The organism is Brucella sp. (genome assembly GCF_032066345.1).
Lineage (GTDB): Bacteria > Pseudomonadota > Alphaproteobacteria > Rhizobiales > Rhizobiaceae > Brucella > Brucella pseudogrignonensis.
In genome coordinates this window covers 1-41,180 of the sequence record NZ_DAMBKZ010000031.1, presented here as the reverse complement: position 1 = coordinate 41,180, position 41,180 = coordinate 1, and the positions used below count along the sequence as shown (strand labels likewise).

Here is a 41,180-nt window from a genome sequence, read left to right as displayed (position 1 = left end):
GGCGGGCAAGAAGCACATGTTCATAAAGAGCCATTGGCTTTGCCTTTCTTCTGTTGCATCACGCTGGCACTAACGGCTAAGCCTCTGCGACTTCTCTTAGAACCGGAAAACCGGGAAGAAAGGACGCTTGGGTAAAGACAATCGAGAGCGGAGACACGGGAGGCAGAAGCACTTACGACTTCCACATGCATTCTCACTTTTAACGGTGAGGAAGACATGCTCCTCCGTTCAGCCCCCAGCTAATGCCAGCAACGAACGGGCGCCTATTACGTGTTTTTCCCCTGCTTTGCAAGCGTTGCGACTGGCAAAAATCCACAAATACTTGACTTTTCAACCCATGCTGGGGCACATCGCGTGAAATTGTTATATAAAAAGAGGCATTCATGGCGGTAGCATTTACCTTTCCCGGACAGGGCAGCCAGGCAGTTGGCATGGGCAAAGCCTTGGCGGAACAGTTCGCTGAAGCACGCGCTGTTTTCGAGGAAGTAGACGCAGCACTGGGCGAAAAGCTCTCCGCGACCATGTTTGAAGGTCCGGAAGATGTTCTGACGCTGACGGCCAATGCACAGCCAGCTCTCATGGCGGTTTCGATTGCCACGTTGCGCGTCATGGAAGCGCGTGGCTTTTCGCTGAAGGACAAAGTCGCCTACGTTGCGGGCCATTCGCTCGGCGAGTATTCGGCGCTGTGCGCAGCGGGCACTTTCTCGCTTGCAGATACTGCCCGCCTTTTGCGTATTCGCGGTAACGCCATGCAGAAGGCTGTTCCGGTCGGTGAAGGCGCAATGGCTGCCATTATCGGCCTCGAGCACAGCGATGTTGAAGCCATCTGTGCAGAAGCAAAGGCCTCCGGCTCGGTTCAGATAGCAAATGACAATGGAGGCGGTCAGCTCGTCATTTCTGGTTCAAAAGCGGCTGTTGAACTGGCGGCTTCGCTTGCTTCCGGAAAAGGTGCCAAGCGTGCGATCATGTTGCCCGTCTCTGCACCGTTCCATTCGACGCTGATGGCTCCTGCTGCGGAAGCTATGCGTGAAGCGCTGGCTCAGGTTGAGAAGCACAATCCGGTTGTGCCGCTGATTGCCAATGTGCGTGCGGCGCCTGTCACGGATGCCAATGAGATCGCTGATCTTCTGGTCGAGCAGGTCACGGGTCAGGTGCGTTGGCGGGAAACTGTTGAATGGTTTGCAGCCAATGGCGTAACCACGCTTTATGAAGTAGGTTCAGGCAAGGTTCTGACCGGTCTTGCGCGTCGCATCTCCAAAGATGTGACTGGCGTAACTGTTGGTTCGGCCGAAGAAATCGATGCAGCTCTTGCTGCGCTTAATGCATAAGAGGATCTGGAATGTTTGATCTGACTGGCCGCAAGGCTCTCGTAACCGGTGCGACCGGCGGTCTGGGCGAAGCGATTGCTCGCGCTCTTCATGCGCAGGGCGCAGTCGTCGGCCTTCATGGTACGCGTGAAGAAAAGCTGAAAGAGCTCGCTGCTGAACTCGGTGATCGTACGTTCATTTTCCCGGCAAACCTGTCTGACCGCGAAGCCGTCAAGGCTCTTGGCCAGAAGGCGGAAGAAGAAATGGGCGGTATTGATATTCTCGTCAATAATGCCGGCATTACCCGTGATGGCCTGTTCGTACGCATGAGCGACGAAGATTGGGATGCGGTTCTCAATGTCAACCTGACCTCGGTGTTCAACCTGACGCGTGAGCTGACCCATCCGATGATGCGCCGCCGCAATGGCCGTATTATCAATATTACGTCGATTGTTGGCGTGACCGGTAATCCAGGTCAGGCAAACTACTGCGCGTCCAAAGCAGGCCTAATCGGCTTCTCGAAGTCGCTGGCCCAGGAAATTGCGAGCCGCAACGTTACAGTTAACTGTATTGCTCCGGGTTTCATCGAATCGGCTATGACAGACAAGCTGAACGAGAAGCAGAAGGAAGCAATCATGGGCAGCATCCCGATGAAGCGTATGGGCGCTGGCGGTGATATTGCTGCTGCGGTTGTTTACCTGGCAAGCGATGAAGCCGCATATGTGACTGGCCAGACACTGCACATCAATGGCGGTATGGCTATGATCTAAAAGCCCTTTACAGGCTTTGAGGTCACTATTTTACGGTATATAAAGGCTTAAAGTCGGACTGTGAAAACTAAAATGCGCTTTGCCTTGCTCAAGAAGCATGGTAATGCGCCCGACGAGAGTTTCGGCATTTCGGTTGCGAGATGTCGTTATCCTGTTCCGCAAGGAATATCCACAGGGTGACTGTCAGGCGAGTAAACTCGAAACTTGGCAGGCATCTTATAACTTGATTACAATCATGCATGCCGCTAACCAAGGCAGAGCAAACTAACAACAGGTCGAGGTTCCGACATGAGCGATACCGCAGAGCGCGTCAAGAAAATCGTTGTTGAGCATCTGGGTGTAGATGCCGACAAGGTCACCGAAGGCGCAAGCTTCATTGATGATCTTGGTGCAGACAGCCTCGACACCGTCGAGCTGGTCATGGCTTTCGAAGAAGAATTCGGCGTTGAAATTCCTGACGACGCTGCAGAAACGATCCTCACGGTCGGCGACGCTGTGAAGTTCATCGATAAGGCATCCGCCTAATCTGAGCTTTTGGGGCTGGGATTCTTGCAATCCCGGCCCTACTTGTCTTCTGCTTGGAGACACGAACGAACATAACCGGTTCTGGCCAAACACAGGCCACATGCGAAACGCAATCCGGTAGCAAGATTGAGCATCGGCCGTATGAGGCGCTATTCGCCTGCGGGATGTCTCCAACGAAGTTTATCAAATCTAAGGGGTGGATATGAGGCGTGTCGTCATCACCGGTCTTGGTCTGGTGTCTCCGCTTGCGAGCGGTGTCGAAGAGACCTGGAAGCGTCTTGTTGCAGGTGAAAGCGGTGCTCGCCGCATCACGGAATTTGAAGTTGACGATCTGGCCTGCCAGATTGCCTGCCGTATTCCGATCGGCGATGGCTCCAACGGCACATTCAACCCCGATCTCCATATGGAGCCCAAGGAACAGCGCAAAGTTGATCCGTTCATTGTCTATGCTGTTGGCGCAGCCGATCAGGCTCTGGACGATGCCAACTGGCATCCTGAAAGCGATGAAGATCAGGTACGCACTGGCGTTCTGATCGGCTCCGGTATCGGTGGCATCGAAGGCATCGTCGAAGCGGGCTACACGCTGCGTGATAAGGGTCCGCGTCGTATTTCGCCATTCTTCATTCCCGGCCGTTTGATCAATCTGGCTTCCGGCCATGTTTCGATCAAACATGGACTTCGCGGCCCGAACCACTCCGTGGTAACTGCCTGCGCAACCGGAACGCACGCCATTGGCGATGCTGCCCGTTTGATTGCCTTTGGCGATGCCGACGTCATGGTTGCCGGTGGTACGGAATCGCCGGTCAGCCGCATTTCGCTGGCAGGCTTCGCTGCTTGTAAGGCTCTGTCCACCAAGCGCAATGACGATCCAACCGCAGCTTCCCGTCCTTATGACAATGACCGCGACGGTTTCGTCATGGGTGAGGGTGCAGGCGTTGTTGTTCTTGAAGAGCTGGAACACGCTCTTGCGCGTGGCGCAAAGATCTACGCTGAAGTCATCGGCTACGGTCTGTCAGGTGATGCTTTCCATATCACCGCTCCGACTGAAAGCGGTGAAGGCGCAGAGCGCTGCATGGTTGCAGCTTTGAAGCGCGCGGAAATCACTCCGGACCAGATCGATTACATCAATGCGCATGGCACTTCGACCATGGCTGATACCATCGAGTTGGGTGCAGTCGAACGTGTTGTTGGCGATGCGGCCTCGAAGGTCTCCATGTCTTCGACAAAGTCGTCAATCGGGCATTTGCTCGGCGCGGCAGGTGCTGCGGAGGCAATCTTCTCAACGCTTGCTATTCGCGACAATATCGCTCCGCCAACGCTTAATCTGGACAATCCAGCGGTTGAAACCAAGATCGATCTCGTTCCACACAAAGCGCGCGAACGCAAAATCGATATCGCCTTGTCGAACTCTTTCGGTTTCGGCGGCACCAATGCTTCGTTGATTCTGCGTCGCTATTCCTGAGTGGTAGCCTAAGCAAAAGTCGATCTATTTAAAAACGCGGGGATTTCTCCGCGTTTTTGCCAAAATATAACCCGATGCGATGTTTAAACCTGCTTTTTGTGGTTAGTGTGCTTCACAAGTATTTGGTTGATTTGTATGCCGTCTCGCGCGGGTCTCAGGACGAGGTGATGGAGTGAGTTCAGAAGAGAAGCCCGGAGCCAACCCTGCAGAGCAGCAGCCGCAAGGTGCTGTGGTGTCCGAACAGGCGGCAGCTAAGCCTTTCGTGCCGAAATCTGCTTCAGAGGCTCTGCGCCCCGAACCGGGTACGCCACCGCCGCGCAAGCGTTCGCGCCATGCACGAAGCCAGATCGTCGTCTTCATGAATTTCATGCTGTCACTGATCGTACTGGTTTTGCTCGGTGCATCGGCCTTGTTCTACTTCGGCAAGCTACAATTTGACTCTCAAGGGCCTCTGACTGCTGAAACCACATTCCTTGTGAAGCGTGGCGCTGGCGTTTCAGAAGTTTCGAACAGTCTCGAAGGCCGTGAAATCGTCAGCGACGCACGTATCTTCCGCTATGGTATGCGTGCTTACGGCCATGAGAATGATCTCAAGGCTGGCGAATATGCGATCCCTGCTGGCTCGACCATGCGCGACGTGATGAATATTCTGATCAGTGGCAAGTCGATCATGTATCCGCTGACAATTCCGGAAGGCCTGACTGTCAAACAGGTGTTCGACCGTATCTCTGCCGATCCAATTTTGGTTGGTGATATGCCAAAGAACATGCCTCCCGAAGGTGGTCTGTTCACCGACACGCTCAACTTCACACGCGGCTCGACACGCGAAGAAATCATCAATCGTATGATCGCTTCACAGCAGAAGCTGATTGATGATACTTGGGCGAAACGTCGCGCTGATCTGCCGGTCAAGGACAAAAATGAGTTCGTGACGCTTGCTTCTATCGTTGAGAAAGAAACAGGTATAGCATCGGAACGTCCGCATGTGGCTTCGGTTTTTGTGAACCGTCTCAACAAGGGTATGCGTATTCAGTCCGATCCGACTATCATTTACGGCCTCTTCGGTGGTGCTGGTAAGCCTTCTGATCGCCCGATCTTCAAATCAGATATCGAGAAGCCAACGCCATACAACACTTATGTAATCAATGGTCTTCCGCCGACACCAATTGCCAATCCGGGTCGCGCAGCACTTGAGGCTGTGGCCAATCCGCTTGATACTGAAGACCTTTATTTTGTGGCTGATGGTACTGGCGGGCATGTTTTTGCCAAGACCTTGGCCGAACACAATGCCAATGTGCGCAAATGGCGCGCGGTTGAGCAAGAAAAGAACCAGCTACAGCAGCAAAACACCGCCCAGTAATGGGCGGTTTTACTTCGCATGCTAGTTGTTGGTAAAGAAAGGTGCACATGGCGCTCCAGAGTATGACAGGGTTTGCGCGCCACGCGATACAGTATGGTGCAGCGGATAACGAAGCACGGATCGTGTGGGAAGTACGCTCGGTCAACGGCAAGGGCCTGGACCTGCGTTTGCGTTTGCCGCAAGGTCTGGAAGGTGCTGAGCACCCGGTTCGTTCACTTCTGGCGCGCTATTTTTCGCGCGGAAATTTTCAGGCAAGTCTGACAGTCGAACGTGCAGAAGCCCAGGCGGGTTTCACCATCAATCAAGCAATGCTCGATGAAGTTCTGAAACTAGGTGCGGAGCTGCAGGCCCGACACGGTCTTCAGCCAGCAAGCGTTGACGGCATTCTCTCGCTGCGTGGCATTATCGATCAGGCGCAAGTCAGCGAAGACGACAATTCACGCGCAGGGCTTGAGACAGCGGTAGTTGCGGCTTTTGAAGGCGCCTTGAAATCCATTGCCGAAGCACGCACTCACGAAGGTCAATCACTTTTCACGATCATTTCCGGCCATGTCGATACGATTGAGCGTTTGACACTTGAAGCGCGGAACGATCCGTCGCGTAGTGTCGAAGCTATCCGCACAAAGCTGGCCGGGCAGGTCGCTCTACTCATGGAAACCGGACGCGATCTTGATGAAACGCGGCTTTATCAGGAAGCGGCCTTCCTTGCGACCAAGGCGGACATTCAGGAAGAGCTGGACCGGCTGGAAACCCATGTCGCTTCGGCCCGCAAGCTGCTTTCCGATGGCGGTCCGGTAGGGCGTAAGCTTGACTTTCTTTCACAGGAATTTAATCGCGAAGCCAATACGCTGTGTTCGAAGTCGAATGCAGCGTCGATCACCGCAATCGGCCTTGAGCTGAAAGCAGTCGTCGATCAGTTTCGCGAACAGGTACAGAATCTGGAGTAACGGAAAATGGCCATCTCTTCGGTCGAACATGGCATTGCACGCAGAGGCTTGATGGTGGTGATTTCGTCACCGTCGGGTGCCGGAAAATCCACAATCGCGCGACAGCTGCTCGGCGATCCGGATATGAAGCTCTCGCTATCGATCTCCGTTACCACGCGTGAGCGCCGCCCAAGCGAAATCGATGGCGTGCATTACCACTTCATCACCAAGCGTGAATTTGAGCGGCTGCGTGACAATGACGAGCTGATCGAATGGGCGGAAGTGCATGGCAACTTCTACGGCACGTTGCGTCAGACCGCTGAGGAAGCGCTGGCAGACGGTCAGGACATGCTGTTCGACATTGATTGGCAGGGTGCTGAACAGCTCCAAGCCAAGATGCCTGCCGATGTGGTGTCGATCTTCATTCTGCCGCCTACCATGCGTGAGCTGCAGAACCGCCTCAACCGCCGTGCGGAAGACACGGCTGATGTGATCGAAACCCGCTTGCAGAATGCGCGGTTTGAAATCCAGAAATGGGTAAAATACGACTATATCGTCATCAATGAAGACCTTCAGCGCTCCTATGCGGGCATCAAAGGCATCATCGTTGCCGAGCGTTTGCGCCGTGATCGGCGTCCGGGACTTTTCGAATTTGTCGAAGGTCTTCTGGAGGAAAATCCGGGAATCTAAACAGCCATCAAAGCGCGGGGAGGGCGTGACGTGAGACCAGTTGTTGTCGTCACTGGAGGCAGCAGAGGTATTGGTGCTGCGACTGCAACGCTCTTCGCGCGCGAAGGCTATAATGTCTGCATCAGCTATGTAAGCGATGTTGATGCCGCTCTTGGCACTGTAAAAGCCTGCGAAGGCTTCGGTGCCAAGGCAATAGCTGTGCGAAGCGACGTTGCAAACCGGCAAAACGTGATCGATCTTTTCGCAACCTGTGATCGGGAGCTGGGCACGCCCAGCTGTCTCGTCAACAATGCGGGCATCATTGGGCAAAACACCCGCATCCAGGGGCTTGAGGAAGAAGCACTCGAACAAACATTCAGGACGAATGTCTTCGGGTTACTCTATTGCACACAGGAAGCCGCACGCCGCATGTCGACTGCCAACGGTGGCTCTGGCGGCACAATCATCAATATTTCATCAGTGGCGGCCGTTTTGGGAAGCCCGGGCGAATATGTCCATTATGCTGCCTCAAAAGGTGCGGTTGAAACCATTTCGATCGGCGCTGGCAAAGAGCTGGCACCGGAAGGTATTCGGGTAAATGCCATTCGTGTCGGCACGACCAATACCTCTATTCATTCAATGAGCGGCAACCCGGACAGACCAGCAAAAATCGCAGCCATGACACCGATGGGACGTATTGCCGAGCCGGAAGACATTGCACAAACTGCGCTCTGGCTCGCTTCCGATAAATCAGGATTTGTAACCGGAACCGTCATTACAGTTGCGGGTGGTCTAAGCGCTTAATTTAGTTGATAATATTATATCACGCCGTCGGTTTGATTTCCGATTGCGACGATAATGATTGGGCATTCGAAATGAACTGCCGAAAAATTTTAGAAAGTTGTGATTGCCGTGTCTTTTGTAAGTCCGCCCACCAAGCACTGGTCTGTTGTTGAGCTATTGCATGAAACGGTCAAGAACCCGAATATTCATGTACGAGGAAAACACAGCTATTACAGCAATGCCTGGACAGGCTCATTTGAAGATAGCGTTGTTCGGTACTTGTATGGTGATGAATACAGCCTCAAGGCTTGGGAATCTCAATGGCCTGTGGATCAGCTCCACATAGGTGATTACGTTTGTATAGGCGCGGAAGCAGTCATCCTGATGGGTGGCAACCATACGCATCGTACGGACTGGTTCAGTCTCTATCCATTTCCGGATGTCATTCTCGATGCCTATAAGGGAAAGGGCGACACCGTTATTGCGGATGGTGCCTGGATTGGAATGCGTGCCATGTTGATGCCGGGCATCACTGTCGGAGAAGGGGCAATCATCGCCTCTGGTGCTATCGTGACGAAGGATGTTGCACCTTACACGATTGTCGCCGGTAATCCTGCTACGGTGGTTCGCTCGCGGTTTCCAGCACCGGTCGTTGAAACCCTGTTGGGTCTGGGAATATACAACTGGGATCAGAAAAAGTTCGATGCAATGAAAGCCTATCTCTGCGCAAGCGAGATTGAAGTGCTTGTCAGCGCTTCGGCAAAATACGATGCCTCGGTCAAAATAACGGAATGAGCTTTGCGCTCATTCCAGCCTGATCATAATGCGATCCGTATCAGCAACCAATTGCCGAAATGCTTCCAGAAAAGGCTTGCCGCCAAGCGTTTTTAGCTCATGCAGGGCTTCCACATTCCTGAATACGAGTTCGCATTCGCCTGGCCAGCCGGGGCCACCCCATTGCACACCATCCCAGAATGAATCGAGCGTATAGCCAAAGGATTTTGGATCAAGCGCGGGCACGGTGTCGAGATAGCGCTGCCAGAGCTCGTTGGGTGACTTTATGCCGGTGCAGTCGATTTCATAGACCGGCAGCATCAGTCGACCAGTATGAGGATCGCGTCCACTACGGCCAGTGTGAAGAGCAGCGCGATCATGGTTGCAGCTGCAATCACCATCATGCGCTTTTGTCGGGAGCGCTTTTCAGGCTGCTTCCCACTCCAGTCATATGGCGTCTCAGGCATTATCTCCTCCGGCATGATTTATTTCTTCAACCAGTCTCCATGGGTCCTGATCTTTATAAGCGTGCACATGACTGCGCCCATCTGCAAGATAAACAATTCCCTGAGCGCCATAAAATTTACCGTCGGGATATCGCATGACGATTATCACTTCATATCCGCGTGCATCTTTGTAAACGCCACCTGTCCGGATTTTGAGTGTCATGCGCGGTCCTCTCGGGTCGCTTTCAGCAATAAGGGCTGTGGAGAAAATGTTATAGCTGCTGGAGTGCGATACGATTGCCTTCACTATCCATAATTTCAGCTACAAAGCTATTTTCGCCGAAAGCTGTCTTTGGAAACAGTACTTCGCTGCCGAATTTCGCGGCCTTTGCAATTACCTTATCGATGTCAGCAACGCTGAGATAGACAATCGCACCATTGATAGTTGGCACATAGACGTCGCCTTCTGCCAGCGCGCCACTAGCACCATCCTTACCTTCTTCGAAAGGAAAGTAAGCCATGCGATTGCCGTGGATTTTTGCCACCTCGCCAAATGCGATGTCGAAGACTTCAGAATAAAACGCGACGGCACGTTCAAGCTTTGTAACCGGAATTTCGATGTGGGCGATGATATTCATCAAGAAGCTCCGAAAGAAGAAATGGCTGTTTCGCTGGCTTTCCTGATCGAATTGAGGATGCGGCTGCGGATTATGCCGCTGACTGGACGGATCAGATACCAATAGGGCGTGAAGCGAAGATGACTTTTACGATCAGGGCAAAAGACACGCGTTTCGGTGACTAGGCGCGTTTTGCCGCCCTGTTCGGTCACTGTGAATGTCAGTGCAAGCTTTGCAACGCCCGGTGTGCAGAAAGCGAGATAGTCTTCCGCGCTATCCATTTTTACGAGGCCGAAATCAGTCTTCCAGAATTGCCCTACCAGCCCATAAACCAGTGCTTCACTGGGCCTATGCTCAAGCAGCGTAAACTCATGCAAGCCGAAAGGCGGCGCAACACTATTTTCGCGCCCACGCAGTCGCGCAAGTGCCCGCATGGGCACTTCACGCAATGCAATCATGCTGCGGAAGAACATGTCCGTTTCTGGCCTGTAGCTCATTGCCGCCTGAAACACTGCCTCAGGCGAGGCATTAACATCGCAGCCATGGACTTCGCTGAAACCATAGTCAGGCAGATACTTATCGATCACTTGCATGAGCAGGGATTATACCGCTGTACCGCCGACAGTCACCTGATCCATGCGCAGATGCGGCTGGCCAACGCCGACCGGAACCCACTGTCCGCCCTTACCACAATTGCCCGACCCGGTATCGAGTTTCATATCATTGCCGATCATCGAAATGCGCTGCATGGCATCCGGGCCATTGCCGATCAGCATCGCGCCCTTGATCGGCGCACCGATCTTGCCGTCTTCAATCATGTAAGCTTCCGTGCAGCCGAACACGAATTTGCCAGACGTGATATCAACCTGACCGCCACCAAAGGAAACGGCATAAATGCCCTTCTTCATGGAGGCGATTATCTCTTCCGGCGTTTTGTCACCAGAAAGCATATAGGTGTTGGTCATGCGTGGCATGGGCGCGTGCGCATAAGATTCGCGGCGACCATTGCCAGTCGCTTCCATACCCATAAGGCGCGCATTCTGCCGGTCCTGCATGTAATTCACCAGCTTGCCATCTTCGATCAGCACCGTGCGATTGGTCGGCGTGCCTTCATCATCGATGGTGAGTGAGCCGCGACGCTCGGAGATCGTACCGTCATCGACAACAGTTACACCTTTCGATGCTACCTGCTGTCCCAGAAGACCGGCAAAGGCGGAAGTCTTCTTACGGTTGAAGTCGCCTTCAAGGCCGTGACCAACAGCTTCATGCAGCATCACACCCGGCCAGCCATTGCCCAGCACAATGTCATAGGTGCCAGCCGGGGCGGGGATCGCTTCGAGATTAATCAGAGCCTGACGCAATGCTTCATCGGCAACGCTCTGCCAGCTTTCCGTAGTGATGAAGTCGCCAAAACCTTTGCGTCCACCAAGTGTGTGCGAACCGGATTCCTGACGGTCGCCATTGCCTGCTACCACCGAAACGCTCAAACGCACCATCGGGCGAATATCGCGCACAAAATGCCCATCAGCACGGAGAATTTCCACTTGCTGCCATGATCCGGCAATTGACACAGAAACCTGCCGAACCTTGGGGTCTTTCGCGCGCAGATATGCATCGATCTTTTGCAGAAGCTGCACCTTCGCATCGAATGTCGGCGAGCCGATCGGGTTCTCGTCGGTATAGAGATGTCGATTGGTTCCTGCGGGTGCTGCTGCATATGTGCCGCTATGACCTGTCAGTGTGGCAGAGACCGCATCGGACGCGCGTTTGAGAGCAGCAACTGAGAGATCGCCCGCATGGGCATAGCCAATAGCTTCGCCCGCGACTGCCCGCAGGCCAAATCCCTGATCCTGATTGAACGAGCCGGTCTTCAGACGTCCGTTGTCGAAAACGAGTGCTTCCGCCTCGCGATATTCCATAAAGAGTTCGCCGTCGTCGCTGCCTTTCAGGCTTTGCGAGACAAGGCGCTCAATATCGTCACGAGTTACGTCGAAGCTATCGATCAGGCTCTTCATAAAAATAATCCTGCGGCATGTGTTTGCCACAGGATGTAAGCGCTAAATCGGTTGAGAACAACCTTGAGATTACGGCAAGGCGTCGAAGCCTTCACCAAATCCCTTCAAATCTACGGGAATTCCAACGCCTTCTTCCGGTGTCTGGAAGACGATGAAGGTTGCAGACTTGCCATTGCGGAATGTGTTGAGCAGCTCGTCTTCAAGGATGACCTCTGCATAACAGCCGTCTTCAAAGCAGCGCACGAAATAGGCGCGGCCGATATCCTTGCCATCAACATTCAAGCCGAGGCCGTTTGGCAGCAATACGCCGAGCGGGGCCAGAACGCGCAGGATACGAGCCTTGTTATCAGCAGTTTTGAGAACGACGACCGAAAGGCCGAGTTCGGGACGCTTGGCTGCAACCACGTTCTGAATGAGCGCGCACTGCTCGGTTTTGGCACCGGCTGGCGTATCACACAGAATCGCCCATGGGCCATGCTGTGATTTGAGCGTGCCACTCTGCTGCGGCGTCGCGGAAGATTGCGGCTGCGCAGGTGTTTGTGCCGTTGGTGCTGGAAGTTGCGCAGGCGTTTCCTGCGCGACTGACGGCATTGTAGCAGCCGCGAAGACCAGAGCTACACTCGTTGCGAGGGTAGCAAAGCGTTGGAAAATCGAGCGGCGGGCGGATGTGCGGAAAATCATGAAATCTCCAGATCGAATCACCGGGACGTTACCCTCCGAAACAGGCGGTGAAAAGCTATTGTCGCTTCCGAGCCATCATCGCAAAGGTGATACCGGCATTGCATCTGAGATGCGTCCCCGGCAGTTGCATCCATTATCACGCGGCACGTTAGAGGAAACCTCTTGCTAAATCATGGCTTCATTATGGGTTTATCAGGTTTTTCCCAAGTTTTCGAAGGGTTATGACGCTTTATTGAATGATCGGCATGCGGGCCTCTGACGCAGGCTTGCGCGCAAAAATGCCGCACAGGAACATATTCGCCTTCCTTGCGGTGTGCGTTAAGGTGTGGTTTGAACGCTGACGGGGGATACGGCCGTCTAAACGTCCGGCGTCCAGCCTGAAAGGGCGAAAAGGGAGAGAGTTCTGGTGGATAAATTTGTTGCCACAACGAGGGGTGCCGTCGTTGGTGCTTTCGCATTGCTGTGGACGAGCGGTGCCGCTTTGGCGGATCAGCCGCGTCCATGGGAGATAAGATTTCAAGAAGCTGCGACCGGTATTGCCGAGCAGATTCATTGGTTTGAGCGTTATACGCTCTGGTTCATCATTCCAATCACATTGCTGGTTCTGGCGCTGATCGTCTGGTGTGTGATCAGGTTCCGCGCAAGCGCAAACCCGGAGCCATCCAAGACAAGTCATAATACGGCTATTGAGGTTATCTGGACCGTGGGTCCGGTCATTATTCTGCTTTTCCTTGCGGTGCCGTCGTTCCAGCTTCTGACTGCTCAATATTCGCCTCAGGATCCAACGCTGACGGTCAAAGCAACCGGTTATCAGTGGTACTGGGGCTATGAATATCAGACTGAAACTCCGGTAAGCTTTGATTCGCTTATCCTGAAGGATGCTGATCGCGCTGCTGCAGGCAAAGAAGATCATGCTCGTTATCCGCGCCTTCTGGCAGTCGATAACGAAGTGGTCGTGCCGATTGGCGAAACGGTCCGTCTTCTGGTAACAGCTGCCGATGTGATCCATTCATGGACCATTCCGGCCTTTGGTGTGAAAATGGACGCCGTACCGGGCCGTATCAACGAAGCCTGGTTCAAAGCCGACAAGGAAGGCCTCTATTATGGCCAGTGTTCCGAGCTTTGCGGCAAGGACCATGCCTTCATGCCAATCGCCGTTCGTGTCGTCTCAAAAGAGCAGTACAACACATGGCTGACGGCAGCCGCCTCGGATGTTCCGGGTGCAAACAAGGCGCTTCAGGCTGAGCTTGAAGGCGATGCAAACGATAAAGTGGCTGCGGCGGGTCTTTAAAGACTTCGATACGCAAGACTGTTGAAAAACGGGAGCGAATTCCATGGCTGGCACAGCAGCTCACGAGCATGGAGCCCATGACGACCACAAGCCTAAAGGCTGGGTGCGCTGGGTTTACTCGACCAATCATAAAGACATCGGTACTCTGTACCTGATCTTCGCAATCATTTCCGGCATCATCGGCGGCGCATTGTCTATTGCAATGCGTGCCGAGCTTCAGGAGCCGGGCATCCAGATTTTCCATGGTCTGGCACAGATGGTTTATGGTGTTGAGGGCGACGCAGCTCTTGATGCTGGTAAGCATATGTTCAACGTGTTCACTTCTGCGCACGCTCTGGTCATGATCTTCTTCATGGTTATGCCTGCGCTGATCGGTGGTTTCGCCAACTGGATGATCCCGCTGATGATCGGTGCGCCTGATATGGCGTTCCCGCGTATGAACAATATTTCGTTCTGGCTTCTTCCGCCGGCGCTCACACTGCTGCTGATCTCGCTGTTCATGCCTTCGGCACCCGGCGGCTGGGGTCCTGGCGGTGGTTGGACGCTGTATCCGCCGCTTTCGACGAGCGGTCAGCCTGGCCCGGCAATCGATTTCGCGATTCTCGCGCTCCATATTTCCGGTGCGTCGTCGATCCTTGGTGCGATCAACTTCATCACGACGATCCTGAACATGCGTGCTCCGGGCATGACGCTGCACAAGATGCCGCTGTTCGCCTGGGCAGTGCTGGTAACTGCATTCCTGCTGTTGCTTTCGCTTCCGGTTCTCGCAGGTGGCATCACCATGCTGCTGACTGATCGTAACTTCGGCACGACCTTCTTCACGCCGGATGGCGGTGGTGATCCGATCCTTTACCAGCATCTGTTCTGGTTCTTCGGTCATCCAGAAGTGTACATTCTGATCCTTCCGGGCTTCGGTATCGTCAGCCACATCATTTCGACCTTCTCGCGCAAGCCGGTCTTCGGTTATCTCGGCATGGCTTACGCTATGGTCGCGATTGGTGTTGTCGGCTTCGTCGTCTGGGCTCACCATATGTACACGGTCGGTCTGTCGCTCGACACGCAGCGCTACTTCGTTTTCGCAACGATGGTTATCGCGGTTCCCACGGGCATCAAGATCTTCTCTTGGATCGCGACCATGTGGGGCGGCTCGCTGACCTTCCGCGCGCCGATGCTCTGGGCGATTGGCTTCATCTTCCTGTTCACAGTTGGTGGTGTAACGGGCGTTCAGCTCGCCAATGCCGGTCTCGACCGTGCGCTGCATGACACCTATTACGTTGTGGCTCACTTCCATTACGTTCTGTCGCTGGGTGCTGTGTTTGCGATTTTCGCAGGCTGGTACTACTGGTTCCCGAAGATGAGCGGCTATATGTACGACGAATTCACCGCGAAGCTGCACTTCTGGGTCACCTTCGTCGGCGTCAATCTCGTCTTCTTCCCGCAGCACTTCCTCGGTCTTGCTGGTATGCCACGTCGTTACATCGACTATCCGGATGCCTATGCAGGCTGGAACATGGTATCGTCTTACGGCTCGTACATTTCCGGCTTCGCTGTGCTGATCTTCCTCTACAATGTCTTTGAGGCATTTGCGAAGAAGCGTGAAGCTGGTGCGAACCCATGGGGTGAAGGCGCGACGACGCTGGAATGGCAGCTTTCATCGCCTCCGCCGTTCCACCAGTGGGAACAGCTGCCGCGTATAAAGTAAATGTGCAAGGGGCGAGCCCTGAAAGGGGTTCGCCCTCGCGCAAAACTGTGATATGTGCGGGCGGCATTCAGTTCCGTCCGTCACCGATTGACGTTCAAGACGACGCTTCTGACTAGGAGTGAATGCATCTCCGGGAGGTAAAAGTCGTATTGAATAGCTGATGTGTGCTCTGGGCCGAGCACAGCATTGGCCCGGTGAATTCGAGGTTGTAGAAGTTAATGTCTCTGGTGGAAAAAAACACGGTTTCCGATGACGCATTCGCTCTTTCCGAGGCGACTGCGCGGGATTATCTCGTCCTGCTGAAGCCGCGTGTGATGTCACTTGTGGTGTTCACCGGGCTTGTGGGCTTGGTGCTTGCGCCTGGGCATATGAACCCTGTGCTGGCTGCGATCAGCATTCTCTGCATTGCGGTGGGTGCTGGCGCGTCCGGGGCTCTCAATATGTGGTACGATGCCGATATTGATGCCGTGATGAAGCGCACCCGCAATCGTCCAATTCCAGCAGGTATCATTGCACCGAACCAGGTTCTGGCCTTTGGCCTCACGCTTTCGGTATTTTCTGTCATTACGCTTGGCCTGATGGTCAATTGGCTGGCTGCAGCTCTTCTTGCCTTCACCATCTTCTTCTACGCCGTGATTTACACGATGTGGCTCAAACGCTCGACGCCGCAGAACATCGTTATCGGTGGCGCCGCCGGTGCTTTCCCGCCAATGATCGGCTGGGCTGCTGCAACTGGCGAGATCACATGGGACAGCGTTGTGCTGTTCATGATCATCTTTCTTTGGACGCCACCACATTTCTGGGCTTTGTCGCTGTTTTCGACCAATGACTATGAAGCCGCACGAGTCCCCATGATGCCGAATGTGAGGGGCGAACTTTCGACCCGTCGTCAGGCGATGTTCTATGCCGTAATAATGGCGCCTGTAGGCGTGCTGCCTTACGTGCTTGGTTTTGCTGGCATTACTTATGGCGTGATTTCTACACTGCTCGGTCTGGCATTCGTCTATTATGCATGGCGCATGTGGATGGCCGAAAGCCATGCTCAGATGCTGCTTGCTGCGCGCAAACTGTTCCGTTTTTCGCTGATGTACCTTTCGGGCGTCTTTGCGGTTCTGCTGGTGGAAGCGCTGGCGATCAGGCTGCTGACAGCCTTTGGAGTGATTTGATGGGTAATTCTGTACAGAAGCCAAATAACGAGGAACTGGAACTGGTTGTACCAACTGAGCAGCAGAGAAAAGCTCAGCGCAACCGTTCCTGGGGCCTCGCAATTGCTTTGGCTCTGTTCGTTGTCCTCGTTTATGTGGGCACAATGGCAAAGCTGGGAGCGAATGTTCTGGTTCGTCCACTCTAAGTTTTAGGGTGGACTGATAAGAGTTCTATCTGGGAGGAGAGAATGGCAGATCAGCAGAAAATTGATGAGAAGCAGAAGCGGCTCAATCGTTCAAACCGTACGGTTGCGATTGCGTGTCTGTCCTTCTTTGTCTGCATGATTGGCGCGGCTTATGCTTCAGTGCCGCTCTATCGTATTTTCTGCCAGGTAACGGGTTACGGCGGCACCACGCAGCGCGTTGAGCAATATTCCGATACCATTCTCGACAAGACCATGAAGGTGCGTTTCGACGCCAACACCGCAAATGGTTTGCCTTGGGAATTCAAGCCGGTTGAGCGCGAAGTGACCGTGCGCATCGGCGAAACCACCATGATAAAATATGAAGCGCGTAATCTGTTTGATGAGCCGACCTATGGTCGCGCGAGCTTCAACGTGGCTCCGGGCCGTGCAGGCGCTTATTTCAACAAGGTTGAATGCTTCTGCTTTACCGATACGACTTTGCAGCCGGGTGAAGACATGGAAATGCCGGTTGTTTTCTTCGTTGACCCGGAGATCGTCAATGATCCGGATTTGAAAGACGTACAGACGATTACACTTTCCTACACGTTCTTCCCGATTGACAAGCCGAAGCCTGTTGCAAATGCAAAGGCGGCACCAGCGGCTAATAGCGGAAGCTGAGTTCGAAAATTGTGCGGCACACAATGCCGCAAAGACAAAAGAGCCAAGCGGCTCTATGTTGCGATACTAAGGGATTTGTCTGAGATTCTTAGGGGAGCTTAGACAGGAAGGCACAGAGAGGAGCCTTGGGGAGAGACATGGCTGACGTTCACGAGAAAAATCACGACTATCACATCATCGCGCCCAGCCCATGGCCGTTCCTGAGTTCGGTTGGCGCGTTCGTGCTTGCCGTCGGCGGCATTTCATGGATGCGTTATATCAATAACGGCCAGCTTCCGTTCTTCGGTATCAATCTGGTGACGCCATGGATTTTCTTCATCGGTTTGGCAATCGTTTTGTATTGCATGTATGCCTGGTGGGCAGACACGATCAAGGAAGGCCATGAAGGCCATCATACCCGCGTCGTGGCACTGCATCTGCGCTATGGCATGATCATGTTCATTGCCTCGGAAGTCATGTTCTTTGCTGCATGGTTCTGGGCATTTTTCGATGCAAGCCTGTTCCCGAACGAAGTGCATCAGGTGATGCGCGCAGAATTCACAGGCGGTCAGTGGCCTCCAAAGGGCATCGAAGTTCTGGATCCGCTGCACCTGCCGCTTTACAACACTGTCATTCTGCTCCTTTCGGGTACGACATTGACATGGGCGCACCATGCTCTGCTCCACAAGGATCGCAAGGGCATGATCACAGGTCTTGCGCTGACGGTTGCTTTGGGCGTGCTGTTCTCGTTCGTTCAAGCCTACGAATACATTCATGCACCGTTCGAGTTCAAAGACTCGATCTATGGCGCGACCTTCTTCATGGCAACGGGTTTCCATGGCTTCCACGTCATCGTGGGAACGATCTTCCTGCTGGTGATCCTGTTCCGCGCGATGGGTGGTGATTTCACCCCGGAACGCCATTTTGGCTTTGAAGCAGCCGCTTGGTACTGGCATTTCGTGGATGTCGTCTGGTTGTTCCTGTTCTTCACGATCTACGTGTGGGGCGGTTGGGGCGCACCAATGCACGGCGGCTGATCAGCTGTTTGATAAGATGATGGGGCGGCCTTGGAAACATGGCCGCCTTTTCTTTTCGCAAGTGTTAGGGAACGTGTGATGTCGGACCATAATCTATATCCAGCAGTCGACCCGGTGAAGAGCGGGCTGACAGGGCATTGCCCGCGCTGCGGCGAAGGTAAACTGTTTGATGGCTTCTTAACTGTCGCGCCGCGCTGCAGGGTCTGTGGTCTGGACTATTCGTTTGCCGATTCTGGCGATGGGCCTGCTGCCTTCGTCATTCTCATCATCGGTTTTATCGTGGTTGGCCTCGCATTATGGATGGAGGTCAATTATTCGCCGCCTCTATGGGTGCATTTCATTCTGTGGGTGCCACTGGCGATTATCCTTAGTCTTCTTGCCATGCGCAGCATCAAGGGTATTCTCATCAATCTGCAATTTCGCAACAAGGCGTCACAAGGACGTCTGGATGATGACAATGAATGACCAATCAAAGCGGCAGCGCCTGCCATGGGGATTGCTGATTGCCTCGCTTATCGCGCTGATAATTCTCCTTGGACTGGGTACGTGGCAGGTCGAACGGTTGCAGTGGAAAGAAGCGCTGATTGCGTCCACGCAGGAACGTATTCATGAGCCGCCTTTGCCGCTTGCAGAGATGGAAAAAATCTATCGTGAAAAAGGGTCGGTTGAATATCTGCCGGTGACGGTGTCCGGCACTTTCATGCACCAGGGTGAACGCCATTTTCTGGCGACCTATGATGGCAAGCCGGGTTTCAATGTCTATACGCCGCTGATGCTTGAGGATGGCCGCTTCGTGCTGGTCAATCGCGGCTTCGTCCCTTACGAAAAGAAAGACCCGCAAACCCGCCTTGATGGACAACTGGATGGCCCTGTGACGATTACGGGGCTTGCACGCGATCCGCTCAGCGCAAAGCCGGGCTACTTCCTTCCGGACAATGATGTCGCAAAAAATATCTTCTATTGGAAAGATTGGTCGGCCATGGCTGAAAGCGCGGATATTCCGTCGCTGGATGATGCTGTGCCGTTCTTTATTGATGCCGATAACAAGCCAAACTTTGGCGGTTTGCCTGTTGGCGGCGTGACGATTATTGATTTCCCCAACAACCATTTGCAATATGCGGTTACATGGTATGGCCTCGCTTTGGCGCTGATAGGGGTTGTCGGAAGCTGGCTCTGGCGGTATCGAAAGGCTACAAAGACTTGACAAGGGCCTCGTTAGAGCCCAACTCCGGCCTTATATGCCGATCCTATATGCCCGACCCTATATGATTGTGAGCACTTCAAGCCACGCCGAACCCTGCGAGCACGCTTCATGACCAATACACGACCCCCTCTGGAAATCCGCCTCTGCGGCCCGCGCGGCTTTTGCGCAGGTGTTGATCGGGCAATCCAGATCGTGGTGCTGGCTCTGAAGAAATATGGCGCGCCTGTCTATGTGCGCCATGAGATCGTGCATAATCGCTATGTTGTTGAAGGTCTGCAGTCCCGCGGTGCGATTTTTGTCGAAGAACTTGATGAAATTCCGGCTGAACATCGTGATCAGCCGGTGGTATTCTCCGCCCATGGCGTACCGAAATCAGTGCCAGCGGATGCGGAATCCAAGAACCTCTTCTATCTTGATGCAACTTGCCCACTGGTTTCCAAGGTGCATAAGCAGGCAATGCGTCATCAGCGCCTTGGCCGTCACGTCATCCTGATCGGTCATTCCGGCCATCCGGAAGTCATCGGCACTATGGGGCAGCTGCCCGAAGGCGCTGTGACGCTCATCGAAACGGTTGAGGATGCGCGGGCGATTGAATTCGCTGATCCAGATAATCTCGGATTCGTAACCCAGACGACACTGTCGGTAGACGACACAGCTGGTATCATCGTTGAGTTGCAGCAGCGTTTCCCGAACCTGACAGCACCTGCCGCCGAATCGATCTGCTATGCTACCACGAACCGTCAGGATGCGGTGCGCGCAGCGGCTCCTGGATGCGATCTGTTTCTTATCGTGGGTGCTCCGAACTCTTCCAATTCCAAGCGTCTTGTCGAAGTTGCTGAAAAGGCGGGCGCGGGCATGTCGATGCTTGTGCAGCGCGCAAGCGATATCGAATGGGATAAGGTCGGAGATATTTCGGTCGTCGGGCTTTCGGCTGGTGCATCAGCGCCTGAGATCATCGTCGATGAGATCATCGATGCTTTCAAAGCCCGTTTTGATGTGAAGATCGAACTGGCAGAAACGACAGTTGAAACCGAAAACTTCCTTGTGAATCGTGAGATACGCGATGTGGAACTGACGGTGCGCGATATGGCATTCGTCAACGGCGAAAACCGGGTCGTCGGTATTCCTAAATTAGAGCGCATCCCGAAAACTGGCTAACGGCTTTCGGATAAGACGCGTGTGGTGAATATGGGGAAATAAGCGGCATGGCCGTCTATACAGATATCAACGAAATCGAACTTGGCGCTTTTCTCGAGCAATACGACATCGGTGCTCTGACTTCCTATAAGGGCATTGCGGAAGGTGTCGAGAACACCAATTATCTGCTCCACACCACGACAGGCTCTTTCATTCTCACGCTTTATGAGAAGCGCGTGAACCGCGATGATTTGCCGTTTTTCCTTAATCTGATGCTGCATCTTTCCAAGCGTGGTTTGGAATGCCCGCAGCCGGTTGTGCGTCGTGATGGCGCAACGATTGGTGAGCTTGCAGGGCGTCCGGCGGCAATCGTGACCTTCCTTGAAGGCATGTGGATGCGTAAGCCAACCGTCGCTCATTGCGAAGAAGTTGGTCGTGGATTGGCAGAAATGCATCTGGCGGGTGAGGACTTCGACATGCGCCGCCGCAACGGTCTGACATTGCCCGATTGGCGTCCGTTGTGGGACTTGTCCAAGGCGCGCGCTGATGCTGTTGAGCAGGGGCTGGTTTCAGAGGCAGAAAGCGATCTTGATTACCTTGAAAAGAACTGGCCAACGGGATTGCCTGAAGGCGTCATCCACGCTGACCTCTTTCCTGATAACGTGTTTTTCCTTGGTGATCGCCTGTCGGGCTTTATCGATTTCTATTTTGCGTGCACGGATATTCTCGCCTATGACGTGGCGGTCTGCCTGAACGCATGGTGCTTTGAGAAAGATTTCTCCTTTAATCTAACCAAGGGCGCGGCCTTCCTGCGGGGTTATAATTCAGTGCGACCGCTTTCGACCGCTGAAATTGAGGCTCTGCCAGTATTGGCCCGCGGTGCTGCTGTTCGCTTCATGCTGACCCGTCTTTATGACTGGCTTAATGTGCCGGATGGCAGCTTTGTCATGAAGAAAGACCCGATGGAATATGTGCGCCGTATGCGCTTCCACCGACAGGTTACATCTGCAACGGAATATGGTCTTGAACTGAGCGGAGCTGACGCGTGAAGCAGATTGAAGCTTTCACGGATGGTGCATGCTCTGGCAATCCCGGTCCCGGTGGTTGGGGGGCTATCGTGCGCTGGAACGGTCATGTGAAAGAGTTGAAGGGCGGCGAAGCCGACACCACCAACAATCGCATGGAGCTGATGGCCGCGATTTCAGCGCTTAATGCGCTCAAAGAGCCATGCGAAGTCGATCTCTATACCGACAGCGTTTATGTGCGTGATGGTATTTCCGGCTGGATTGAGGGCTGGAAGCGCAATGGCTGGAAAACTGCAGCCAAGAAGCCGGTCAAGAATGCAGAGTTGTGGCAGGCACTGGATGAGGCGCGCAAGCCGCATAAGGTGACGTGGCACTGGGTTAAAGGCCATGCTGGCCATCCGGAAAATGAACGCGCTGATGAACTTGCCCGCGCCGGTATGGAGCCATTCAAGTATAACGGTCACAAATCGCTTCAAGTTAAGTAATCAAAGCATTTCGAATAAAAGTGCGATGCATCGGATAATGCGAGAGAACAAAGCGATAGAGCGGTTTCAATGATTCAGCATTAGTTGGGATCGCTCTAGCTTCTGATATTTGGACAAGAAAAAGCCGCGCTGGGTTTCAGCGCGGCTTTTTTGGTTTTAAGCAGATTACTTGCCCTGCTGTACTTCTGTCGGGTCTTTGAGACGACCTGTCAGGGAGAACGCCAGCAGCGAAGATACCAGCATGACAGCGCCGACAATGAACATTGGCATTTCGTAAAGACCAGTCCAGTCTTTAACGAGGCCTGTGATGTATGGTGCTGCGAAGCCCGCAATATTGCCGATCGTATTGATCAGCGCGATGCCTGCTGCCGCTGCCGTGCCGCTTAGGAAGCGGGACGGAATGGCCCAGAAGTTAGGCAGGGCGGAGAAAATCGCGCAAGCCGTAACTGTGATCATCAGGATCGTGGTTGCAGGCGTTGGCATGAAAAGTGCTGCCGGAATGGCAATGGCACCAACAAGTGCTGGAATACCAATGTGCCATGGGCGCACACCGCGCTTTGCAGCATCGCGGCTCCAGAAATAGAGAGCGATAGCGGCTGGCAGATATGGAATTGCGGTGATCAGACCCTTATCGAACACGTCGAACTTGGTGTTGAACTGCTGTTCGAAGCCGCCAATGATCGTTGGCAGGAAGAAAGCCAGTGCATAGAGGCCGTAGATCAGGCCGAAATAGACGATCGAGAGGAGCCAGACGCGCTTGTCTGCGAGAGCAAGGCCGGTCTTGTGGCTGCCGTGCGCCTTTTCCTTGATCTTCTCTTCCTGAGCGAGCGCGCCGTTCAGCCAGTCGCGTTCTTCCTTGTTCAGCCACTTGGCGTCATTCGGCGTGTCAGGCAGGTAGAAGAAGGTGATGATGCCGACAACGATTGCAGGGACTGCAACGCCGAAGAACATGATGCGCCAGCCTTCGAGGCCAAAAGCGCCATGCATTGCGATCAGCTCTGCAGCAAGTGGCGCGCCGATCACAGTGGTCAGCGGCTGTGCGAGATAGAACAGCGCCAGGATCTTGTTGCGGTGACGCGAAGGCACCCAGGTCGACAGGAACAGAATTGCACCTGGGAAGAAGCCAGCTTCAGCAACACCTAGCAAGAAGCGCAGGATGTAAAGCTCGGTTGCGCTGGAAACCCAAGTGAACAGAAGGGCGACGATGCCCCATGTCACCATGATACGGGCAAGCCATTTGCGTGCGCCAAATTTGTGCAACGCGAGATTGCTAGGCACTTCAAGAATGATATAGCCGACAAAGAAGATACCGGCGGCAAAACCGAACTGAGCTGCTGTCAGCGCAAGGTCGGCAGTCATCCCGTTCGGGCCAGCAAAGGAAATTGCGGTGCGATCCAGGAAGTTGATGAAGAACATCAGCGCGATGAAGGGAACCAGCCGGATCGAAATTTTCGATATGGCTGACTTTTCAGCGGGCGTCATTTCGTGAGATTTTTGCTGCATTGCAGTTCCTCCCTGCTTGCATAGTAACAAGAGCGAAGGGAACTGCCTGAATGCATATCATACGATAGAATGGATTCCAGCGGTGCTTTCGCCCCTAAATACGCGAGATAGCTAAAGAATGCGACATGCCGCCGCAAGCGATTTATTGTCTGTGATTTGTGATATAATCTCACAGGTATGCTCAGATACGAACGGGGGTTTCCATGCGTCCATTGCCTTCTTTGAACGCGCTAAAGGCTTTTGAAGCCGTCGCACGCCATCGCTCGATGACGAGGGCGGCAGAGGAATTATGCGTGACGCATGGGGCAGTTAGCCGTCAGATACGATCTCTGGAGGATTCCCTTGGCGTGCTTCTGCTTACACGCAATGCGCGACTGAGCGATCCCACGCCCGAAGGTGGGCGACTGGCTGAGGGATTGGCCAGCGCATTTTCAATTATTGAAGGCAGTATAGAGCGTGTGAAGCCGGGACCACTGACCTTGTCGTGTTCATCCTCAATCATGATGGAGTGGATCATCCCGCGCATTGGCCGATTCCATGATCGCTATCCGGGCATCGAACTGCAGTTCAACATGAATTATGACCGCATCGATTTCATGCGCGACAAGATCGGCATAGCCATCCGCTCAAGCATTATCGAACCGCCAGCAGATGCGGTCATTCGTGATATGGGTCGTGAAGCGATCGGACTTGTCTGTGCGCCGTCCTATCTTGCACAATGCCCGTTGATAACGCCTGCCGACTTGAACCAAGCAGCTGTACTTGCCACGCAAACGCGTCTTGAAGCATTTGCTGACTGGCAAAAAGCGGCACATGTGGATTTTCCGGCGCCAGAGCCAAAATCCACATTCCATCATTTCTATCTGCTGATTCAGGCGGTGCTGTGCGGGCTGGGCGTGGCAGTCGTACCGCATATGCTGGTTGCTGAGCATATTGCATCGGGACGTCTGGTAGCGCCTTTTGGCTTCCGTCCGGGGCCACGTCGAATGTTGCTCTGGATTGCGCCGCACAGGGCAGGGCAACCAGATACGCTTGCACTTGAAAAATGGCTCACGCGTGAAATGCGCGCCCTGCCGGAAAAGCAGGGCGCATAAAGATTTGGATTACAGCTGCTCGATGAGGGTCGCAGCACTTGAAGTTGCGGCCTGACCAGCCTGTTCTTCGATGTTGAGGGTCTTGAGCACGCCGTCTTCAACAATTGCCGAATAGCGCTTCGAGCGGATGCCAAGGCCACCAGCGGTCGCATCCAGTTCCAGACCGAGAGCTTTGGTGAACAGGGCCGAACCGTCAGCGAGATAGAGAATCTTGCCTTCGCCGCCTGTGCTCTGTGCCCATGCGCCCATAACGAAAGCGTCATTCACGGCAACGACTGCGATCTGATCAACGCCTTTTGCAAGGATGGTGTCGCGGTTTTCGAGATAGCCAGGCAGGTGGTTAAGGCTGCAGGTCGGCGTGAAAGCGCCGGGAACCGCAAACAGAACAACCTTCTTGCCAGCGAAGACTTCGTCGGTCGTCACTTCTTTGACGCCGTCTGCGGTCTTTACCTTGAAGGTTGCTGCGGGCAGCTTGTCACCAACTTTGATCGTCATCGTTTTTCTCCTGAAGGTGAGCTTTTGCCGTTATGGCCCACCTTTATGATGGCTGAATTTCGAGTGCCCATGCTTGAAACGTGGCAAAGGCATTTAAGCTGATAATAGCCCATTCCACAATTTCAAATTACTGATCTTGCACGTTAATCCAGCCGAACTTGTCCGGAAACTGCTTTACCATTCTGAACCAGCGTATAGTCGATCAGTGCGCCGTCTGCGGCTTTACCATGTAGCGTTGCTGCGAAGCGCGACTGGTCGCTAGCGCTCTGGCGCTTTGCTTCGGAAAGGCTAAGCTGATCGCTTCCGACAAACAGTTCAGCAGGTGCTTGTGCATCGGGAAGTGCGATCTCGAAAACCGCTTTGCTATCCTCCCGCTTGGCGGTTTTTATGCCGAATTCAGCCGATGCGGGAGTTGGCAGCCGATCAAAGGCTGTTTCGATGATCGTACGCGCGGCAATGGCTTGAGGCGATTGTGCAGAGGTTTCATTCAATGGAAAGTCAAACTGAGCCTGAACGGGAATGCAGATTTTCTCACAGACACCAAGGAAAACGTGTCCTTTCAGGCGTTGCTCGCCGGGCTTTACGTGGAAGGTCAATGGCAACGACACCGAATGCTTGTAACCGATACCGCCTTCACCCCCAGCGTCAAAATGCACGGGGGCAGGGAAGTCGATCCGCGCAAAAGTGTCACCTTCAATGCTAAGCTGCGGCGGTACGCCTGCATCACCCGGATTGCGCCAATAGGTTTTCCAGCCCGGGTTAAGATCGATCTGCAACGCGCCGCGCACTTCGCCGTCTGGCTTTGCACCTTCGATAATAACGCGCACTTTGCCGCCCGGCGTTTCCGACCAGTCAGATGTAGCGGCTTGCGCAGAAAATGCTGCGCTCATGAGCAAAGGGAGGACAAGAAACTTCAAAGATCTCATGCGGCGAGATTGGTAGAAAATCATGTTTCTATCAAGGCTGATTTTATGCCTGCAAATTGTAGTTCAGTGTTTCAGCAACAATTGCAGCGCGACACTAGAAAAGATCAGAAAGCCGAGACCAAGATGAAACAGAAACGCGATATTGGATATGATGCGCAGCCTGTCATAATCCGCGAAATTTGAAGCGATTTCATCGGGCGGTGTAGGGTTGTGCCAGAGATATAGTGCGAAACGATAGTTACCGCGTGGCATGGTGAAAAGATAATAGAGATCAGACACATCTCCGATCGCCTTCGTCATTGACGGGCTTTGTCTGATGTAATCGATAAGCGGAGAAAGTCTGACCTGCGCATATATAGAGTAAGCCAGGAAAAATACTGCTGAAACTACAACTATATACATCAACATGCTGGTGATTCTTCTCAATCATTAATTGCATTTCTTCGCGGAGAGGTTGCTTCATTAAGCAACCGGAAATCAAGCCCGTTCGAAACAATAAGGAACTTTGCACGATTTTCATTGTCATTTGGCGCAGTCTTGCTACCTTGATAGCTATGACCATTCTCAGGAAGCCAAACCAGGAGCAGGGTTTCTTGAACGGGCAATTCCTGCTCGCCATGCCCGGAATGAACGACGAGCGCTTCGCCCGCGCTGTGGTCTATATCTGTGCGCATTCTGAAGAAGGCGCGATGGGTTTCATTATCAATCAGCTTCAGCCGGTGGGTTTCCCCGATCTGCTTCGTCAGATTGGTGTTATCGACGATGAGGATCTTATCGTTCTTCCCTCGCGTGCGCAGAACATGATCGTGCGCAATGGCGGGCCTGTGGATCGCACGCGCGGCTTTGTGCTCCACACCGATGATTACATGGTGGATTCCACCATGCCTGTTTCAGAAGATGTGTGCCTGACAGCAACGGTCGATATCCTACGCGCTATCTATGGCGGGGGCGGCCCTGCTCAGGCTCTTATGACGCTCGGATATTCGGGCTGGTCTCCTGGGCAACTTGATATGGAATTTGCCGAGAACGGCTGGCTCGCATGTCCTGCCCCCATGGACATGCTGTTCGACAGCGACATTGCCGGAAAGTACGACCGGCTGATGGCTCGTATGGGCATTGATGTGACCCGGCTCGTTTCCGAAGCAGGTCATGCGTGATCTAAGTCTAAGGGAATAGTTGACTTAGGCAATAAAGGTGTATGCTTCCGTTATCTGAAACAACCGCTAGGTGCCTATTCCCTAAAATCACGCTGCAGCAGAATCCTGCTGCTCTCGGATCAGGCGTGTCGCTTCATCGCGGCTCGACGGTTCGCCGAACATGAAGCTCTGCACATATTCACAACCCATCTGGCGCAGTTGAAGCGCGTCGCTTTCGCTATCGACGCCTTCTGTCACGACAGCGAGACCGAGGTCATGGGCCATGCTGACGATAGAGCGCAGAAGTGTGGTTTTCTGCGGTTGGTCGCCTTTAACGAATGAGCGGTCGATCTTGATTATATCGAACGGGAAGCGGGTAAGATAAGCGAGCGACGAATAGCCAGTGCCGAAATCGTCAAGCGATAGGCCAACACCCATGGTTTTCAAGCGTGCCAGCACATGGGCCGATTGCTCGGGATTTTCCATCAGAACGGATTCTGTCAATTCGAGTTTGAGGCTACCGGGATTGAGGTGAATGCGCGAGAGAACCGAGCGCACATCATTGATGAGGTCTTGTCGTATCAATTGCGTGCTCGAAAGATTGACTGACACAAACAGGTCGAGCTTGGAAAACTGTTCTTGCCAAGCGAACAGATCTTCTGCCGCACGCTGAATAGCAAACAGACCAAGCTGCACAATCAGACCAGAGCTCTCTGCAATCGGAATGAATTCCGATGGTGGGATCGCACCACGGCGCGGATGCTCCCAACGCATCAGAGCTTCAAAGCCTGCAATTGTTCCTTCGTCCAATCGGACAATTGGCTGATAAACGAGACTGATTTCATCGCGCTCAAGCGCACGGCGCAAATCAGATTCGAGCTGCAATTTATCGCTGCCAATGGCGCGGAATGCTGGGCGGAATGGTTCGATGCGGTCGCCGCCGAAGCGCTTGGCCTGATGCATCGCAAGCTCTGCATCCTTGACAAAATCTTCAGCTGTTGATGCAGTCTTCGTCCAGGTGATGAGGCCGACCGATGCTGTCAGCACGATTTCGCGTTTTGCATAGGCGATAGGCGCGCGGACTGCCTGACGGAGGGCTTCAGCAAAGGAAGCAATACGCCCCGGGTCGCTTTCAGAGGCAAGGAGGAGCCCAAACTGATCAGAAGACAGGCGCGAAAGCGTATCCTGTGGCTTCATCAGGCGCGACAAGCGGCGAGAAATGGTGAGCAGGATTGTATCGCCTGCTGACATGCCGAGACTGTCATTGACCTGCTTGAAACGGTCAATGTCGATAATAAACACGGTCGGATGCAATCTGCTCTCGCCACGCGCCATGTTCATCACATTGCTTAGGCGGTCGAGGAAAAGCTCACGATTTGGCAAGCCAGTCAGATTGTCATGCACGGCATCGTGCAGCAGACGTTCTTCGGCTTTTTTCTGCTCAGTCACGTTAATCAATGTGCCGACGCAGCGGACAATCTCACCGTCTGAACCAATCACGGGGCGAGCACGCAGCGCATACCAGTGATAATGGCCATCATTGGCGCGCAGACGGAAAATCTGTCCAATTCGTCCGCGGCGATTTTCGAGAACGGCATCGAGTGTGGACCGGAAACGGTCGCGATCATCAGCGTGCATGGCCGGCAGCCAGTTACGGACTGGGCCTTGCAGTGAACTCGCTGTGTTGCCGAGATAGTTTGCGATATCTGGCGTTGTGACAACACGGTCACGCGGTACGTCCCAATCCCAGACAATGTCACCTGCACCAATCACAGCAAGTGCCTGACGTTCCATGTCAGAAAGCAGACCTTGCTGAAGTGCCCCGCCTGAAAAGGCGTGCTGCATGACGGTGAAGCCAATCAGCAATACAATAAGCACAAGACCACCGCCAAGTGCGGGTTGGATAATGTCATTATCCAGTTTCCCCGAAACCGTCATCCATGCGCCGAGGAGCCATATGAGCGTGAGCAACCATGCGGGGATCAGCATCACCGCTCGATCATAGCCTTTGACGGCAAGATAACCGATGATGAAAATGCCTGACGCAACGGTTAATGCCAGCGACATGCGCGCAATACCCGAAGCAATTGGTGGGTCGAAAACCGCAACGCCTGCGAGCGCCAGAAGGCCGAGAACCCATGTAACGGCACCATAGCTGAAATGGTCGTGCCAGCGATTGAGGTTGAGATAGGTGAAAAGGAAAATCACCAGAGAGGCGGCAAGGGCGACTTCGGTACCCGCTCGCCAGACTTGCTCATTTCCGGGCGTTATCTCCATCAGCTTGTTCCAGAAGCCGAAGTCAACGCAGATATAGGCAAGAACCGCCCATGCAAGGGCCGCGGTGGCCGGAAACAGTGAGGTTCCCTTGACGACGAAGAGAATGGTCAGGAACAGGGCCAGAAGGCCCGAAATGCCAAGCAGAATGCCACGATAAAGCGTGTAGGAGTTAACCGCATCCTTGTAGGCTTCCGGCTCCCACAGATAGAGCTGTGGCAGATTATGCGAGGAAAGCTCGGCAACGAAGGTGACAACCGTACCCGGATTGAGCGTGATGCGGAAAACGTCGGCATCGGCACTTGGCTGACGATCAAGCGCAAAGCCCTCACTGGGCGTAATCGATGAAATGCGCGGCGAACCAAGATCCGGCCAGATGACGCCAGAGCCGACCAGACGGAAGTGTGGTGCAACAATCAGGCGGTCTATCTGCTCGTCTGTCGGGTTGGCAATGGAAAACGCGGCCCAGTCACCGGATGCGTTGGAATTTGGATCAGCCTGCACCTCAATGCGGCGAACAATGCCATCAGCACCGGGAGCTGTAGAAACCTGAACGCTTTCGCCCTGATTACGCAGCAGCTCAACAGCGCGCGAAAGATCAAGGGCAGTATCTTCCTTCGAGATTTTTATAGGTTCAACAGCAGATGCCTGAACGACTGAAAAGGTCATAAAGACGATAAGCGCGAGAAACCGCGCAAGAGTTGAAAATAACTTGTCTGTAAGACCGTTCACGAGCGTTCAACCTTGCCATTGATCATGCGTTTGTCGCTTTCTATCAGAGCAAACAGCAGGTGATCCTGCCAGAAGCCGTTTATCTTGAGATAGGAGCGCAACAGTCCTTCTCTCTGAAATCCGGCTTTTTCGAGAAGCCGTATCGAACGAACATTATGGGGAATACAGGCAGCTTCAATTCGGTGCAACCTCAGTTGACCGAATGCAAAGGGGATAACCAGATTGAGTGCCTCAGTCATATAGCCTTTTCCGGCAAATGAAGCGCCGCTCCAATAGCCGACCATGCCATTCTGACCCACGCCGCGCTTGATGTTGCCAAGCGTTATACCGCCGACAATCTGGTGGTCGTTGTTGCGGAAAATAAAAAACGGATAGCCGGTTCCGTCAGACATTTCGTCCTGAACGCGGCGTATCCGATAGCGAAAAGCACTTTTTGTAAGTTCGTCGTCGGCCCAGGTGGGTTCCCATGGGGTGAGAAAAGCCCGGCTTTGCGCCCGCAGGCTGGTCCAGGCGGCAAAATCACTCATCATCGGTTCGCGTATGTAAACGCGTGGACCGCGAAGAACTGTCGGATTGCTGCGCCGGAATGGCAGGCCGATCATGCGGGTTCCTGTGTTGTTATGAGAGCAGGGGGAGGGGAGCGATGGCGCGTGTTTTAAAAAATGAACAAACAGTATCGCTCTGTTGATTCAGCCAAGCCTACCCTGGTCCCCCTATTTCCCTTAGACAGCAATCTTCCTTGTATGCGCGCTCGTCGAAAGCGCATCAGTCAGCCGATCAAAGCTCATCAAGCGTCCGACCGGACCAACACCGGCAATTGTCGGCTTAGTGTCTAGGAACAGTCGGCCTGCAAGATCACTCAGGCGTTCAGGGGTGATCTGCGAGAGGCGGTCCATCAGCTCACTGTTTGCAACCGGACGGCCATAAAGCAGGAACTGACGCGCAAGCTGACCTGCACGGCTGGCAGCACTTTCCTGTGACATCAGCAGGCTAGCACTATACTGCGCACGAGCACGGTTCACTTCTTCGAGCTGAATGGAGTCTGCAGCCTTATGCAGCTCATCAATGATGACGGGCAGAAGCTCGACAAGCTCATCACGACCGGTTGCTGCATGAATGCCGAACAGGCCGGTGTCAGAGAAGCCCCAATGGAACGCATAGACCGAATAACAAAGGCCACGCTTTTCGCGCACTTCCTGGAACAGGCGTGAGGACATGCCGCCGCCGAGAATCATCGACAGAAGCTGAGAGGCGTAGAAGTCGCGTACATGATAGGCGCGACCTTCAAAGCCGATCAGAACCTGCGCATCCATTAGATCACGATCTTCACGGAAGTCGCCGCCAACATAGGTTGCGAGGTCAAGCGTAGGGGCCGTGTTGTGAGCGCGGAAGCCACCCAGGCGCTGTTCCACTTCTTTCACGAACTGATCGTGATCGATGCCGCCAGCTGCGGTCACAACCATGCGGTCGGCGCTGTATTGCTCGTCCATATACTGACGAAGATCAGCGGACGTAAACGACATCACCGTATCCGGCTCGCCCAGAATGGCGCGGCCGATAGGCTGATGACGATAGGCCGTTTCCGTAAACCGGTCGAAGACTATATCGTCAGGCGTATCGTGCGCCGCACCGATTTCCTGCATGATAACCTGCTTCTCGCGTTCAAGCTCGGCTTCATCGAACTTAGAGGCGGTCAGAATATCAGCGAGAATATCGATTGCCAGCGGCACGTCATTGCGCAAGACACGCGCGTAATAGGACGTGGTTTCGACGCTCGTAGCTGCGTTTATCTCGCCACCCACATTTTCAATGTCGGAGGCAATTTGCCAGGCCGTGCGCTTTTCCGTCCCTTTGAACGCCATATGTTCAAGGAGGTGGGCTATGCCATGCCGGTCAGGCGCTTCATTTCGAGCACCAGCTTTGACCCAGATACCCAACGCAACACTTTCCACATGCGGCATGTTATCGGTGGCAATTGTCAGGCCGTTGGAAAGACGCGTTACTTCAACACCCATCAGAAAAATGCTCCCATAGTCCCATTCGGGTTCCCGTTCTTATTCTCGCAAAAGGTTTGAATTCATGCCCGAGAATGACGGCGAACGTATTCTTCCACGATTTTCAGGTCGTTGTGAAGAACCGTGAAACTTTCTTTTCGTTCCATAAGGTCCGAAAGCCATGCCGGAAGCGCTGGAGTAACACCGCTTGCAGCCTTTACAGCATCGGGGAATTTGGCCGGATGTGCGGTTGCCAGAACCACCATCGGAGCTGCTTCAGACACACTTTCGCGAGCGACCTTAACCGCAATCGCCGAGTGTGGATCCAGCAGATAACCGTCGGTTTCCAGAACAGATTGAATGGTTTGCGCCGTTTCTTCAACCGAAGAGCGACCAGCCGAAAACTCGCTGCGGATAGCAGCAAGCGGCTTTTCGGAAATGGTGAAGCCTCCCGATTGCTTCAGGCCTTCCATCAAACCACGCACCGCCGCCGCATCACGATCATGTGCTTCAAACAGCAGGCGCTCAAAGTTGGACGAAATTTGAATGTCCATCGATGGCGACGTGGTCTGTTCGACGCCGCGCATTTCATAAGCGCCGGTTTGAAGCGTGCGCGAAAGAATGTCGTTGTCATTGGTCGCAATAATGAGGCGCTCGATTGGCAAGCCCATTTTTTTGGCGACATAACCCGCAAAAATATCGCCGAAATTGCCGGTTGGCACGGTGAACGAGACTGCGCGATCTGGCGCGCCAAGGCTCAGTGCTGCGGAGAAATAATAAACCACCTGGGACATAATGCGTCCCCAGTTGATCGAATTAACGCCGGATAGCGAAATGCTGTCGCGGAATTGAAGATCGTTGAACATGCCTTTGACGAGGTTCTGGCAGTCGTCGAAATTGCCTTCGATAGAAAGGGCATGAACATTCGAGAAGCCCGAGCTGGTCATCTGGCGCTGCTGCACCGGAGACACACGGCCATTCGGGAAGAGAATAAAGATATCGGTGTTATCGCGACCGCCGAAGGCTTCGATAGCCGCACCACCCGTGTCGCCGGATGTCGCGCCAACAATGGTCGCGCGCTCACCGCGTTGGGCAAGAACGTAGTCCATCATGCGCGCAAGGAGCTGCATGGCGACGTCTTTGAAGGCGAGTGTCGGGCCATGAAACAGCTCAAGCACATATTCGTTCGCGCCGGTCTGAACCAATGGGCAGACAGCATCGTGGCGGAAGGAGCTATAGGCTTCGCGTACCATGCGTTCGAAATCGGTCTGAGGAATCTCGCCGCCAGTGAAGGGTGTCAGCACGGCCAATGCGATATCCACATAGGATTTTCCACGAAGATCGCGGATCTGATCGGCGCTGAACTGCGGATATTCCTGTGGGAGATAAAGACCGCCGTCGCGGGCAAGTCCGGCGAGCAAAGCGTCGCTGAACCCCAGAACAGGTGCTTCGCCGCGGGTACTGATATATTTCATCTCAAAGGCCTTCATTTCGGGTCGAGGCAGATTTTTAGCCGTCAATGCAATAGAGCGTCCCTAAAAAAGCCGCAAGAATTAAAGCAACCTTTGAGGGATGGGGTTGCTCTTGGCGACAAAAAACAGGAAAACACCCTCACGCTATGCATTGCGTAGTGGTATAGAACAGGTCGATCAGTGCAGGGAAGCCCGGTTTATGCAGAAAGCATTACAGAATCGTTCATCGTTGTTTCCAGTCTTTGCAACGGTTTTGCTCGCAGCGCTTGCAGGCTGCACCACAAGCGGCACGCAGAAGTCTGCGGATGGCGCGCTTACGGACGCAAGCCAGCCTCGTGTGAAGGAATCGGAGCTTCGCGCCTTTTGCCCATCCGTCACGTTGCGTGACGGTACAGCCTATTTCAACACTTATGAAAAAGGCGGCGATAAGGATGCAAGCCGAGTGATTTATCAGGCTGCTCTGACCGACACCACTCGCAGCTGCCAATATGGCGAAGGGACTATCACCCTTGATGTAGCAGCGGCTGGTAAGGTCGTACCGGGTCCGAAGTACAAGAGCGGAAATGTCACTATGCCGGTGCGCGTAGCCGTGGTTCAGGGCGACAAGGTGATCTACTCCAAGCTCCACAAGCAGGCTGTTAGTGTTACCAGCGGTGGCGGTGCTACGCAGTTCGTCTTTAACGACAAGGGAATTACGGTGCCGTCTGAAAGTGCTCGCAGCGTTCAGATTTTCGTGGGCTTCGACGAAGGTCCGTATAACACCAAATAATTTCTCAATTTAGAACGCCGATCTGATCCAATCACATTGGCGCTCTAAGAATATGCATCGACATTACTGGTGCAGCTGGAAACTGCTAATCAAAAGAGGCGTTCACCGTGATTGTGAGCGCCTTTTTTAGACTTGCACTTTGAATTAATTGCTAATTATAGTGCTCCGAAAGTTTTAGTACTGTATTATATATTGCTTTTTTGAAAGTTTGGTTTTGATCTTTAGCAAGAATATTTGAGCATTATTCATTTACATTATTTGTTTTTGTGCGCCATATAAGTATGGCGGCGCAGTTTTAAACTGGATTCTCGATTGTCGATATTGAAACGGCAGGTTTTCTGATGGGACTTCAACGCAGGTCTGTTATTTTGCCTGTTTATATCCTGGTCGTCGTCATGCTGCTGCTTGGCGCAATAATAGGCAAATGGACCGGAGAACGTTTCCAGCTTCTGGAAGAAGAACGCGACATGGACGCGTATATGACCGTGCTCATGTCTCAGGCAAACCGCATTGTCACTTCCGCCCGGAAAACTCTGGAACAAACGAACCGCTCACCTTACCTGGTCTGCTCAGACGACGATAAACGTTATTTGAGAGAACTGCTGTTCAGTGCCTATCATATCAAAGACATCGGTCGTCTTATCAATGATCGCCTTCAGTGCTCGACCTTGTTAAACGACATTGACACCGATGAGGTACGCTCGACTGAAGATGTGCTTTTGGGAGACGGAACTTATGTTTATGGCGACCATCAGCTGCTCACGCCCGGTAGTCATGGGCCTGTCATGGGGCGGGCTGAAGCCAATGTCGTATTAAGTTCGGTTGCTTTTGATGCTCTGCATGTCTCGCAGTATCATTTCGCAGTTTTTCTCGTGAATTCCGATAAAACAAAATCTGCTCGTCTCTACAGCTTTCCGGATGAATTTCCCGGCAATGTCCAGAATAGTTTTGTACCGACGAGGAATAGTCGATTTTTCGGTGTTGGAGACGATATCCTGCGGGAAAACACCTGCGACCCCGTCACGGGTGTTTGTATTGCTCTGGCGACGTCAGAAAGCTGGCATACGCAGTCGGATGGCATTTTGCCTGTCCTGTTCACAGTTCTTGGCACATGCGTAGGAGCAGGGCTCGGTGTCGGTTGGAATCACTATCGCAATCGCGACCGATCATTGGTTTCACTTTTGAAGAAGGCTCTGGCGGCGAACAGTCTGACACTCGTTTATCAACCCGTTGTCTGCATCGGCAGTGGTAGAATTACCGGTTTTGAGGCGCTAATTCGTTGGGAAATAACGAAAGGCGATTTTGTCCCGCCCGATCTGTTTATAGCGCGTGCGGAAACTGCTGGGATTGCTGACAGGATCACTATCTACGTCGTCGATCATATGCTTGCAGAAATGGGTGAGCTGCTTCGTGAGCAGCGCGATTTACGTATCAATATCAATATGACGGCAGGTGATGTGCAGAACCCAACTTTCAGGGCAGCACTTGAGCAACGCTTGCTTGCTGCCGACATTGATCCCCATCAGATTGGGCTGGAGCTGACTGAACGCACTGCTGTTGACTTTTCTAAGGCTTCCGAAGGTATCAAGGACCTGCGTGAGCGGGGCCACCGGATCTATATCGACGACTTCGGTACTGGCTATTCCAGTCTTGCCTATCTGGGAGAGTTGCAGGTCGACGCGATCAAGATCGATAAGGCTTTCACCCGAACCGTGGGTGACGAGGATAGCAAGGTTTCGATCGTTCCGCAGATCATTTCCATGGCGCATGGACATAATCTCGATATCGTCGTGGAAGGTATCGAGACAGCCGCTCAGGCGGAATATTTTCGCAGCATTAGTGGCGATATTTCAGGGCAGGGATGGTTTTTCGGAAAGCCGGTTGATGCCAAGTTCGCTCAAGCGCTTGTCGTTGGTTCTAAGAGCCCCAAAAAACGCGGACAGGCAAAGACACCTAATTCGAAATAGATATTTAACTATAGGACAAATCTATAAGATTCTAATTAAATTAAACCGCTTGTGTGAAGTGAATAGCAAGAGGTTTGCGCTAGAACAGTATCAACAGAGATGACTGCATCTGGAGTTCGGGCGCAATCATCTTCGACTGAAACTGCAACGAAACAAGAGGATGGGGCGGCTCACAGAAACCGCTCTGGTCTATGCCCATGAAACAGAAATATGAACGCGTGCTTGAACCGACGGATACCTGGGCTATCTTCGATACGATCTCAGGCGAGCCTGCTTCACTGGGTGAGCGCATGCTGATCGGATTGAGCGAAAGCGAATCTGAAGAGCTGCTTGCGACACTAAATGCCGCGTCGAAGGGCAAGAGCAAGCGTAGCGCTGCCTGAGCGCTCTAATCATCTGTTTTAACGCGCATCTTGTTCCGAAAACCGTTTCACACTTTTCGGGAGGCGCTTTAAGCGGATAGAAATGCTTCATTTCCATAAACTGATGCAGCGAGAATATGCTGCATCAATTGCACGAGCGGCTATAATTCTCCCGAAAATCCATTCCGGAGAAATGGACGAAAATCAGGCATCCGTCCAAATTGACAGTGCTTCGATCACGCCCGGAAGATCCTTGTGGCGGTGAATAACTGTTTCCGCACCTGCATCGGTCAGCTTGTCCGCATGTCCGGGATAGGTGTGAGCGCCTCCGGTGAAGCCGATGACGCGCATACCCGCAGCGCGCGCGCCATGAATGCCGTGGGCTGAATCTTCAATAACGATTACATCAGCCGGATCGACACCGAAGTGCTTCGCTGCATGAAGGAAGACGTCTGGTGCAGGCTTTGGCTTCTTGGAGCCAACTTCACGAGACGAGAAGATGTTTGGTTCAAAAAGATCGTAGAGGCCGACGCGCTTCAGCATGAGTTCAAGGCGAGCGCTGGTCGAGTTTGAGCAGATGCACTTTGGAAGGCCAAGAGCTGAAACGACTTCGACGATATCTTCAATCGCCTGAACTTCGTTCTTAAGGCGTTCATCCAGCAGCTTGTCGGCTTTATCGAGCAGGGACGCCGAAAGTGGAATTCCGGCTTCACGCTCAACGGTGAGAAGGATGTCCTGCCATGTAAGGCCTGCGAAACGCTCACCCACTTCTTCCGCTTCAATTGGATAACCGGCTTCAGTGAGAAGGGCGGCATCCACTTGTGCGGCGATGAATTCCGAGTCCACCAATACGCCATCACAGTCAAAAATAATCAGGGACGGAGCCGCCATTTCAAAAAGCCTTTGTGTGGGAGGTGTGGGGGTAATAGCACCCACCGAACTATCGCCGATGAGCTACACCTTTATGACTTAGGCGTCAAACTTGGCGTCTTCAAGGATGAAGGGATATCAGGAACGATATCAGTTGCTGACCGTTTTCTCTTGGTCGGAGCGTGATGCGATCTGACAAACATACTTGACGCGTATCACCGTGAAGCTTGCTTAGGCTCTCCCTGATGCGCTCTCAAAGGAGAATTCGATGCGTAAATCCGTTGTACTGTTTGTTCTGGCAGTTATCGTCGTTCTAACTTTTATTTTTGCCACCCCGTATTATTACCGCGCAACGCCGGAAAACAACGGAAGCGAACCCACTTCCCAAACAAGCCAGTAAACTTAGACCTCGCCTGAAACCTCACGGCGGCGGCGATCTAGTTCTTCACTATAGCGACGCAATGTATGTGCTTCACTCAAAAGCCCCAGCACTTTGCGGTCCTGTGCATTGTTGATGACTGCGAGTGCTTCAGCTTCCGCACGGTCAAAACGCGCAACAGCTTCTTTGGCATTCATCTGTGGAAGCAGGAACTCATCCTGATAGCGCAACAATTCGGAGATACTGCGTGTCTCATCCGTTGTGTCGAAACTCTCGGAATAGGCAGCAGGAACGGGAATCATGCCGACATATCGGCCATCACTATCGACGGCGATGACGCGCTGTGTCGAACCAAGCGGAAAGTCGTGGCGGAATGTTTCGATATCTGTGTCGATCTGCACCGTACGCACGTCATGACGCATCATCCGGGTGACAGTCAGGTTACGTATCCAGCCAATATCGTGTGCGGAACGTATAGCTTCACCGCGCAAGTGGAAACGCCAGGTTGCGAAGGAGTAGCCGAAGGTTTTGCGAACCATCAGAGATGAAGACACGACGGCACCTAGCACAAGCATCGCAATTGGGAAATCGCCAGTCAATTCGAGAGCCAGAAACGTCATCGTCAATGGGCCGCCAACGATGGCGACGGCCATCGAACTCATGCCGATCACAGCGTAGACCTCTGGTTCAAGCGTAAGTGGTAAGACATAGCCGGTCACGGCTGCAAAGAGCTTTCCAGTAAGCGCGCCAAGAAACAGGGACGCGAAGAACAAGCCGCCGCGAAATCCTGAACCGATTGAGATGGCTGAAGCCAGTGACTTGCTGAAAATTAGCAGCAGCAAAACCGGAATGGTTAGATTGGCATTCAGGTCGAGATGCAGGGCGCCATGGCCGGAAGCCAGAACTTGTGGCGAGACGAAAGCGATCATGCCGACAATTGCGCCACCAATGGCTGGAGCGAGAACTGTCGGGACCACACTTTTGCGTGCGGCGCGCTCAACGGTTGTCACACCACGCATGATGAGAATGGCGATGCCAGCAGCAAGAAAGCCGAGAACCAGTGCAGGCACATAGTCGCGCGCCGCAATGCTATCCAAAGGTCCGATGTGAATGACAAAAGGCGGACCACCGATGGCTTGTGTGACCAACATGCCGACGATTGCGGCGACCACCACAGGTGCAAGAGTGGCAATCGAGTAAACGCCGATAATGAGTTCAAATGCGTAGAAAGCGCCGGTCAGCGGTGCGTTAAAGGCGCTTGCAATCGCGGCTGCTGCACCACATCCAACTAAAGTACGCAAATCGGCGCGGCGCAATTTCAGTGCACGTCCGATACGCGATGCGAAACCACTGGCGAGCTGCGTATAAGCTGCTTCAAGCCCGACGGACGCACCAAACCCGTTGGAAATAAGGTTCTGCCCGACGAGGATAAAACTGTCCGTCAGCGAAAGATGGCCGCCGTGCAAAGCATTGGCTTCAATGGGGTCAACGATGGGACGTTTACGCCAGCGCGCCAGTACCCATATGACAATGCCCATGAGGATGCCGCCCGCGAGTGGAGCAATGTAAGCGCTGGAACTCAAATCCGAGGCGGAGCTGAGCCGCTCCCCTTCCGCAAGACCGAACAGAGCTTGGTGCATCCACTGAGAAATTCCGCCAATTGCTGCAACAGCAAGCGCGGAAATCACGCCGATAACCACGCCCGCGATAGCGAGACCAATTTCACTGCCGCGCACAAGCGCGCGCATACGGAAGGGTACGAAAAGAACCCGCAAATACCGGTTGTGGCGCAGCTCGTTGATATTCATGTCAGACACATAGAACAGGTACGCTTATCAGTCTCGGGTTGCAGTCCAAAATATGAAACGGTTTTCGGACAAGCAGCACGTTGAAGCAAATCACTTGAAGGCAATTATAGGCGCAAAACGAATAACCAAGCCTTATTGATTGCGTCATATTGCATTTCTGCACTGCAATTTGTTGACGGCTTTAATATGGCTGGAAGAAAACTGTTTAAGCCATATCGCTCGCAAAAGTGCCGGAAACGCGGGCCTTTACCGTTCAATTAAGAAAAGGTTTACGATTTCAATCACTTGGCGTTAACCGCATATTTACCCTACTCAGTAACCATAAGGACAAGTTTTTAGCGTTCACAGGTAATCGAGTATCCCATGTCCCTAGTACGTCTTGCACATGAGTTGCCTATTGAGGCCCCACGTACCGCTTGGCTCGACTCTATCATCAAGGGTGATTGCGTTGCCGCTCTGGAACGCCTTCCTGATCACTCGGTGGACGTCATTTTCGCCGATCCTCCATACAATCTTCAGCTTGGTGGTGATCTTCATCGCCCTGATCAGACGATGGTCAGCGCCGTTGATGATCATTGGGACCAGTTTGAAAGCTTTCAGGCCTATGATGCTTTCACTCGCGCATGGCTTCTGGCCTGCCGCCGCGTTCTGAAGCCAAATGGCACTATCTGGGTCATCGGTTCTTACCACAACATCTTCCGCGTCGGCACGCAGTTGCAGGATATCGGTTTCTGGCTGCTCAACGATATCGTCTGGCGCAAGACCAATCCGATGCCGAACTTCCGCGGTCGTCGTTTCCAGAACGCGCATGAAACGCTGATCTGGGCTTCGCGAGATGCAAAGGGCAAAGGTTACACCTTCAATTACGACGCCATGAAGGCTGCCAATGACGACGTACAGATGCGCTCTGATTGGCTGTTCCCAATCTGCACGGGCTCAGAACGCCTGAAAGATGAAAACGGCGACAAAGTTCATCCGACGCAAAAGCCGGAAGCACTGCTTGCCCGTATTATGATGGCCTCGAGCAAGCCGGGCGACGTTATTCTTGATCCGTTCTTCGGTTCCGGCACCACGGGTGCTGTTGCAAAGCGCCTCGGTCGCCACTTCGTTGGTATCGAACGGGAGCAGACCTATATCGATGCGGCGACCGCGCGCATTGATGCGGTCGAACCGCTGGGCAAGGCCGAACTGACGGT

General features: G+C 53.3%; 44 protein-coding genes. 27 read left to right on the top strand and 17 right to left on the bottom strand.

The features are described 5' to 3' along the window. The first annotated feature begins 383 nt into the window (after nucleotides 1–383). The 9 genes from fabD to RT142_RS23195 all read left to right on the top strand — a co-directional run bounded on the left by fabD (nucleotide 384) and on the right by RT142_RS23195 (nucleotide 8,597). Nucleotides 384–1,328, top strand: coding sequence for an ACP S-malonyltransferase (gene fabD / locus RT142_RS23235; protein ID WP_151561725.1), 945 nt, complete (start codon nucleotides 384–386; stop codon nucleotides 1,326–1,328). A gap of 11 nt (nucleotides 1,329–1,339) precedes the next feature. After that, entirely contained in the window at nucleotides 1,340–2,077 is a 738-nt protein-coding gene (fabG, locus tag RT142_RS23230) for a 3-oxoacyl-[acyl-carrier-protein] reductase (protein WP_113159869.1), read from the top strand. 288 nt (nucleotides 2,078–2,365) lie between these two features. Next, nucleotides 2,366–2,602 carry an acyl carrier protein gene (locus RT142_RS23225; RefSeq protein WP_002963616.1) on the top strand — a complete coding sequence of 79 codons (237 nt, stop codon included), beginning with the start codon at nucleotides 2,366–2,368 and terminating at the stop codon, nucleotides 2,600–2,602. A gap of 202 nt (nucleotides 2,603–2,804) precedes the next feature. Further along, on the top strand, nucleotides 2,805–4,064 hold the full coding sequence (gene fabF / locus RT142_RS23220; RefSeq protein WP_064320276.1) for a beta-ketoacyl-ACP synthase II: 1,260 nt from the start codon (nucleotides 2,805–2,807) through the stop codon (nucleotides 4,062–4,064). 172 nt (nucleotides 4,065–4,236) lie between these two features. Continuing rightward, nucleotides 4,237–5,424 carry an endolytic transglycosylase MltG gene (gene mltG, locus RT142_RS23215; RefSeq protein WP_007873999.1) on the top strand — a complete coding sequence of 396 codons (1,188 nt, stop codon included), beginning with the start codon at nucleotides 4,237–4,239 and terminating at the stop codon, nucleotides 5,422–5,424. Between the two features lie 47 nt (nucleotides 5,425–5,471). Further along, nucleotides 5,472–6,371, top strand: coding sequence for a YicC/YloC family endoribonuclease (locus RT142_RS23210; protein WP_313031905.1), 900 nt, complete (start codon nucleotides 5,472–5,474; stop codon nucleotides 6,369–6,371). A 6-nt stretch (nucleotides 6,372–6,377) separates the two neighbouring features. After that, the gene (gene gmk, locus RT142_RS23205) at nucleotides 6,378–7,040 is read left to right on the top strand and encodes a guanylate kinase (protein WP_007874006.1); all 663 of its coding nucleotides are present in this window, start codon (nucleotides 6,378–6,380) and stop codon (nucleotides 7,038–7,040) included. A 30-nt stretch (nucleotides 7,041–7,070) separates the two neighbouring features. Continuing rightward, nucleotides 7,071–7,823 carry an SDR family oxidoreductase gene (locus RT142_RS23200; protein WP_112807010.1) on the top strand — a complete coding sequence of 251 codons (753 nt, stop codon included), beginning with the start codon at nucleotides 7,071–7,073 and terminating at the stop codon, nucleotides 7,821–7,823. A gap of 108 nt (nucleotides 7,824–7,931) precedes the next feature. Continuing rightward, on the top strand, nucleotides 7,932–8,597 hold the full coding sequence (locus RT142_RS23195) for a CatB-related O-acetyltransferase (protein WP_064322376.1): 666 nt from the start codon (nucleotides 7,932–7,934) through the stop codon (nucleotides 8,595–8,597). A gap of 9 nt (nucleotides 8,598–8,606) precedes the next feature. Here the strand turns inward: RT142_RS23195 and RT142_RS23190 are convergent, their stop codons facing one another. From RT142_RS23190 to RT142_RS23160, 7 genes are all read right to left on the bottom strand, one after another. After that, nucleotides 8,607–8,897, bottom strand: coding sequence for a hypothetical protein (locus tag RT142_RS23190; RefSeq protein WP_112807008.1), 291 nt, complete (start codon nucleotides 8,895–8,897; stop codon nucleotides 8,607–8,609). After that, nucleotides 8,897–9,043, bottom strand: coding sequence for a hypothetical protein (locus RT142_RS23185; RefSeq protein ID WP_153223297.1), 147 nt, complete (start codon nucleotides 9,041–9,043; stop codon nucleotides 8,897–8,899). Before RT142_RS23185 ends, RT142_RS23190 begins: the two co-directional genes overlap by 1 nt. Continuing rightward, complete coding sequence (locus RT142_RS23180; RefSeq protein WP_079211588.1) at nucleotides 9,036–9,245, bottom strand: hypothetical protein; 210 nt, start codon at nucleotides 9,243–9,245, stop codon at nucleotides 9,036–9,038. The genes RT142_RS23185 and RT142_RS23180 overlap by 8 nt, the downstream gene beginning before the upstream one ends. Nucleotides 9,246–9,294: 49 nt before the next feature. Continuing rightward, nucleotides 9,295–9,660, bottom strand: coding sequence for a VOC family protein (locus RT142_RS23175; protein ID WP_112807006.1), 366 nt, complete (start codon nucleotides 9,658–9,660; stop codon nucleotides 9,295–9,297). After that, complete coding sequence (locus RT142_RS23170; RefSeq protein ID WP_113159866.1) at nucleotides 9,660–10,232, bottom strand: hypothetical protein; 573 nt, start codon at nucleotides 10,230–10,232, stop codon at nucleotides 9,660–9,662. The genes RT142_RS23175 and RT142_RS23170 overlap by 1 nt, the downstream gene beginning before the upstream one ends. A gap of 9 nt (nucleotides 10,233–10,241) precedes the next feature. Beyond that, the gene (gene tldD / locus RT142_RS23165) at nucleotides 10,242–11,654 is read right to left on the bottom strand and encodes a metalloprotease TldD (protein ID WP_112807002.1); all 1,413 of its coding nucleotides are present in this window, start codon (nucleotides 11,652–11,654) and stop codon (nucleotides 10,242–10,244) included. 69 nt (nucleotides 11,655–11,723) lie between these two features. After that, nucleotides 11,724–12,335: an invasion associated locus B family protein gene (locus tag RT142_RS23160; RefSeq protein WP_064320283.1), complete on the bottom strand. Its 612-nt coding sequence runs from the start codon at nucleotides 12,333–12,335 to the stop codon at nucleotides 11,724–11,726. A gap of 406 nt (nucleotides 12,336–12,741) precedes the next feature. Between RT142_RS23160 and coxB the strand changes: the two genes are divergently transcribed. From coxB to rnhA, 11 genes are all read left to right on the top strand, one after another. After that, nucleotides 12,742–13,626: a cytochrome c oxidase subunit II gene (gene coxB / locus RT142_RS23155; RefSeq protein ID WP_007874018.1), complete on the top strand. Its 885-nt coding sequence runs from the start codon at nucleotides 12,742–12,744 to the stop codon at nucleotides 13,624–13,626. 43 nt (nucleotides 13,627–13,669) lie between these two features. Beyond that, complete coding sequence (ctaD, locus tag RT142_RS23150; RefSeq protein WP_007874019.1) at nucleotides 13,670–15,328, top strand: cytochrome c oxidase subunit I; 1,659 nt, start codon at nucleotides 13,670–13,672, stop codon at nucleotides 15,326–15,328. Between the two features lie 218 nt (nucleotides 15,329–15,546). Then, nucleotides 15,547–16,494: a heme o synthase gene (gene cyoE / locus RT142_RS23145; RefSeq protein ID WP_007874020.1), complete on the top strand. Its 948-nt coding sequence runs from the start codon at nucleotides 15,547–15,549 to the stop codon at nucleotides 16,492–16,494. Further along, complete coding sequence (locus RT142_RS23140) at nucleotides 16,494–16,679, top strand: hypothetical protein (protein WP_007874021.1); 186 nt, start codon at nucleotides 16,494–16,496, stop codon at nucleotides 16,677–16,679. The genes cyoE and RT142_RS23140 overlap by 1 nt, the downstream gene beginning before the upstream one ends. A gap of 42 nt (nucleotides 16,680–16,721) precedes the next feature. Beyond that, nucleotides 16,722–17,336 (top strand): cytochrome c oxidase assembly protein, encoded by a 615-nt coding sequence (locus RT142_RS23135; RefSeq protein WP_313031897.1) that lies wholly within the window; start codon nucleotides 16,722–16,724, stop codon nucleotides 17,334–17,336. 137 nt (nucleotides 17,337–17,473) lie between these two features. Beyond that, nucleotides 17,474–18,352, top strand: a complete 879-nt coding sequence (locus RT142_RS23130; protein WP_007874023.1) for a cytochrome c oxidase subunit 3 — start codon at nucleotides 17,474–17,476, stop codon at nucleotides 18,350–18,352. Nucleotides 18,353–18,430: 78 nt separating this feature from the next. Beyond that, nucleotides 18,431–18,817 (top strand): DUF983 domain-containing protein, encoded by a 387-nt coding sequence (locus RT142_RS23125; RefSeq protein ID WP_007874024.1) that lies wholly within the window; start codon nucleotides 18,431–18,433, stop codon nucleotides 18,815–18,817. Further along, nucleotides 18,810–19,556 (top strand): SURF1 family protein, encoded by a 747-nt coding sequence (locus tag RT142_RS23120; protein ID WP_112806998.1) that lies wholly within the window; start codon nucleotides 18,810–18,812, stop codon nucleotides 19,554–19,556. The genes RT142_RS23125 and RT142_RS23120 overlap by 8 nt, the downstream gene beginning before the upstream one ends. Nucleotides 19,557–19,664: 108 nt before the next feature. Beyond that, nucleotides 19,665–20,714, top strand: a complete 1,050-nt coding sequence (gene ispH / locus RT142_RS23115) for a 4-hydroxy-3-methylbut-2-enyl diphosphate reductase (RefSeq protein WP_112806996.1) — start codon at nucleotides 19,665–19,667, stop codon at nucleotides 20,712–20,714. 47 nt (nucleotides 20,715–20,761) lie between these two features. Next, on the top strand, nucleotides 20,762–21,742 hold the full coding sequence (locus RT142_RS23110; RefSeq protein WP_007874029.1) for a homoserine kinase: 981 nt from the start codon (nucleotides 20,762–20,764) through the stop codon (nucleotides 21,740–21,742). After that, nucleotides 21,739–22,203 (top strand): ribonuclease HI, encoded by a 465-nt coding sequence (gene rnhA / locus RT142_RS23105; RefSeq protein WP_064320288.1) that lies wholly within the window; start codon nucleotides 21,739–21,741, stop codon nucleotides 22,201–22,203. The genes RT142_RS23110 and rnhA overlap by 4 nt, the downstream gene beginning before the upstream one ends. Before the next feature lie 165 nt (nucleotides 22,204–22,368). On the opposite strand, the gene RT142_RS23100 is transcribed toward rnhA, so the two are convergent. Then, nucleotides 22,369–23,706, bottom strand: coding sequence for an MFS transporter (locus RT142_RS23100; protein ID WP_112806992.1), 1,338 nt, complete (start codon nucleotides 23,704–23,706; stop codon nucleotides 22,369–22,371). 203 nt (nucleotides 23,707–23,909) lie between these two features. Here RT142_RS23100 and RT142_RS23095 point away from each other — a divergent pair, with 203 nt between their 5' ends. Further along, nucleotides 23,910–24,800 carry a LysR substrate-binding domain-containing protein gene (locus tag RT142_RS23095; protein ID WP_112806990.1) on the top strand — a complete coding sequence of 297 codons (891 nt, stop codon included), beginning with the start codon at nucleotides 23,910–23,912 and terminating at the stop codon, nucleotides 24,798–24,800. 9 nt (nucleotides 24,801–24,809) lie between these two features. Here the strand turns inward: RT142_RS23095 and RT142_RS23090 are convergent, their stop codons facing one another. The 3 genes from RT142_RS23090 to RT142_RS23080 all read right to left on the bottom strand — a co-directional run bounded on the left by RT142_RS23090 (nucleotide 24,810) and on the right by RT142_RS23080 (nucleotide 26,500). Continuing rightward, the gene (locus tag RT142_RS23090) at nucleotides 24,810–25,295 is read right to left on the bottom strand and encodes a peroxiredoxin (protein ID WP_007874034.1); all 486 of its coding nucleotides are present in this window, start codon (nucleotides 25,293–25,295) and stop codon (nucleotides 24,810–24,812) included. 143 nt (nucleotides 25,296–25,438) lie between these two features. Further along, nucleotides 25,439–26,221: a protein-disulfide reductase DsbD domain-containing protein gene (locus RT142_RS23085; RefSeq protein ID WP_112807072.1), complete on the bottom strand. Its 783-nt coding sequence runs from the start codon at nucleotides 26,219–26,221 to the stop codon at nucleotides 25,439–25,441. 63 nt (nucleotides 26,222–26,284) lie between these two features. After that, nucleotides 26,285–26,500, bottom strand: coding sequence for a hypothetical protein (locus tag RT142_RS23080; protein ID WP_161624136.1), 216 nt, complete (start codon nucleotides 26,498–26,500; stop codon nucleotides 26,285–26,287). 275 nt (nucleotides 26,501–26,775) lie between these two features. On the opposite strand from RT142_RS23080, the gene RT142_RS23075 reads away from it, so the two are divergent. Further along, entirely contained in the window at nucleotides 26,776–27,378 is a 603-nt protein-coding gene (locus RT142_RS23075; RefSeq protein ID WP_007874038.1) for a YqgE/AlgH family protein, read from the top strand. 87 nt (nucleotides 27,379–27,465) lie between these two features. On the opposite strand, the gene RT142_RS23070 is transcribed toward RT142_RS23075, so the two are convergent. The 4 genes from RT142_RS23070 to thrC form a co-directional block, all read right to left on the bottom strand. Then, nucleotides 27,466–30,300: an EAL domain-containing protein gene (locus tag RT142_RS23070; protein ID WP_313031909.1), complete on the bottom strand. Its 2,835-nt coding sequence runs from the start codon at nucleotides 30,298–30,300 to the stop codon at nucleotides 27,466–27,468. A gap of 59 nt (nucleotides 30,301–30,359) precedes the next feature. Beyond that, the gene (locus RT142_RS23065; protein WP_007874042.1) at nucleotides 30,360–30,965 is read right to left on the bottom strand and encodes a GNAT family N-acetyltransferase; all 606 of its coding nucleotides are present in this window, start codon (nucleotides 30,963–30,965) and stop codon (nucleotides 30,360–30,362) included. Nucleotides 30,966–31,085: 120 nt separating this feature from the next. Continuing rightward, a complete protein-coding gene (locus RT142_RS23060; protein ID WP_007874043.1) occupies nucleotides 31,086–32,378 on the bottom strand; it encodes a M16 family metallopeptidase in 1,293 nt (430 codons plus the stop codon). 62 nt (nucleotides 32,379–32,440) lie between these two features. Continuing rightward, a complete protein-coding gene (gene thrC / locus RT142_RS23055) occupies nucleotides 32,441–33,832 on the bottom strand; it encodes a threonine synthase (RefSeq protein WP_313031888.1) in 1,392 nt (463 codons plus the stop codon). A gap of 196 nt (nucleotides 33,833–34,028) precedes the next feature. On the opposite strand from thrC, the gene RT142_RS23050 reads away from it, so the two are divergent. The 3 genes from RT142_RS23050 (at nucleotide 34,029) to RT142_RS23040 (ending at nucleotide 36,948) form a co-directional block, all read left to right on the top strand. Beyond that, nucleotides 34,029–34,598 carry a hypothetical protein gene (locus RT142_RS23050; protein ID WP_007874049.1) on the top strand — a complete coding sequence of 190 codons (570 nt, stop codon included), beginning with the start codon at nucleotides 34,029–34,031 and terminating at the stop codon, nucleotides 34,596–34,598. 341 nt (nucleotides 34,599–34,939) lie between these two features. Beyond that, nucleotides 34,940–36,565: an EAL domain-containing protein gene (locus RT142_RS23045; RefSeq protein WP_112806988.1), complete on the top strand. Its 1,626-nt coding sequence runs from the start codon at nucleotides 34,940–34,942 to the stop codon at nucleotides 36,563–36,565. 197 nt (nucleotides 36,566–36,762) lie between these two features. Further along, nucleotides 36,763–36,948 (top strand): hypothetical protein, encoded by a 186-nt coding sequence (locus RT142_RS23040; protein ID WP_064320293.1) that lies wholly within the window; start codon nucleotides 36,763–36,765, stop codon nucleotides 36,946–36,948. A 183-nt stretch (nucleotides 36,949–37,131) separates the two neighbouring features. Here RT142_RS23040 and RT142_RS23035 read toward each other — a convergent pair whose 3' ends face one another. Then, nucleotides 37,132–37,818, bottom strand: a complete 687-nt coding sequence (locus RT142_RS23035) for an HAD family hydrolase (protein WP_007874055.1) — start codon at nucleotides 37,816–37,818, stop codon at nucleotides 37,132–37,134. Between the two features lie 247 nt (nucleotides 37,819–38,065). On the opposite strand from RT142_RS23035, the gene RT142_RS23030 reads away from it, so the two are divergent. Further along, on the top strand, nucleotides 38,066–38,197 hold the full coding sequence (locus RT142_RS23030) for a hypothetical protein (protein WP_256443839.1): 132 nt from the start codon (nucleotides 38,066–38,068) through the stop codon (nucleotides 38,195–38,197). Nucleotides 38,198–38,199: 2 nt separating this feature from the next. Here RT142_RS23030 and RT142_RS23025 read toward each other — a convergent pair whose 3' ends face one another. Further along, nucleotides 38,200–39,984 carry a chloride channel protein gene (locus RT142_RS23025; protein ID WP_313031882.1) on the bottom strand — a complete coding sequence of 595 codons (1,785 nt, stop codon included), beginning with the start codon at nucleotides 39,982–39,984 and terminating at the stop codon, nucleotides 38,200–38,202. Nucleotides 39,985–40,347: 363 nt separating this feature from the next. On the opposite strand from RT142_RS23025, the gene RT142_RS23020 reads away from it, so the two are divergent. Next, on the top strand, nucleotides 40,348–41,180 hold an 833-nt coding region (locus tag RT142_RS23020; RefSeq protein WP_313031880.1), incomplete at its 3' end, for a site-specific DNA-methyltransferase.

Coding starts and splice junctions, on each gene's coding strand:
- fabD (WP_151561725.1), top strand. CDS start 384: ATGGCGGTAGCATTTACCTTTCCCGGACAGGGCAGCCAGGCAGTTGGC.
- fabG (WP_113159869.1), top strand. CDS start 1,340: ATGTTTGATCTGACTGGCCGCAAGGCTCTCGTAACCGGTGCGACCGGC.
- RT142_RS23225 (WP_002963616.1), top strand. CDS start 2,366: ATGAGCGATACCGCAGAGCGCGTCAAGAAAATCGTTGTTGAGCATCTG.
- fabF (WP_064320276.1), top strand. CDS start 2,805: ATGAGGCGTGTCGTCATCACCGGTCTTGGTCTGGTGTCTCCGCTTGCG.
- RT142_RS23210 (WP_313031905.1), top strand. CDS start 5,472: ATGGCGCTCCAGAGTATGACAGGGTTTGCGCGCCACGCGATACAGTAT.
- gmk (WP_007874006.1), top strand. CDS start 6,378: ATGGCCATCTCTTCGGTCGAACATGGCATTGCACGCAGAGGCTTGATG.
- RT142_RS23190 (WP_112807008.1), bottom strand. CDS start 8,897: ATGCTGCCGGTCTATGAAATCGACTGCACCGGCATAAAGTCACCCAAC.
- RT142_RS23185 (WP_153223297.1), bottom strand. CDS start 9,043: ATGCCTGAGACGCCATATGACTGGAGTGGGAAGCAGCCTGAAAAGCGC.
- RT142_RS23180 (WP_079211588.1), bottom strand. CDS start 9,245: ATGACACTCAAAATCCGGACAGGTGGCGTTTACAAAGATGCACGCGGA.
- RT142_RS23175 (WP_112807006.1), bottom strand. CDS start 9,660: ATGAATATCATCGCCCACATCGAAATTCCGGTTACAAAGCTTGAACGT.
- RT142_RS23170 (WP_113159866.1), bottom strand. CDS start 10,232: ATGCAAGTGATCGATAAGTATCTGCCTGACTATGGTTTCAGCGAAGTC.
- tldD (WP_112807002.1), bottom strand. CDS start 11,654: ATGAAGAGCCTGATCGATAGCTTCGACGTAACTCGTGACGATATTGAG.
- RT142_RS23160 (WP_064320283.1), bottom strand. CDS start 12,335: ATGATTTTCCGCACATCCGCCCGCCGCTCGATTTTCCAACGCTTTGCT.
- ctaD (WP_007874019.1), top strand. CDS start 13,670: ATGGCTGGCACAGCAGCTCACGAGCATGGAGCCCATGACGACCACAAG.
- cyoE (WP_007874020.1), top strand. CDS start 15,547: ATGTCTCTGGTGGAAAAAAACACGGTTTCCGATGACGCATTCGCTCTT.
- RT142_RS23140 (WP_007874021.1), top strand. CDS start 16,494: ATGGGTAATTCTGTACAGAAGCCAAATAACGAGGAACTGGAACTGGTT.
- RT142_RS23135 (WP_313031897.1), top strand. CDS start 16,722: ATGGCAGATCAGCAGAAAATTGATGAGAAGCAGAAGCGGCTCAATCGT.
- RT142_RS23130 (WP_007874023.1), top strand. CDS start 17,474: ATGGCTGACGTTCACGAGAAAAATCACGACTATCACATCATCGCGCCC.
- RT142_RS23125 (WP_007874024.1), top strand. CDS start 18,431: ATGTCGGACCATAATCTATATCCAGCAGTCGACCCGGTGAAGAGCGGG.
- RT142_RS23120 (WP_112806998.1), top strand. CDS start 18,810: ATGAATGACCAATCAAAGCGGCAGCGCCTGCCATGGGGATTGCTGATT.
- ispH (WP_112806996.1), top strand. CDS start 19,665: ATGACCAATACACGACCCCCTCTGGAAATCCGCCTCTGCGGCCCGCGC.
- RT142_RS23110 (WP_007874029.1), top strand. CDS start 20,762: ATGGCCGTCTATACAGATATCAACGAAATCGAACTTGGCGCTTTTCTC.
- RT142_RS23100 (WP_112806992.1), bottom strand. CDS start 23,706: ATGCAGCAAAAATCTCACGAAATGACGCCCGCTGAAAAGTCAGCCATA.
- RT142_RS23095 (WP_112806990.1), top strand. CDS start 23,910: ATGCGTCCATTGCCTTCTTTGAACGCGCTAAAGGCTTTTGAAGCCGTC.
- RT142_RS23090 (WP_007874034.1), bottom strand. CDS start 25,295: ATGACGATCAAAGTTGGTGACAAGCTGCCCGCAGCAACCTTCAAGGTA.
- RT142_RS23085 (WP_112807072.1), bottom strand. CDS start 26,221: ATGAGATCTTTGAAGTTTCTTGTCCTCCCTTTGCTCATGAGCGCAGCA.
- RT142_RS23075 (WP_007874038.1), top strand. CDS start 26,776: ATGACCATTCTCAGGAAGCCAAACCAGGAGCAGGGTTTCTTGAACGGG.
- RT142_RS23070 (WP_313031909.1), bottom strand. CDS start 30,300: ATGACCTTTTCAGTCGTTCAGGCATCTGCTGTTGAACCTATAAAAATC.
- RT142_RS23065 (WP_007874042.1), bottom strand. CDS start 30,965: ATGATCGGCCTGCCATTCCGGCGCAGCAATCCGACAGTTCTTCGCGGT.
- RT142_RS23060 (WP_007874043.1), bottom strand. CDS start 32,378: ATGGGTGTTGAAGTAACGCGTCTTTCCAACGGCCTGACAATTGCCACC.
- thrC (WP_313031888.1), bottom strand. CDS start 33,832: ATGAAATATATCAGTACCCGCGGCGAAGCACCTGTTCTGGGGTTCAGC.
- RT142_RS23050 (WP_007874049.1), top strand. CDS start 34,029: ATGCAGAAAGCATTACAGAATCGTTCATCGTTGTTTCCAGTCTTTGCA.
- RT142_RS23045 (WP_112806988.1), top strand. CDS start 34,940: ATGGGACTTCAACGCAGGTCTGTTATTTTGCCTGTTTATATCCTGGTC.
- RT142_RS23040 (WP_064320293.1), top strand. CDS start 36,763: ATGAAACAGAAATATGAACGCGTGCTTGAACCGACGGATACCTGGGCT.
- RT142_RS23035 (WP_007874055.1), bottom strand. CDS start 37,818: ATGGCGGCTCCGTCCCTGATTATTTTTGACTGTGATGGCGTATTGGTG.
- RT142_RS23030 (WP_256443839.1), top strand. CDS start 38,066: ATGCGTAAATCCGTTGTACTGTTTGTTCTGGCAGTTATCGTCGTTCTA.
- RT142_RS23025 (WP_313031882.1), bottom strand. CDS start 39,984: ATGAATATCAACGAGCTGCGCCACAACCGGTATTTGCGGGTTCTTTTC.